The sequence below is a fragment of the Cellulophaga sp. HaHaR_3_176 genome, from assembly GCF_019021925.1.
Lineage (GTDB): Bacteria > Bacteroidota > Bacteroidia > Flavobacteriales > Flavobacteriaceae > Cellulophaga.
Map to the genome: position 1 here is coordinate 1,876,446 of NZ_CP058990.1, position 57,671 is coordinate 1,934,116.

Sequence of the window (57,671 nt, forward strand, 5' to 3'; positions counted from 1 at the left end):
TAGTACAAAATAAATAACAATAAAATGAATACACCAAATATTTCAAAAAAAGATATTATCAATGCATTTCAATTTAGGCATGCCACTAAAGAATTTGATGTTACCAAAGTATTAACTGATAATGATATTAATTTCATTTTACAAACAGCTAATTTATCACCAAGCTCATTTGGCTTTGAGCCTTGGCATTTTGTAGTTGTTCAAGATAAAGAGTTACGTGAGTTATTAAAACCTGTAGCATGGGGTGCACCTTTAAAATTAGATACTGCTAGTCATTTTATTTTAGGTTTAACAATGAAAGCTCCGATGACTAAATGGGATTCTGATTACATCAGCCATATGATGAAAGATGTTAAACAATTACCTGAAGACGTTATTGAAACGTATTCTACATTTTATAGAGAGTTTCAAGAACGTGATTTCAGTTTAAATACTGATAAAAAATTATTTGACTGGGCTGCCAAACAAACATATATAGCTTTAGGTAATATGATGACTTCTGCTGCTTTAGTTGGTATTGACAGTTGCCCTATTGAAGGTTTTCATGAAGAAAAAGCAGAAATTCTTTTAAAAGAAAAATTTGATATAGATACTGATAAGTATGGTTTATCGTATATGGTTGCTTTTGGTCATAGAAAAGAAAATTCTGCTCATTCAAAATCAAGAAGAGATTTTAATGATGTTGTAACTTGGAAATAAAACCAAGCATTAAATAAAAAAGGCTATCTAATAAAAGGCTTCCAATTTCAATTTTATGATTAATGGGAGTCTTTATTATTTTAAATCAATGACGAACTAACTTCGTTAGTCCATATTTATTTTTAAATTAGCAATGTTCAAGCACAATTACATATAACACCACAAAACTAATAATGACATTTAAAAACCGAATTTCTCAAAATCATATTCTTGCATTTTGTATTGGTTTAGTTTATGTTTGGTTTGGAGTATTAAAATACTTTTCAGGAGAAAGTCCTGCTGAAGAATTAGCAAAAAACACTATAAATTTATTGACATATGGTCTTATCCCTTCTAAAGTTTCAATACTATTATTAGCATTAAGCGAAACCATAATTGGCTTATTATTAATTTTGAATATCTATAGAAAGCAAGTAGTTATTGTTGCTTTAATTCATATAGCATTTACATTTACACCACTATTCTTATTTCCTGAAGAATCTTTTACAAATTCTATTTTTTCATTCTCTTTATTGGGTCAGTATATATTTAAAAATATTGTTATAATTGGAGCCTTAATAACACTATATAAATCTCCAATTATTACCATCGAAATTGAGCATATTAAATAATTTTATCATATACTTTTAACAACCTCTGAAGCTGGTTGTCTAAAAATCAAGAATAAAATAATCGCTGTAACACCACAAGCTCCTAACCCCATAAATAAAGGCAAAACGGTATCTGTAACATAACTACCTATAAACGTAGCTATGGGTATCGAAATAAGTGTAGATATAAAACCTGTTATAGCAGCCCCAATACCTGCAATATGGCCAATCGGCTCCATAGCTATAGATCGCATGTTTCCCCATATAAAACCAAGAGAAAAGAATATCATTGATAAAAAAACCATCAACACACCTATACTTGGGTTTGTACCTCCCCAAAACATAGCAACATAAATTAAGGATAATGTTGTAAAAGAAATTAAGGCTATAAATGCTAGTTTGCGCATTCCAAACCGTAACACTAAAGTTCCGTTAAAAAAAGTAGATAAACCTATTGAAACAGCTAAGGCTGCAAATAAGTAAGGGAATGTTTCTTTTAAGTTATATTGATCTTCAAAAACATGTTGGGCAGAACTTAAATACACTAAAAAAGCTCCTGTTATTAGACCCGAAATCATAGTACAAGCAATAGTTTCTTTATGTTTTATAAGTTCTTTAATTCCTTTAATAAAAACTGTTTTTGTAAATGGTACTTTAAACTCAGGATGTAATGTTTCTGGTTGCCTTTTCCAGAACCAAAAACCTATTATTAACGAAAAAAATATTTGCATAAAAAATATAGCTTTCCACCCCATACTCTCTAAAATAATTTTTCCAAAGGCTGGTGCTACAACGGGTACTAATATGAAAAAAGCTGTTACAAATGACATTACTTTTGCCATGTAATTTCCCTCAAAAGTATCTCTAATTATAGATATAGAAATTGTTCTGGCTGCAGACAAACCTATACCTTGCAATATTCTACCAACTATCATAACCTCCAATGAGGTTGCAAAAACACATATAATACTAGCTATAATAAATACTGAAAAACCAATATATATAATAGGCTTTCTACCATACGTATCTGATAATGGTCCAAAAAATAATTGACCTACACCTAAGCCTAAAAATATCATTGTAATTAATAACTGATGATCTGTAGAACTACTGTTATTAATACTAACACCTATATTTGATAATGCTGGCAATAATGCATCAATTGAAAGTGCTACAATAGACATTAAAGATGCCATTAAAGCTATAAATTCAAAATTAGGTTTAGATTGTTTTTCTTGCATTCTGCAAAAATAAGAAGAAGCTATCTCTTAGATAAATTTATTAAGATTCTATTTGTATAAATTGGCTTTAAAATAACAATCTCTTTTTGTTCATAACTCACTCTGGTCAGTTCTATTTCAAATACCTACTTTTGCCATAAAAAAAATAGTAATGCTCATAATAGGAATTGCAGGCGGAACAGGCTGCGGTAAAACAACTGTAGTAAACCAAATAATAAATGAATTGCCTATTGGTGAAGTTGGTGTAATCTCTCAAGATTCATATTATAATGATTTATCTCATTTGACATTACAAGATCGAAGAAAAACAAATTTTGACCACCCAAATTCTATTGATTTTGAGCTACTAACACAGCATTTAAAAGATTTAAGAGACCATAAATCAATACAACAACCGACCTATTCTTTTTTAGAATGTAATAGAACTGACGAAACGGTGCCGACACACCCACGAAAAGTAATGATTGTTGAAGGTATTTTAATTTTAACAAACCCTGAAATTCGTAAAATGTTCGATATTAAAATATTCGTACATGCCGATTCTGATGAGCGTTTGATAAGAAGACTAAAAAGAGATGTAAATGAACGTGGTTGGGATTTAGATGATACCATTAGCAAATATCAATCTGTAATAAAACCAATGCATGAAGAGTTTATAGAACCTTCTAAAGAGTATGCAGATATTATTATACCTAATAACAAATACAATACAGTTGCTGTCGAAATTGTAAAAAGTATTATTAACGAAAAATTGACTTAATTTTTTTCAAATTCCTATTTTTTAAGCTATTTTTAAAAGCATTTCATGAAATTTAAAGAACTAAAAAAGAAAAAATGGTTTACGATAGTCACCAACATGTATGTTTTGGTACTAACTATTTTTGCTGTTTGGATGGTTTTTTTTGACACAAATTCGCTTTTAATTCATTTAGAACTTAAAAAAGAAATAAATAAACTCGAAAAAACAAAAGAGTATCTAAAAGATGAAATTGCAAAGGATAAGATAATAATCGAAAAACTATCCGATAAAGAAGAGCTCCAAAAATTTGCTAGAGAAGAGTATTATTTAAAGAAAAAAAACGAAGAAATTTACTTAATAGAATATCAAGATAGCCTGAAAACGAAAGATGAAAACGAATAATTCTCTTTTTAATGATTTTTCTAAAGTTTCTACTAAACAGTGGAAACAAAAAATACAATTCGATTTAAAAGGGAAGGATTATAACGAGCATTTAGTTTGGGAATCTTTAGAAGGAATTAAAGTAAAACCATTTTACAACTCTGAAGATATTGTTACTATTCAAAACTTATCTTCTCCTTCTAAAACTTGGCACATTGCACAAACTATTTATGCAGGCAATGCCGAAATAGCTAATAAAAAAGCGATAAACGCTTTAAATAAAGGTGCCGAGAGTATTATTTTCACCATACCTTCTGATACTGTTCATATTGAAATTTTACTTAAAAACATATCTTTAGAAACCACCATTGTATATTTTGATTTTACATTTTTATCATCAGCATACATAACTAAGTTTATTGCTCTACAAAAAGAAACAACCGCTGGTATCTTTTTAAATTTTGATATTATAAATAACCTTTGTAAAACAGGTAATTGGTATACAAGTTTAGAAAACGATTTTGCGGAGCTGTTAACTTTAATAAATAAAAGCAAATCAATAACTATTGACACTACTTTATATCAAAATGCAGGAGCAAACACTATTCAACAATTATCCTACAGTTTAGCTCATGCTAATGAGTACTTAAATAGAATTCCAGAAGCTATTTTACCTAATATTACCTTTACATTTAAAATTGCTATTGGACCTAATTACTTTTTTGAAATTGCAAAAATCAGAGCATTACGAATACTGTGGAAAACTGTAGCACAAGCCTACAATGCAAATAGTACTTGCCACATCATAGCAATACCATCTAAAAGAAATAAAACCCTTTACGATTACAATACAAACATGCTTCGCAGTACTACAGAAAGTATGTCGGCAATATTAGGTGGCGCCAACGCTGTGTGCAACCTACCTTATGATGCTATTTACCATAAGAGTAATAATTTTGGAGAACGTATTGCTAGAAATCAATTAGTAATCTTAAAAGAAGAAAGTTATTTTGATAAAACAACAAACCCTGCAGATGGATCTTATTATATAGAAAACATTACCAAACAAATATCAGAAAAGGCTTTAGATTTATTTAAAAACCTAGAAAAAGCTGGAGGCTTCTTAAGCCAATTAAAAAGTGGCGCAATACAGAAAAAAATAAAAGAAAGCGCTCAAAAAGAACAAGATTTATTTGACACAAAAAAAGAAATTTTAGTAGGTACAAACAAATATGAATCTAGCTTAGATAAAATGAAAGGTAATTTAGAAATTTACCCTTTTGCAAAAAATAAGCCAAGAAAATCAATATTAGAGCCAATTATTGAAAAGCGTTTAGCTGAAGTTATAGAACAAAAAAGGTTAGAAGATGAATAGAAAAGACCTTCAACATATTACTTTAGATTCTGTTGCTTCTACTAATAATGACGCTATCACATCTGCTTCTTTTGAAACTGCAGAAGGTATTTTCATAAAACCTTTATATCATAAAAAAGATATTGAACATACAGAGCATTTAGATTTTGCCGCTGGCATTCCTCCTTACTTAAGAGGGCCATACGCGACAATGTACGTACAAAGGCCTTGGACTATACGACAATATGCTGGTTTTTCTACCGCAGAAGAGAGTAATGCTTTTTACAGGCGTAACTTAAAAGGTGGTCAAAAAGGACTTTCTGTTGCTTTTGATTTACCTACACACCGAGGGTATGATAGTGATCATGAACGCGTAGTAGGCGATGTTGGAAAAGCAGGTGTCGCAATTGACTCCGTCGAAGACATGAAAATTTTATTTGATGGCATTCCATTAGATAAAATGTCGGTTTCAATGACTATGAATGGTGCTGTTTTACCCATTTTAGCATTTTACATTGTTGCCGCCCAAGAGCAAGGTGTTTCATTAGATCAACTTTCTGGAACCATACAAAATGATATTCTAAAAGAGTTTATGGTTAGAAATACATACATCTACCCTCCTGCCTCCTCTATGAATATTATTGCTGATATTTTTGAGTATACAAGTAAATGTATGCCTAAATTTAATAGCATTAGTATTTCTGGCTATCACATGCAAGAAGCTGGCGCCACTGCTGATATAGAATTGGCATACACCTTAGCTGATGGTTTAGAATATATTAGAACAGGTTTAAAAGCCGGACTAAAAATAGATGAGTTTGCTCCTCGCCTTTCCTTTTTTTGGGGAATAGGAATGAATCATTTTATGGAAATTGCAAAACTTAGAGCTGCAAGAATGCTTTGGGCTAAATTGGTAAAACAATTCAATCCTAAAACAGATAAATCGCTTGCTTTAAGAACACATAGCCAAACAAGCGGTTGGAGTTTAACTGAACAAGACCCTTTTAATAATGTCGCCAGAACTACTATAGAAGCTATGGCTGCTGTATTGGGGGGAACTCAGAGTTTACATACCAATGCTTTAGACGAGGCTATTGCCTTACCAACAGATTTTTCTGCTCGTATTGCTAGAAACACACAAATATTTATTCAAGAAGAAACAAAAGTTACCAAAACTGTCGATCCTTGGGCTGGTAGTTATTATGTAGAATCGTTAACAAATGATATTGTTGAAAAAGCTTGGTCATTACTTGAAGAAGTTGAAGAGCTAGGTGGTATGACGAAAGCTATTGAAGCTGGTATTCCTAAAATGAGAATTGAAGAAGCTGCTGCAAAAAAACAAGCGCGTATTGATAGTAATAGAGATAAAATAATCGGAGTAAACAGTTTTACTTTAGAAAAAGAAGATCCTTTACATATTTTAGAAGTTGACAACCAAGAAGTTAGACGACAACAACTAGAGCGACTATCAGTCGTTAAAAAAGAAAGAAATACAATAAAAGTTGAAGCTGCTTTACAAAAATTAACAGCTGCTGCTCAATTAAAAAAAGAATTCTCTCAAGAAAACATAATATCAGAGCGTTTAATTAGTGAAAACAATTTATTAGCTTTAGCCATTGAAGCTGCAAAAGAAAGAGCTACATTAGGAGAAATTAGTGATGCTTTAGAAATTGCTTTTAATAGGCATAAAGCTGTAATAAAATCATTTACTGGCGTGTATTCAAAAGAAATACAAGATAACGAAAGCTTTAAAAAAGCGAGAGAGCTTGCCGATATATTTGCAGAACAAGACGGTCGTAGACCTCGTATTATGATTGCAAAAATGGGGCAAGATGGTCATGACCGTGGAGCTAAAGTAGTCGCTACTAGTTATGCCGATATTGGTTTTGATGTTGATATTGGTCCTCTATTTCAAACTCCTGCAGAAGCTGCTAAGCAAGCTGTTGAAAATGATGTTCATATTTTAGGTGTATCTTCATTGGCTGCTGGTCATAAAACCTTAGTGCCTCAAGTTTTAGAAGAATTAAAAAATTATGGCAGAGAAGATATTATGGTTGTGGTTGGTGGTGTTATACCTAAACAAGATTATCAATATTTATTTGATGCTGGTGCTGTAGCTATTTTTGGCCCTGGAACAAAAATAAGTGAAGCCGCTATTCAGATTTTAGAAATTTTAATAGATTAGGTAACATTAACTAATGTTTAAAAAATAAACTCTTAGACTAAAAAAAGAAGTTTATCTATTTAAAAATAAAATAATTCAATTGCTAAACATACGATAAGTCTGCATTTAAAAACACCCTTTTAGTTTTTTGCAACCATATAATTTTAACCAACTTTAACGCAGCTAGAAGCATTTATTCACTAAGTGTTAACAAAATAGATTTTATAGCATTATAAATAATCGTATTTTTAGCCCCTAACTTACTTAGATAATGGGCAAAATAATAGCCATAGCAAATCAAAAAGGCGGTGTTGGTAAAACCACAACTACTGTTAATCTAGCCGCATCCCTAGGCGTGCTAGAAAAAAAGGTTTTATTAATTGATGCTGACCCACAGGCAAACGCGACCTCAGGGCTTGGTATTGATGTAGATAGCATCGAAATTGGAACCTACCAACTTTTAGAGCATACAAAAAAAGCTGAGGAAACTATAATAAAAACAACATCCCCAAATGTTGATCTTATTCCTTCTCATATCGATCTTGTTGCTATTGAAATTGAATTGGTAGATAAAGAAGAAAGAGAATACATGATGAAAAAAAGCATCATGCATCTAAAAGAAAAATATGACTATATATTAATAGACTGTGCACCATCATTAGGCTTATTAACGCTTAATGCATTAACATCTGCAGATTCTGTTATTATACCTATACAATGTGAGTACTTTGCATTAGAAGGGCTTGGAAAATTATTAAATACCATTAAAAGTGTACAACGCATTCATAATCCTGATTTGGATATTGAAGGTATGCTTTTAACAATGTATGATTCTAGATTAAGACTTTCAAACCAAGTGGTTGAAGAAGTTCGCAAGCATTTTAGCGAAATGGTTTTTGATACTATTATTCAAAGAAATGTTAGGCTAAGTGAAGCACCTAGTTATGGCGAAAGTATTATAAAATATGATGCTAGTAGTAAAGGAGCTTCAAACTACCTAAGTCTTGCACAAGAAGTATTGAAGAAAAATAAGGAGACAGTATAATGGCGAAAGCAACACAAAAACAAGTGTTAGGAAGGGGTTTATCTGCTTTACTTAAAGACCCTAATAACGATATAAAATCAGCAACTGATAAAAATGCTGATAAAGTGGTTGGTAATATTGTAGAATTAGACTTAGTGGCTATTGAAATGAACCCATTTCAACCACGTTCTAATTTTAACGATGATGCTTTAAATGAACTAGCTTCATCTATTAGAGAACTTGGTGTTATACAACCTATTACAGTTCGTAAATTAGATTTCAACAAATATCAATTAGTATCTGGTGAGCGTAGATTTAGAGCTTCTAAATTAGTTGGCCTAGAAACTATACCTGCATATATTAGAATTGCAAACGATCAAGAATCGCTAGAAATGGCTTTGGTTGAAAATATCCAAAGACAAGATTTAGATCCGATTGAAATTGCATTATCATACCAAAGATTAATTGATGAAATTCAGTTAACACAAGAAAAAATGAGTGAACGTGTTGGTAAAAAACGTTCAACCATTACGAACTATTTACGTTTGTTGCGCTTAGATCCTATTGTACAAACAGGCATTAGAGATGGTTTTTTAACTATGGGTCATGGTAGAGCTTTAGTTAATATTGACGAAAAAGACGATCAGCTTTCTTTATATGAAAAAATAATAACTGAAAACTTATCTGTTCGTGATACAGAAAAGGCAGTAAAAGAATATCAGAACCCTACAACCAAAACAAAACCAAGTAAGGCTAGCTATAATCCTAAATTTGTTGAAAGTAGTTTAAATGATTTTAAAAATTATTTAGCTGTAAAAGTAGAAGCTAAAGCTTCTGACAAAGGCAAAGGAAAATTAGTGATTCCTTTCAATTCAAAAGAAGAGTTCGAGCGAATAAAAAAATTAATTCTTGGTGAATAAAAATATCTTATTAATATTTCTATTGAGCTTAACTTCTATTGTTTTTGCTCAAAAAGAAAAAAAACCTGATATAAAAAAAGATCAGCAGAAAGACTCTATTCAAAATAATTTGAAAGAGCAAGGGATTATAGTTCAAGATTCTGTTTTCTTTAAAAAGAAAGCAATAAATCCTTTAGCTCCTGCTAAAGCTGCCTTTTACTCTGCTATTATACCAGGATTAGGTCAAGCTTATAACAAAAGATATTGGAAGGTTCCAATCGTTTATGCAGCAATAGGTAGCGCAATTTATGGTTATGACTTTAATAACACGCGTTATAAAAGATTTAGAACCGCATTTAAAAGAAGACAAGCTGGTTTTACTGATGATGAATTTTATGACTTAGCTCCATTTAGCGACACTCCATTAACTTCTCCTGAGTTTTCGACAGATGCATTACAAAGCGCTCAAGAAAAGTACCAAACAGATAGAGATTTAATGTTATTAGTTTCTATTGGTTTATATGTATTAAATATTATTGATGCCAATGTTGATGCTCATCTTAAACAATATAATATTGATGACGATTTGAGTATCGATTTTGAACCCTATTTAGATTATAACGAAGTTACAGCCAGTCCTAATTACGGAATGGCATTAATTATAAAATTTTAAAAAATGAAGATTGCATTATTTGGCTATGGCAAAATGGGTAAAATGATTGAAGAGTTAGCTACAAAAAAAAATCATACCATTATTGCTAAAATAAATGCCGATCAAACTGACATAGATTTTTCCAATATTGATGTTGCTATAGATTTCAGTCAGCCTTCTGCTGCCTTCAACAATATTAAATTATGTTTAGAAAACAACACTCCTATTATTTCAGGAACTACAGGTTGGTTAGATAAATATGACGATGCTGTTGCGCTTTGTAATGAGAATAATGGTGGTTTTATTTACGCTTCGAATTTTAGCTTAGGCGTTAATTTATTTTTTGAACTGAATGAATATTTAGCTAAAATGATGACAAACCTTAGAGATTATAACGTTTCTATGGAAGAAATACATCATACACAAAAACTAGATGCACCAAGTGGTACTGCAATTACTTTAGCTGAAGGTGTTATAAAAAACACATCATACACTGGCTGGAGTTTAGAAAACCCTAAAGAACACGAAATAAAAATCAACGCAGTTAGAGAAGGTCAAGTACCAGGCACACATATTGTAGATTATAAAAGTGATGTAGACAGTATAGAAATTAAACATACCGCAGATAATAGAGAGGGATTTGCTTTAGGGGCTATTGCTGCTGCCGAATGGTTAATTGGTAAACATGGTGTTTTTAACATGAAAGATGTTTTACACTTACGTTAAAAAAATTTAGTCTTAAAAATAAAGAAAAAGTAGAATGAACATATCACAGTGGTTAGTTTTTATCTTAATCATTCAAGTTATACATTTTGTAGGTACTTGGAAATTATACGTTAAAGCAGGAAGAAAAGCGTGGGAAGCGGCAATACCTGTTTATAATGCTATTGTTTTAATGCAAATTATTAACCGCCCAAAATGGTGGACAATTTTACTTTTTATTCCTATTATCAATCTCTTAATGTTTCCTGTTGTTTGGGTAGAAACAATTAGAAGTTTTGGAAAAAATACAACATTAGATTCGTGGCTTGTAATACTAACTTTTGGTTTTTACATCTACTATGTCAATTATGCTCTAGATGTAAAATACATAGAAGATCGCAGTTTACAGCCTAAAACTACGGTTGGAGAATGGATAAGCTCTATCGTATTTGCTGTGGTTGCAGCAAGTATCGTACACACCTATTTCGTACAACCATATGTTATACCTACAAGCTCGTTAGAGAAAACATTACTAGTAGGCGATTTCTTGTTCGTTAGTAAGTTTCATTATGGCGCTAGAGTACCGATGACAGTTGTTGCAGCACCAATGGTACATGATTCTTTACCAATCATTAAAACAAAATCATACATCGCAGATGTTAACCCTGAAACTTACAAAACATCTTGGAAAAACAAACTACGCCTTCCATATTTAAGATTCCCTGGTTTTAAAAAAGTAAAGAAAAATGATATTGTCGTTTTCAGCTGGCCAGCAGATACTGTTTATCAGTTTTATAAGAAAGATAATGGAGTTATTAAACCTATCGATAAAAAATCAAACTACGTAAAACGTTGTGTAGGTACACCTGGTGATTCACTTTCTGTTATAAATGGTGATGTTTATATTAATGGGAAAGAGCTTATCTTATCAGATCGTGCAAAACCACAGTTTATGCATGTTGTTACTGCTGATAAAGATATAGACAACCCAATTATCAAACTTCTTGGTCGTGATAACTATTCAGCAGGTGTTATAAGAATACCTAAAGAAGCATTATTACAAGATAAAGCTGATGAAGTACTGAAGACAAGGACATCTCTTGAAAAAATTAAAGAAGATGAGAAATACAATTATTACACAGGTGGCATAACTAGTCAAGCAGGAAACTTTTTAAAAGCTGAAAATGTTAGAAACATGGCCGTTTTTAATATGAGCATACAAGAAGCTAAAGAATTTGTTGGTAAATCTGGTATTTTAGAAATCGATAGGTTTAGTTATAATACACCAGGATCTGATGTTTTTCCTCAAAACAAAAACCTTACCGGTACGTCTGATAATTTTGGACCTATTTATTTACCACAAGCAGGCGAAACCATTAATTTAACTCTAGAAACATTACCATATTATAAAAAAATAATTAGAGATTACGAGGATCATACTTTAGATGTTTCTGGCAATCAAATTATAATTGATGGTCAGGTTACAAGCACATATACATTTAGACAAGGATATTATTGGATGATGGGTGACAATAGACACCGTTCAGAAGATAGTCGTGTTTGGGGTTATGTTCCTGAAGATCATATTGTAGGTACACCAATTTTCATCTGGTTTAGTGTAGATAATTTCACGCAAGGCATTGGCAATTGGAAAGTTCGTTGGGACAGAGTATTTACAACTGTTAATGGAGAAGGCGAACCGACATCATTCTTTAAATATTTTTTAATACTATTAGCTGGGTATTTTGCTTTTGATTATTTCAGAAAAAAGAAAAAAGCTAAAAACAACTAATTTATAGTTATGAGTGTTATAATGCATCCTGGGTATTTTTTAAACCTAACAAATTTTGCTGTAATAGCTCAAAAAGAAATTATTTGGGAAGTTTCTGGCAATTACCAAAAACAGAGTTATAGAAACCGATGTGATATTGCTAATGACAGAGGTCTACACACCTTAAGTATACCCGTTAAACACAACGGCAAAAGCAAAGATAGTAATGCATATGCTGATGTTAAAATAGACAACAAGTATGCTTGGCAACGCCAACATTGGAGAACTTTACAAACAGCATACCGAACATCTCCTTTTTTTGAGTTTTATGAAGATGAAATTTCTGTTTTATATACGCAAGAGTATGACAACCTATTAGATTTCAATTTAAAAACTATTGAAGTTATTTGTGACTGTTTACAAATGGAAATGCCAACAGGCAAAACAACCATATATCACAAGTCATTAAAAAAAGAAATAGAAGCGCGTCATTTAATAAGTGCTAAAAATAAAGTTAATGTAACTTTTGAGTCCTATGTTCAAGTATTTGGTGAAAGAAATGGGTTTATAGAAAACTTAAGTATTTTAGACTTGCTTTTTAACGAAGGTACAAATGCTTTAACTTATTTAGAAAGTATTGCAACAGATTTTATAGATGCTTAGGTTCACAATTCATTATGGTATTCATTTTCTAGTTCCCTTTTTAATAGGTTACTTTTTTTATACTGATAATAGACAAAAAGCTATTCTAATTTTATTGGCAGGTATATTAATAGATGTCGACCATTTATTTACTTCACCTATTTTCGTTTCTAATAGATGTAGTATTAACTTCCATTTTTTTCATCAATATTGGGCTATAGCGCTATATTTTTGCTTATTATTCTTTAAGAAAACAAGAATATTTGGCATTGCACTACTCTTACATATAATTGCAGATTATACAGACTGTTACCTAATGAGTTTTGAGTCGTAGAGAAGCCATTACAGGAAAATGATCAGAAAGCTTCTCTTTGTAGTTTTTATGAGCTATTACTTCAAAATCAGTATCCGTTAATATAAAATCAATCCGAACTGGATAGTATTCAAAATTATAAGTCTTACCATACCCAGAACCCTTTTCTTGAAAAGTATCTATTAAATCGCCTTCTTTTATTGTTTTATACACGTTTGAATATTGCGTACTATTAAAATCTCCACAAACAATTGTTTTATACTTTGTTGTTTTTCTGTGTTCAGAAACTATTCTCGCTTGTTCTTGTTGCTTTTTAAAGGTTTTAGATAATCGAGTATACAACTTTGAAGATTCTTCTCTAGCTAAAACCTCAGGGTTAGGAACCACTTGTAATGATTGTAAATGTAAGTTGTACACCCTAATCGTATCGTTTTTATAAGCAACATCTACAAAAGCCCCATCATTTGATGTCCCCGGAAAATCTAATAAACCTTTAGTTAAAAGTGGGTATTTTGAATAGATTCCTAATTTAACTTTGTTCTGATTTTTTATATACTCTATGTATTTGTATTTATAATTTTTAAAATCGTCACGCTTTAAATAGTTAAACTCTTGAAAACAAACTATATCAGGATTTTCTTCTGAAATTAGATCCTTAAGCCTTATAAAGTCATCATCTCGTTTACCGTGATTAATACCATGAAACCCCCTCACATTATAAGTCATAATTTTTAAATCACTTTCATTCACTTTTTTATCTGCAAAGCGAAGCATAAAAAAAGAGTTTAATGAAAAATAGCCAATAACAAGTATTATAAGAGAAAGCCATAGTTGCCTTTTTCTAAGCACCAACCAAACTAAAAGAAATAGAATGTTTAATAGAACTAACAAAGGTATACTCAAGCTAAAAATAGCAGCTACAGGCACCATATCTGTAGGTATATATGGTACAAGACAAGAAAGCAACAACAATACTCCAAAAAGTATATTGAATCTAAAAAAAAGCTTTTTTAAATACTTTAATAAACGCACAGACTATTCTTTTCCTACTTTAAACAAAAAATCTTTTTCTTCTTTGGATAAGCTTTCGTAACCAGATTTACTTATTTTATCTAGTATAGTATCTACTTTACGCTGGTGAGATTCCTCGTTATAATCAATTGATTTTTTAAGGTTCGATGTTCTTGGCTTACGATAAACAGTTTTTAGTGGTGCTTTTTTATTCTTTTTAAATAAATTACTTATAGCATCAAGCATATTTGAAAAGCCTTCACCAATGTCAGTACCCGAAGTAAGTTTACGTGCATAATAATACCCAATAAATGCACCGCCTAAATGTGATAAACGCCCACCTATATTAGAGCCTCCTCCAATTTGAACTAAATCTACCAATACAAAAAATACACCTATATGCCAAAGCTTTACATTAAAGAATATTACACGAATCTCTTGATTTGGAGTATATGTACAAATAAAAATCAGAACAGCAGTAACACCTGCTGAAGCACCTATTAAAGCATTGTTTTTCTCTAATAGCGCAGGAAATATATTATAACTTAAAAGGTATATTATACCTCCAAAAATTACACCTAAAAAATATACATTAATAAACTTACGCTCACTATACAGGTTCATAAAAATTCGGCCTGTAAAATAAAGCATCAACATATTCCAAAAAATATGACCTAAGCCTCCATGAAAAAAAGCATAAGTAACTATAGACCAAGGTTGCTGTATAAATGGTAAAAAACCTTGAGGCAACTCAAACCAATGAACTATAGTATTCAGATCACCACCAAATAAAGTACTAAAAAGCCTTGTCAGAACAAAAATAAGCACATTTAAGGCTATAATTTTTTCTGCAATATTTAAGCGCGAAAATTGATATTTTAAATCTGTTGCCATTTTAGTCCCACCTATTTTTATTAAATGAATTGTTCTTCCAGTACATCATCACTAAAAAACCAACCAACGCCCCACCTATGTGGGCCATATACGCTGTATTACTTGGGCTAAAAAATGATTGTCCCGTAAACGCAGAAATAACATCTAACAAAATAATACCTGGTATAAAAAACTTAGCTTTTATAGGTATAGGTAAAAATATCATCATCAGTTTCGCATTAGGGTTCATTACCCCAAAAGCTGCTAAAATTCCCATAATACAACCAGAAGCTCCAACCATAGAAGCATTGTATACTGGAAATATATCCTGTAATTGTAATTTTTGAGCATTTGTAACTCCCTCTAAAAGCTGATTACTTGTCAGCATTTGTGTAATCTGATCGGCATTTAAACCCGAACTAATCAAATCTGAAAAAGCAGGTAAATATGTAAAGTAATAATACCCTAATTGAAATAAAACAGCTCCGAAACCTGCCGAGAAATATAAAAACAAAAATTGCTTTTTACCTAAATATTGCTCAACTGCCGAACCAAACATCCATAAACCAATCATATTAAACAGAATATGCATTGTGCCACCATGCATAAACATGTGTGTTACAATCTGCCAAATTTGAAAATTTTCGTTTTTAGGAAACCACAGTGCAAACCATTGGTACATCTGATCTCCTAATATCTGAGTCGCTACAAAAAATAAAACATTAACAATTATTAAATGTTTTACTGCATCGGTTATTTTTACCATTTACATGAATTTTTTATCAATATCATCACCTGTAATAGTGATATATATTGGTTTATTAAACGGACTTATTTTGAATTCCTTACAAGCAAACAAATCGTTTACCAAGGCCATTTGAGAATCATTATCTAACTGTTCGCCTGTTTTTACCGCTAATGTTTTACATAATGTTTTCGAAACAATATCTGACTGCGAAAAACTATCTATTTGCACATCTAATTGATAATCAGATATTAATTGATCTAAAACCATACCTACTTCACTTTCCGGAACCAATAAAGGTACTCCCGAAATTTCAACCAATTCGTCTTCTATCTTATCAAAAGCAAAACCAAGTGTTTTTAAACTGTCGAGAATTTCTTCAATAATTACAATATCTGATTTAGAAAAAGATAGCGACAACGGGAATAATAATTGTTGACTCACGGCTTCTTTAATTGTAATATTCTTCAAGAAATTTTCATACAAAACTCTTTGGTGCGCCCTACTTTGGTCTATAACAATCATCCCTGATTTTATAGTTGTAACAATATATTTTCGCTTAAGCTGAAAGGTTGTTGCTACGTGGTCTAACGCTTTTTTAGAATCGTCGAAAATAGATCCTGTAATTGCTTCTGACTCGAAACTTACACTACTAAAATCAGATTCTTTACCAACTTTAGACTCTAGACCTACATACAAATTCTCCCACCCTTTTGTATTTGGTTTCTCGTATGAAGAACGATTTGTTCCACCGCCACCGCTACCAGATGATTTTGATGGACTAGCCATATCATGAGAAAAAGGGTTAAAAGTAGCATCGACTACTACTTTAGGTACTTCTGCTCCTTTACCTTTATAAGCATACGGAGTATCTAAATTTTGATCTTGCTCAAAATCTAAAGCAGGCACTACATTAAATTGCCCTAGTGCGTGTTTTATTGCTGAACGTAGTAAAGCATAAATAGTATGCTCATCGTCAAACTTAATTTCTGTTTTTGTTGGGTGTATATTTATATCAATAGAAGATGGATCTACATCTAAATATAAAAAATAACCAGGAAAATTACCTGGTTTTATAAGTCCCTCAAAAGCACTAACTACCGCATGGTGTAAATAAGCACTTTTTATAAATCTATTATTGACAAAAAAGAATTGTTCACCTCTACTCTTCTTTGAAAATTCTGGCTTTGTTATAAACCCTGTAATTTTAACTACCTGAGTTTCTTCTTCAACAGGTACTAATTTTTCATTTGTTTTACCACCAAAAACATTTACAATTCGCTGTCTGTAATTAGAGCTTGGTAAATTGAACAACTCACTCCCGTTATTATAAAAGTGAAATTGAATATTTGGGTGCGCTAATGCTACACGCTGAAACTCGTCTGTAATATGCCTAAACTCTACTTGAATAGATTTTAAAAAATTACGACGTGCAGGAATATTAAAGAATAAGTTTTTTACGCAAAGTGAAGTTCCTTTCGGTGTAACCGTAACATCTTGCGTAACAACTTTACTACCTTCTATTTTTAGTTGCACACCAACTTCATCTTCTTCTCTTTTTGTTAAAAGTTCGACATGTGCAATTGCGGCAATAGATGCTAAAGCTTCTCCTCTAAATCCTTTTGTATTTAAGCTGAATAAATCTTCAGCACTTTTTATTTTTGATGTTGCGTGGCGTTCAAAACTAAGCCTAGCATCGGTAGTACTCATACCAATACCATTATCTATAACTTGTATAAGTGCTTTACCGCCATCTTTTATAATTAATTTTATGGAGTCAGCACCTGCGTCAATAGCGTTTTCTAATAGTTCTTTTACTACAGAAGCTGGTCGCTGAACAACCTCACCTGCAGCAATTTGGTTTGCAACATGGTCCGGTAAAAGTTGAATTATATCAGCCATTAAAATCTTGTAAACATGGATAAATCAAAGTCAAAAAACCATAAGACGATTAAAAAAAGAACCGCAATAATGACTATCAACCGAAAGTTAATTTCTCTATTTCCTTTATTTCTACTCGCTTTTCGAGCATCACCCCAAGTACTCCTAAAATCGCCAGCGATTGGAGAGTTCTTGTACTTTGTAAATTTAGAATCGAACTTGTATGGGTTGTCTACACCCTCGTCTTCCATATAACGGGGCACATATTTAAAACTAGTATTCGTACGAAGTTTGAAGCCTTTTAATCTCAAGATAAAAAGTATTAGATTAGTATCAAAAGTACTGAAAATACAGCAGCCTACCTGATGCAGTATGCTAAAAATTGTTAACATTCAACACCAAACCTAGTAATGACTACTTTTCTATATTCTCTTTAGAAAAAAATATGTTTTGCTTAAAAGAAGTAATTAAGCTCCTAAAGCTGCCATTTTTATTGCAGCAATTGCAGCTTCAGTACCTTTATTACCATGCATACCTCCACTACGGTCTATTGCTTGTTGCAACGTATTGTCAGTTAATACACAGAAAATCACAGGTGTATCAGTCAAGATATTTAAATCTTTAATACCCTGAGCAGTAGCGCTACAAACAAAATCAAAATGTTTTGTTTCGCCTTGTATTACACTTCCGATAGCAATAACAGCATCAACATTTTGGGTTTTGATCATTTTTTTGCTGCCATATGTAAGCTCAAAACTACCTGGAACATCCCAACGGATAATATTCTCGTCTGTTGCTCCACAATCTAACAAAGCCTCTTTAGCTCCATTAAACAAACCTTCTGTTATTTCTGTATTCCATTCAGAAACAACAATCCCAAATCGAAAATTTTTCGCATTTGGGATTGTAGCTTTATCGTAAACCGATAAATTTTTATTGGCTGTTGCCATTTTTATTTATTTTTTGCCATTGCAATAAACACAGCTACAGTACCTGCTTCTGATGAGCTTGCAAATTCGTCCTTAATTCTTTCAAAATATTTTAATGCTGCATCTGCATCACCTAACTCTAACGCTGTAGCACCTGCTTTTTGTAAAAACATTGGTGTTGTAAAGTTATTTGCATTAGCCGCAACTGCCTTCTCGTAATAATCTAATGCATCTTCTGGCTGGTTCAATTGCATAAAAGCATCACCTATAGCTCCTTTTGCTAAAGCTCCAGTTAAAGCATCAGTAGCGGTATAATCACCTAAGTAATCAATAGCTTCTTGATATTTTTGAGTATTTAAGAAAGACATTCCTGCTGCATATGTTGCTAAGTTTGCATTCTTAGTACCTTTATAATTATCAATTACATCTACTAAACCGTATTTACCATTTGCTCCGTTTAAAGCCGTATTGTAAAGAGAGTCTTGTACTGTTGTATTTTGTTGTGCTTGATTGTAAGCCTGCATTGCATAAAACATTTCGTTTCCTGCCTCAGCCTCTTTAGGCTTACTTATAAACTGGTCAAAAGCTAAATACCCAAGTACACATATTGCGATAACTCCGATAACACCTAAAATATATTTTTGGTTTTTAGCAACCCACTCTTCTGATTTAGAAGCACTTTCTTCTAAAGTATTAAAAACCTCAGCTGTTGTACTTTCTTGTTCATTAAATTCGAACTCGTCTGTTTTATCTATTTGTGGTTCCTTTGCTTTATATCCGCGCTTCTTGTATGTAGCCATTATTTGGTTTTATTAATCGCGCAAAAATAAAGTTTTTATTGAAAATCGAAAGCTTCTTATTCGTTATTTTTCGATAATTTGCGCCTTCGTCTGCTATTCAATCTTAAAAATAGAGTTTTACAGAATGTTTCTGAAGAAATTATCACTCATAAATTACAAAAACTTTAGCTCGAAAAATTTTGATTTCGATGCTAAAATCAACTGTTTTGTTGGGCAAAACGGCATTGGCAAAACAAATATTTTAGATGCCATCTATCATTTATCATTTGGTAAAAGTTACTTTAACCCTATTGCTACGCAAAACATAAAACATGGCGAAGATTTTTTCGTAATTGAAGGGAATTTCGATAAAAACGAGCGTGAAGAGAAAATTGCGTGCAGTTTAAAAAAGGGAATGAAAAAAATTATCAAGAAAAATGGTAAAGCATATGACAAATTATCAGATCATATTGGTTTTTTACCTTTGGTAATTATTTCACCATCTGATAGAGATTTAATTACAGAAGGTAGCGATACTCGTCGTAAATTTATTGATGGTGTAATCTCACAGTCTGACAAGGAGTATTTACAAACTTTATTAAAGTATAACAAGATACTCAGCCAACGTAATTCACTTTTAAAATATTTTGCTGCCAACCATACTTTTGACAAAACAACACTTAGTGTTTATAATGAACAATTGAATGGGTATGGTACCGAAATATTCAACAAAAGGATTACCTTTTTAGAAACCTTTATTCCTATTTTTAAAGAGCAATACAAAGCTATTTCTGGTGGTAACGAAGAGGTTGATCTGGTATACGATAGCAAACTACAAAGTAGTGATCTGTTAAGCTTATTACAGCAAAATATTGATAAAGATAGAGCCTTGCAATACACGAGTGTTGGGGTACATAAAGACGATTTAAACTTTGACTTAGAAGAATACCCTATTAAAAAATTTGGGAGTCAAGGGCAACAAAAATCATTTTTAATAGCTTTAAAACTAGCACAGTTTCATTTTATAAAAAAACAAGCCAGTACAACGCCTATTTTATTGTTAGATGATGTTTTTGATAAGCTAGACGAAAATAGAGTAAGCCATATTATTCAATTGGTAAACGATGAACATTTCGGGCAATTGTTTATTAGTGACACACATGCCGATAGAACTGAAAATGTAGTTAAAACGATTCACCAATCTTATAAAATATTTAAATTATAATGCTTTTAAAGAAAACCGTATTTATTACACTCCTGCTACTAACATTTAGTTGTTCTGAAAAAATATCAGAAGATCAATTAGCGCTTTTAAACGGCTATTGGGAAATTGAAAAAGTTACTTTTTCTGATGGGCAAAAAAAAGAGTATACCGTTAATGAAAGTATCGATTTTATTAAAATAGAGAACCTAAAGGGATTCCGTAAAAAAATGAAGCCTACCTTTGATGGTACTTATATTACTAATGATACTGCCGAGCCTTTTACTATTTTTAAAAAAGAAGATCAATTTATAATACACTATAAGAGTGCTATTGATGAAAGATCTGAAACGATAAAAAGTATTTCTGAAACTAGTTTTTCAGTTATTAACACTGATAACATTACCTATACCTACAAAAAGTACGAACCTATAAATATTACAAAGTAATGGCGAAAAGACGTAGAGAGAATATCCCTTTAAGTGAAGCTTTGCAAGATTTTATAACCACCAATAAGCTACAAAAAGGTATTGATAAAGTAGATGCTCGCGAAGCTTGGGCAAACTTAATGGGTAATGGTGTAAATAATTACACTACGGCAATTGAGCTACGAGAAGGCACCTTATTTGTTTCGCTATCTTCTTCTGTATTACGACAAGAGCTAAGTCTTGGTAAATCTAAAATTATTAGTATGCTTAATGAAGAATTAGGTAAAGAAGTGGTGAAGAAGTTGGTGTTGCGATAGATTAAAAATTTAAAAAAAATGAAAGAGATAGAAGTTGTTGCTGCAATAATCTATTTTGAAGATAAGATTCTTTGTGTTCAAAGGCCTGAAAACAAATTGACTTATATATCCAAAAAATTTGAATTCCCTGGAGGCAAAGTAGAAAATGGGGAAACATTAAATAATGCATTGTATAGAGAATTAAAAGAAGAATTAAACTTCACACCAATCTCAATGGGTGAATTATATTTAACAGTTAATCATCAATATCCAGACTTTAAATTAATAATGCATGTTTTCAAATGCTTTTCTGATAAAAGTGAAATTCAGTTAAATGAACATGTTTCTTCTCAATGGCTCTCTTTAAAAAAATTAAAAAAATTAGATTGGGCAGCAGCAGATATTCCTATAGTTAATAGATTAATTGAGCATGGATAAAATATTTAATGATAATTTTAAAGAGAGCCTATTAACAGGGTTTATTGATAAGTCCTTAAAATCTGACGCTTTATACCAACCAGAACTCCTTGTCAATCGAAAAATCCCTAGGACGAAGGTATTATCGACAATACTAAAAGAATTAGAAGACTGCGAAAGTTTTTTTATATCTGTTGCTTTTGTTACAACAAGCGGTGTCGCAGCACTAATAAACACTTTTAAAACTCTGGAAGAAAAAGGTATAAAAGGAAAAATCCTTGTTTCTCAATACCTAAACTTCACACAACCCGAAGCGTTAAAAAGGCTTTTACAATTTCAAAATATAGAATTAAAAATAGTAACCAAAGAAAACTCACATTCAAAAGGTTATATTTTTAAGCACTCTGAATATTACAACTTAGTTATTGGAAGTAGTAATTTAACTTCATCCGCATTATCTACGAATAAAGAGTGGAATATGAAGGTTTCAGCAAGAAACTCAAGCTCCATAGTAGATAAAGTCATTAACGAATTTCAAGATGATTTTGAAATAGGTGAAATTGTAAATGAAGCTTATATTGAAAAATATGAAGAAATTTACAAAAAGCAATCTCTAGTATTTAAAAAAAGTGAAGAAGAACTATCTAAAGAACTCAATTTAAAAATAACTCCAAACTCTATGCAAACTGATGCATTAGAGAACTTAAAAAACTTAAGAAAAGATAGTAATAAAGCGCTTATAATCTCTGCAACAGGAACAGGTAAAACATACCTAGCTGCATTTGACGCCAAAGCTTTTAATCCTAAAAAACTTCTATTTGTTGTACATAGACAAAATATAGCAAAAAAAGCAATGATGACTTTTGAAACTATTTTCGGAAAGTCTAAAACAATGGGATTGTACTCCGGTAATCAAAGAGAATTAGATGCCGAATTTATTTTCTGTACTATTCAAACTCTGTCTAGAGAAAACCATTTATCAAAATTTGATAAAAGCGAATTTGATTATATCATTATCGATGAATCTCATCGTTCCGGAGCAGATTCATATATTAGATTAATAGATTATTTTAATCCAAGGTTTCTTCTTGGAATGACTGCAACACCTGATAGAACAGACGATAAAGATATTTATAGTTTATATGACCATAATATAGCTTATGAGATTAGATTAAGTAAAGCAATGGAAGAGAACATGCTTATTCCCTTTCATTATTATGGTGTCGCCGATTTATATATAAATGATAAAATTCATGAAAATAATTCAGATTTCAGGCTTTTAACTACCGATGAAAGAGTTAATAAAATTATTTCTAAAATTGAATTTTATGGCTCTGATAATGGAATAACAAGAGGTTTAATTTTTTGCTCCAAAAAAGCTGAGGCCAAAGAATTATCTGGTAAATTCAATCAAAAAGGATACAAGACAGTTGCTTTAGTTGGGGAGAGTTCGGAAGATGAGAGAACAAAAGCCATAAAGTTATTAGAAAGTGACGATTTAACAATTAAATTAGACTACATTTTTACTGTTGATATTTTTAATGAAGGAATTGATATACCAAAAATCAATCAAGTGATTATGATTCGTCCAACCCAATCAGCAATAATATTCATACAGCAATTAGGGCGCGGATTAAGAAAGACTAACAATAAGTATTATTTAACAATCATTGATTTTATTGGTAACTATAAAAACAATTATTTAATACCAATAGCATTATACGGAGACACTTCCTTCAATAAGGATAAAATAAGAAAGTTGATTTCAGAAGGAAGTAGTATGATTCCAGGAGAATCAACTATCAATTTTGATGAAATCACTAAAGAAAGAGTCTATGCTTCAATTGATTCTGCAAAGATGCAATTGTTAACTGATTTAAAAATGGATTACAATAATTTAAAAAGTAGAATCGGGCGTATTCCAATGATGATGGACTTTGTAAATAATGATTCAAGAGACCCTTATTTATATGTTAATCACTCAAAATCATATTTTAACTTTTTAACTAAAACCGAAAAAGATTTTAATTCAGATATAAGCGAAAAACAAATAAAACTATTAGAATTATTTTCAAAAGAAATAAATAATTCTAAACGAATAGAAGAGTCAATCATACTAAAAGAATCGATTATTTCTGAAAGTTTTAATACCGAAAAACTAAAAGCCAAAATCAAAAAAACCTATGGCTACAACATTTCAAAAGAAACTATTTCTTCTTGTGTTTCAAATATTAATTTTGAGTTCGTAAGAGAAAAAAAACAAGGAAAACTAATACCTGTTAGGGATATTTATAATTTGAATATTCTCAAAATAGAAAATGATATTTTCTCATTGCAAAATGAATTCAAGACACTTTTAAACGATTCTAATTTTAAAGATTTTTTATTAGACACAATAGAATATTCGCTTTATAATTTCAACAAAAACTTTGACACCAATAAATGGAATGATGGATTTCATTTATATAGAAAGTATTCAAGAAAAGATGTTTTTAGGATTTTAAATTTCACTGAAAATCCAGTTGCTCAAAATGTTGGCGGCTACTTAGTAAGTCCCGATAATAAATATTGTCCAATATTCGTAAATTATCACAAAGAAGAAGATATCTCTGAATCTACCAAATATGAAGACGAATTCGTGAACCAAAAGGAATTCGATTGGATGTCAAAATCAAATAGAAAAATAGAAAGTAAAGATGTTCAATCTATCCTTGGTAATAATGGAGCAATTCGACTTCCTCTTTTTATCAAAAAGAATAACGATGAAGGCACTGACTTCTACTACATGGGTGATATTAAACCTCAAAAGAAGAGCGTTGAACAAACAAAAATGAATAGTGATAGTGGGAAAAAAGTTTCTGTAGTTAAAATTCGTTTTGATTTAGAAAACCAAGTATCTGATTCTATGTATAAATATTTGGAAGAAAATCCAGATATAAAAACAAAACAAATGGTTAATCAACGGCCAATAGAAAACAAAGTTATTCAACTAAAGATTAATATACCAGAAAAAGAATCAATTCACACTATTCCTCTTTACAATTTTTACGCAGCAGCAGGTAGTTTTAGTGAAATGCAAGATGAAAAAGAATACAATCTAATTCCTGTACAGGAAAGATACTCCACAGATAATTATTTCGCTTGTAAAATAATTGGGGAATCAATGAATAAAATTATACCCAATAATTCAATATGCATATTCAAAAAAAATGTAACTGGTTCTCGTAGTGGTAAAATTTTATTAATAGAAAATAGCGATTCTTTCGACCCAGATTTTAATTCAGCCTTTACTGTAAAAACTTATTCAAGTGAAAAAACTATTACAGAAGAAGGTTGGCAACATAATACAATTATACTAAAAACTAACTCCCACGATACTAGTTTTAAAAGTATAATAATTAATGAGGACAACAGTAATCAAATGAGAGTTATAGGTGAGTTTGTAGAAGTTTTAAATCAAAAAAGGCCACTCATCACTGAGTAGCCTTTTTATATATTGCTATATTTTTTTACTAGAAAATCTCTCTTCCTGAAAAATGGAAAGCACCTTCAATAGCTGCATTCTCATCGCTATCAGAACCATGCACTGCATTTTCACCCATTGATGTAGCAAACATTTTACGGATAGTACCTTCTGCAGCTTCCGCTGGGTTAGTAGCACCAATAAGAGCTCTAAAATCTTCAACAGCGTTTTCTTTTTCTAAAACAGCAGCTACAATTGGTCCTCTTGTCATAAATTCAACCAATTCACCATAAAAAGGACGCTCACTATGTACTGCATAAAATGCCTGAGCATCTCTTTTGCTAAGCTGAGTTAACTTCATAGCTACAATCTTAAATCCAGCAGCAGTTATTTTGTCTAAAATAGCACCAATATGTCCGTTTTCAACAGCATCTGGCTTAAGCATTGTAAATGTTCTATTTGTTGTCATTTTCTTAAATTTTGTGCAAAAGTACTACTTTTAATACATCTTACAATTAATAAATTAAAATTGATGGTTACTTAACATTACATATTTAAATTTTACAAGCTGTTACTACTAATACTCTTGTTCTAAACTGTTTAACAATTCTCCGTTATCTCCTACAATTTTAAAAACAACTTTTTTATCTCTAAAATTAAAATCTAAAGTACCAAAACTTACCGTTGCCGTCACCTCTCCTACCCTATATGGGTTTGTTTCACCCGAGTATGCTGAATAAGAATGCGTAAGTCCGCTACTCGTAAAATCTATTAATGGGTATGCTAACGCCTCTACTTTTGTCTTCGAGAATTCTGAAATATGGCGATCGCCTGACAATATCATCACCCCTTTTGCCTTAGAGTCTGCTATCATTTTTTCTAGCTTATCAACTTCATGCGGAAAATTACCCCAAGTTTCAAAACCATGCTCGTTTGACAGTATTTGTATACTACTAACAATTACATTAAAATCGGCATCACTAGTCTCTAATTCATTCTCTAACCAATGCCATTGTGTTTCTCCTAAAACGCTGCCCTTGCCATAGGCATTTGGTTTGTTTCGCTTTTTTGTTTCTGTATCTTTAGTAAGTGCTGTTCTAAAATACCGGGTATCTAAAACAATTACTTTAATAGTATTTGTATCTACTTTATAAGTATGCACAGCATAAACACCTTCTTGCGATCGCCTTGGACTGTCTTTAGCTACACCCATAAAATTTAAAAACTCTTCTTGGCTGCTTTTTTTCGATTTATATTCTACTCCACCATCATTTAAGCCATAATCATGATCATCCCAAGTACCAATTACAGGAACCTTATTTTTTAATGCCACATAACCTGATACTAGGTTTTGTTTTTCATAGGTTGCTCTTAATACTTTCATGTTATTTGTATCCGCATAAATAATATCGCCACCCCAAATCCATACGTCTGGGTTTGTATTTAAAACATCATCCCATAAAACATTATCTACATTATGCTTATTGCATGAACCAAAAGCAATAGTAAAATCAGCATGTATTAAAGAATCTTTTTTATTACTTTCTACCTGAGAAAAGCTTAAAAAAGAACTCAAAAACAATACTACACTACCTAAAACACCAAAAAACTTCATTTATCTAATTTTATCGACAGTTACAAAAATAGTATTTTCAAAGTTATGACTATGCTATAAAATAGTATCTTTGCAGGCATGAATTTAAAGGACATTGAACACGTTAAAGAGCTATTGAATACACCCCAAAAAATAGCTATTATTCCTCATAAAAACCCAGATGGAGATGCGATTGGCTCTACACTAGGTTTACAACACTACCTTAGAAGTTTAGGGCAAGATGCTGTAATTGTAAGCCCTAATGATTCGCCTAAATTTTTGAAGTGGTTGCCTGGTTGTGAAACCATTCTTAATTTCGAAAAAGAAAACTCTCAGGCACAAAAAGCATTACAAGAAGCTACTCTAATTTTTACTTTAGATTTTAATCATTTAGGTAGAGTTGGTCAAATGCAATCTTTTTTAGAAGAAGCTACGGCTAAATTTATAATGATCGACCACCATCAAGAACCATCAGACTATGCTATTGTAACCTATTCTGATGTTACTATGAGTTCTACATGCGAAATGGTGTATAATTTTATCGATTACTTAGGTGATACTGATAAAATTACAGCTGATATTGCAAATTGCCTATACACTGGTATTATGACAGATACTGGGTCTTTCAGGTTTAGATCGACAACTAGTAAAACACATAAAATTGTTGCTGAACTTATTGAAAAAGGAGCTGATAATACTCAAATACACAGTAACGTTTACAATACAAACACACCAAGCAGGTTACACTTACTAGGCTGTGCGCTTAAAAACATGGTGATTTTAGAAGAATACAATACTGCTTACATAACTTTAAGTCAAGAAGAATTAGATACGTATAAATTTCAAAAAGGAGATACCGAAGGTTTTGTAAACTACTGTTTAACTTTAGATGGTATACGTTTTGCTGCTATATTTATTGAAAATAAAGAAGAAGGTATTATTAAAATATCATTAAGGTCTGAAGGTGATTTTTCTGTAAATGAATTTTCAAGACTCTATTTTCAAGGTGGTGGGCATAATAATGCCGCTGGAGGAAAAAGTGATGTTTCATTAGAAGAAACTGCAGCGTATTTTGTAAACTTGCTACCGAACCATAAAAATGACTTAGTAAAGTAATGAGATATCTAATTTATTTTATCGCCGCAATTTTTCTTTGCAGTTGTGAAGGGCCAAAAGCTAGAAAGCCAATACGAACCTCATCTCCACAACTGATCAAATCTACAGTAGAACGAAATAAGGAATTGTTAGATATAGAAATGCAAATTATAAGTGCATTAGTAAAAAATGACTCTATTAATACATATACCGCGTCAACCACCGGATCATGGTATTATTATGAAGTTAAAAATGATACTGCAACCTACACGCCAAAAGTTGAAGATGTTGTTACGCTTACCTATAATATTATGACCTTAACTAACGATACCATTTATTCTGCTAAAGAAATTGGTGTTCAAGATATATTGGTAAACAAGCCAAGTCTTTTTAAAGGTTTACGAAATACCTTTACCTTATTAAAAGAAAACGAAAAGGCTACTTTTATATTCCCATCTTCATTAGCATTTGGCTACCATGGCGATGATAATAAAATTGAGCCAAATACCCCTATTAAATCATCTATAGAAATTATTAAAATCAAAAAAAGTAATTAAAAATGAAACATTTTTTTAGTGTATGCCTTATAACTATTGCATTATTATCTAGTTGTAAATCGAGTAAAACAGCTGACCTTGGCGATGGAATTTTCGCTGACATACAAACAACAGAAGGTGATATTATTGTAAAATTAGAGTTTGAAAAAACACCCGTAACAGTTGCCAACTTTGTATCGTTAGCTGAAGGTAAAAACCCATTTGTTACTGATAGCTTAAAAGGAAAAAGATATTATGATGGTATTATTTTTCATAGAGTTATAAAAGACTTTATGATACAAGGTGGTGACCCAACAGGTACAGGATCAGGAACACCAGGATACCGTTTTGAAGATGAAATCGTAGATTCTCTTGTTCATGATAAAAAAGGTATTTTATCTATGGCTAATGCTGGTCCAAAAACTAACGGTAGTCAATTTTTTATCACACATAAAGAAACTCCTTTTTTAAACGGTAGACATACTGTTTTTGGTGAAGTTGTTTATGGCTTAGATGTTGTTGATACTATAGCAAATGTAAAGACGCTTGCGCAAGACAAGCCTGAGGTTGATGTTGTAATGAATAAAGTTGAAATTATCAGAAATGGTAAAGCTGCTAGAAAATTTGATGCAGAAGCTATAATGACTAAGTATTTTGAAGAAGAGGAGCTTAAAGAAAAAGAACAGGCAAGGTTAGAAGCTGAACGTGCTGAAAAAATAAAAGCAGCAAAAGATGAGTTTGCTATTGCTATTGTTCAACAAAAGAAAGCTGCTAAAACACTTGCTTCTGGTTTAAAGATTTTTACACTTGAAAAAGGTAGTAATGAAAAAGCTAAAGTAGGCCAAACAGTAAACCTTTACTATGCTGGTTATTTTGAAGATGGAAATTTATTTGACAGTAATAAAGAAGAAGTTTCTCAATTATATGGCAAATTTAATCAAAATAGAAAAAACCAAGGTGGCTACGGAACTATGCCTATGGAAGTAAGTATGGATGCACCTGTAATTGCTGGTTTTAAAGAAGGAGTCATGAATATGAACGTTGGCGAAAAAGCACGTTTATTCATTCCTGCTCATTTAGCATACGGAGAATCTGGAAGAGGTCCTATACCTGCTAATTCAGATTTAATATTTGATCTTGAAATTACAGGTATTACTGAATAACATTTAGCAGACCTAACAAAACAAAAAACACCTGCTAAATGCAGGTGTTTTTATTTGCAGTACTTTATATCAAGAGAATGTCTCTAAATAAAAAACTTCCATTTTGAAAATATCAAAATGGAAGTTTTTTTATACCATTAATAATCTAGTTGTTTTTCGCATCTTCTTTATCAGCCCATTCTTTTGCTCTTTCTGAACGTTTAGCAGAACCAGGGTGTGATGATGTAAGTGAACCTTTTCCTCCATCAGCACTTAAATCTGCTAACTTTTGAAAAGCACCTTCCATACCATGGTAATTCAAATCGTTACGAACCATAAATTCAAAACCGTATTTATCAGATTCTGATTCGTTAGTTTGTGAAAATTGTGCATTCAATACGTTTTCAACAAAACCACCAATTTCATTATCTGCTAAAACCTGACCGGCATTTGTATTTGCCGAAGCTAAATCTTTAGCTGCAGATATTTTATATGCAGTTTTATAACGCTCTTTAGAGTGCCCTAATTTAACGTGACCTATTTCATGACCGATAACACTTAATATTTCATCATCTGTCATTAAATCCATTAAACCAGCCATTACACGAACGCTACCATCTGGTGTAGCAAAAGCATTTACATCGGTAACTAAATACACTTTAAAATTTAGCGCTAAACCATCTTCGTTTTCAAAATCCGAAACTAATTTAGTTAAACGATCTCCGTAAGGATCACCAGCTTCTGCAATAGGGTTGTTTTCATCCATCCAAATAACAGATTGTAATGAAAGTGCTGCCATATCATCATCAGAAAGTGTTGCTGCTTTTATCAATTTTTCACCAGCATCAACATTTCCTTTTTTTAATAATTTTCCAAATTGGGCATTCGCTCCTAGCGATGCCATTACAAGTAATAAAGTCAAACTAATTTTTTTCATGATAGTGTTTTAAAAAATTTGAACTAAAATACTTATAAAATTTGTAATCTATATCTCTTTATTCTGGGATATTTTTTAAAATATCTAATGTAAATTTCCAAAATTTTTGAACAGAAGAAATACTAACCCTCTCATCTGGAGAGTGTGCTCCTTTTATTGTTGGTCCATAACTTATCATATCTATATTAGGATAATTCTGACCTAAAATTCCACATTCTAATCCTGCATGGCAAGCAACTACCTTAGGTTCTTCATTAAAAACTTTTTTATATTGCTCTTTTAAAACTACTAGAATTTTAGAATCTGGATTGGGGTTCCATCCAGGATACTGGCCGGTAAACTCAACATCGCAACCTGCAAGCTCAAAAGTAGCACGTAAGGTATTTGCTAAATCCATTTTTGCTGATTCTACAGAAGAACGTGTTAAACAACCAATTTTAATTTTACCTTCTTTTACTTGTACACGTGCTATGTTGTTTGATGTTTCAACCAAATCATTCATTGTTGCACTCATACCAAAAACGCCATTATGCGCAGCATATAACCCTTTTAATAATTTTTCTTGCGCACCAAGTCCCATAACAACTTTTGGCTTTTTAGTAGCCTCTAGCGTAATGTTTAAATTAGGTTCTGTAACCTTACTTTCTCTTTTAATTACAGCCACCCAGTCATGAAAATTATTAATAAAAGATTCTTCTTGAGATTTATCTAAAACGATGGTCGCAAAACTCTCTCTTGGTATTGCATTACGTAAACTACCTCCATTTATTTCAGCAATTCTAATCGTAAATTTCTCTGTACTATTATAAAGTACTCTATTCATAATTTTGTTAGCATTACCTAAACCTCTATGAATATCCATTCCACTATGTCCTCCTGAAAGTCCTTTTACTTCTATTTTAAAAGCAACAATACCTCTAGGTACAGGTTTTTCGCTATAGGAACGTTTTGCAGTTACATCTACACCACCAGCACAGCCGATATCTATTTCATCATCCTCTTCAGTATCTAAGTTTAAAAGAATTTGCCCTCTTAAAAGCCCGCCTTTTAAACCTTGTGCTCCTGTCATTCCTGTTTCTTCATCTATAGTAAATAAAGCTTCAAGAGCAGGGTGCGGAATATCTTTACTTTCTAAAAGTGCCATAATAGTAGCTACTCCCATTCCGTTATCTGCACCTAACGTAGTTCCGTTGGCCTTAACCCAGTCATTATCTACAAACATCTCGATACCTTGCGTATCGAAATCGAAATCTGTTTCACTATTTTTTTGATGAACCATATCTAAATGAGACTGTAATGTCACCATTTTTCTATTCTCGTAGCCTTTAGTTGCTTGCTTTCTGATGATTACATTACCGACCTCATCTTTAAAAGTCTCTAAATGTAAAGCTTCTCCAAAATCGACCATAAATTGAATAACACGTTCTTCTTTTTTTGAAGGTCGTGGAACTGCATTTAAATCTGCAAACTTATTCCAAATTGCTTTAGGCTCTAATTGTCTTACTTCTTTACTCATAAAATTTTATAAATCTGACCTCAAAAATACGGATAGTAAAAGAATAAGCTATTTTTGACACTGTAAAAGATTCTTAAATTTTATGAAGTTTAAACTAAAAGCTATACTTGCACTATCACTATTACCACAAATAGTACTTGTAAAATGGCTTAGTAATTACCCTTTGGTTATTGAAAAATACTACAGTCAAGGTATTTACTCATACATATCTGGTTTTTTCAGATTTACGCTAGGGCGGATTCCTTTTTCTGTAGGTGATATTTTATATGCTTCTTTACTATTTTTAGGATTGCGTTACTTAATCTTAAAAAGAAAGTGTATTTGGAACAACAAATTGAACTTTTTAGTAAATATAGGCTTAGTTATAGCTGTAGCATATTTTACTTTTAATTTATCATGGGGATTAAACTACCACAGAGTACCAATTGCTAAAGCTTTAAAAATAGAAGAAAACAAAAGCCGAAAAGATCTTTTGGTTTTTGTAAATACATTAATAAATCATACCAATAATATCCAAGAAAAAATAGCTGGTGACACTACAAAAATTATAACAACTCCCTATTCTACCCAAGAAATTTTTGATAAAACGTTAGAAGGTTATAAATCTATAGAGAAAATTCACCCTTTTTTAAAATATGAAAACCCAAGTATAAAAAAATCAATATTTAGTTCTACACTTAGCTATATGGGATACGGGGGATATTTAAATCCGTTTACAAATGAAGCGCAAGTAAATGCTTTAATACCTCCCTTTAGGTTATCAGTAATTTCAGGACATGAAATTGGGCATCAAATAGGCTATTCTGCAGAAAACGAAACCAATTTAATAGGCTATTTAGTTACTCTGCATAATGATGATATTTATTTTAAATATGCTGCTCAAGCGTATGCATTAAGTTATTGTTTGAGTGATATTAAGCGAAATGATGAAGAGTTATTTTATAAATTACTTCCTAAGCTCAATAAGGGAGTTCTTAAAAACTATGAGGAGCTCACTAATTTTTGGAAAAAATATGAAAATGTCACAGAACCCGTTTTCAAAACCATTTTTAATACTTTTTTAAAGGCCAATAATCAGAAAGATGGTATTGAAAGTTATAGTAAAGTAGTTTTATTACTTGTAAGTTATCATCAAAAATATCCTCTTTAATTTTCATTTTTACAGTAAAAGCATCTCTTTTTTATATAGCCCACAGAAAGTTAATTTCATATGTTAAAATAAACTTAACACTCCTTTATTTAAGCCTTCATCTCGTATTTTTAGTTCTGACTAACAACATAAAACTCTACAGATGAAAACTCGATTAATGTTACTCGCCATAATTTGGTGTAGTAGTAATCTTTTTGCGCAAGACTATTTTCCTAAAAATGATGGCGTAAAATCTAAAAACAACAATTACACAGCTTTTACAAATGCTAAAATTTACGTAACCCCTACTCAGGTTATTGAGAACGGTACACTTTTAATACAAAACGGCAAAGTTGTACAGACAGGTAAAACAGTTACAATTCCTAAAAATACTGTAACCATTAATTTAAAAGGAAAATCTATCTACCCATCATTTATTGATGTTTATTCTGATTTTGGTGTTGAAAAACCTAAAAAACCAGAAGGCCGTAGCAGAAGAGCTACTCAATATGAGCCTTCAAGAGAGGGTTTTTATTGGAATGACCATATTATGCCTGAAAATAGTGCTGTTCAAAAATTTAAATACGACAGCAAAAAAGCTAAAGAATTACGTGAGGCTGGTTTTGGTGTTGTTAACGCTCACATACAAGATGGTATTGCACGTGGAACAGGAGTTTTAATTGCTTTAAATACAGAAGGTACTGATGCTAACCGCGTATTAGATGATAAATCTGCTCAGTATTTTTCTTTTAAGCGCAGTGTTCTTAAAAATCAATCATACCCAACCTCTTTAATGGGTACTACTGCTTTGCTTAGGCAAATGTATGTTGATATGAGTTGGTATGAAGCTGGAAACAGCACTACAAAAGATAGATCTTTAGAAGCTTTAATTGCGAATAAGAATTTAGTTCAAATTTTTGAAGCTAAAGATAAGGTCAACGATTTATTAGCTGATAAAATCGGTGATGCTTATGGTGTACAATATGCTATTGTTGCTGGTGGTGATGAATATGAGAATATTGAAGAAATAAAAGCTACCAATGCTAAATACATACTGCCATTAAATTTTCCTGATGCATACGATGTTTCTAACCCATACCAAGCAAAATATGTATCGTTAGAAGATATGCGCTATTGGAACCAAGCTCCTTTAAATGCTAAAATAATGGCTGATAAAGGTATTTCTTTTTCTTTTACAATGCATGATTCAAAATCATCTAAAAAATTTAAAGAAAACATATTAAAAACAATAACTTATGGCTTATCAAAAACAAAAGCACTAGAAGCTTTAACAACCGCACCTGCAGCTATACTTGGCAAGAGTAACCAAATAGGATCGTTACAAACAGGTAGCTATGCTAATTTTCTAATTACTTCTGGCGATATTTTTGATAATGAAACTACCCTTTTTGAAAACTGGGTTCAAGGTAACAGAAGTATTATTAATGATATAAATACGACTGACATAAGAGGTGATTATGATTTAACAATCGATAATAAAATATTTAAACTATCTATCACCGGAGAAGTAGCTAAGCCTAAATTGGAAGTGAAACAAGATACTTTAAAGCTAAAATCTAAAATTGGATATTTAAATGATTGGGTAAGCATTTCTTTTTTCACAAGTAAAGAAGAACAAAATTACCGAATGACAGGCGCTGTAACAAAAACTTCAGATGCGTTAACAGGTCGCTTAGTTTTACCTAATGGTACCGAAGCTACATTTAAAGCTATTAAAACAGAAGGCTTTACTGATAAAGAAAAAAAGGATAAAGAAGATACTACTCCCGAAGTTATGCCTATTACCTACCCTAATATAGGATATGGATATAATGAAAAGCCTAAACAAGAAACTATTTTATTCAAAAATGCAACGGTATGGACAAGTGAAGAAGCTGGTGTTTTAAAAAACACTGATGTTCTTATAAAAAATGGAAAAATCATTAAAATAGGAACTGACTTAAATGGTGGTAATGCAAAAATTGTTGATGCCACAGGAAAGCATTTAACTGCTGGTATTATTGATGAACATTCTCATATTGCACTTTTAGATGTTAATGAAGCAGGCCAAAACTCATCTGCTGAAGTAACAATGGAAGATGTTGTTAATAATGAAGATATGAATATTTACAGAAACTTAGCTGGTGGTGTAACCTCATCACAGCTACTGCATGGTTCTGCAAATCCAATTGGTGGTCAGTCTGCTATTATCAAATTAAAATGGGGAGAAACAGCTGATAAAATGATTTATGACAACAGTCCTAAATTTATAAAATTTGCTCTAGGTGAAAATGTAAAACAATCGAACTGGGGTAGCTTTAGTCGTTTTCCGCAAACCAGAATGGGTGTCGAGCAAGTATATATAAATTATTTTCAAAGAGGTAAAGAATATGATGCTCTAAAAAAGAGTGGAAAACCATATCGTTACGATCAAGAAATGGAAGTAATCGCAGAAATTTTAAACGGAGAGCGTTATATCAGTTGTCACTCATACGTACAAAGCGAAATTAATATGTTAATGAAAGTTGCTGAAAAATTTAATTTTAAAATAAACACATTCACGCATATATTAGAAGGTTATAAGGTTGCCGACAAAATGGTCGAACACGGTGTTGGTGGTTCTACTTTTAGCGATTGGTGGGCGTATAAATACGAAGTAAATGATGCTATACCTTACAATGCTGCAATAATGCATAGCCAAGGTGTTACAGTTGCTATTAATAGCGACGACAGAGAAATGTCAAGAAGATTAAATCAAGAAGCTGGTAAAATTATTAAATACGGTAATGTTTCTGAAGAAGAAGCATGGAAAATGGTAACCATAAACCCTGCTAAATTATTACACTTAGATGATAGAACGGGTAGTATAAAAGAAGGTAAGGATGCTGATTTAGTATTATGGTCAGACCACCCATTATCGATATATGCTAAATCAGAAAAAACACTTATTGATGGTGCTGTTTATTTTGACCTTGAAAAAGATAACCAACAAAGAGATGCTATTAAAAAAGAGCGTAGCTTATTAATTAATATGATGTTAAAAGATAAAGATGGAGGAAAACCTACACAATCGCCTAAGAAAAAAGATAAAGAGGTTTTTAATTGTGATAGTTTATAAAGTATAATACATTAAAACATTGAGTACTCTTTTTACTAAAATAATACATTAATACAATTCAAATGAACAAACACATATATAAACTCTTATTATTATTCTGCTGTACTAGTACTTTATTCGCACAGCAAACTCCTGCTCCTAAACAAACTGAAGCCATTACAATTGAAGGTGCTTATGCACATTTAGGAAATGGTAAGGTTATCGAAAATTCACTTATAATGTTTGAAGGTGGTAAACTAACTTTTGTCGGAGATGCTAAAATGAGAATTGCCCGAAAAGGTAAAATAATCAATGCAACAGGCAAACATATTTACCCTGGAATAATTGCTCCTGCAAAATCTTTAGGTTTGGTTGAAGTAGATGCTGTTAGAGCTAGTGATGACCAAGATGAGCTTGGAGAAATGATACCACATATTAGAAGCTTAATTGCTTATAATGCGGAATCTAAAGTTGTAGAAAGCATGAGACCTAATGGAGTATTACTAGCACAAATAGCTCCACAAGGAGGTCGAATTTCAGGTACATCATCAATTGTTCAATTTGATGCTTGGAACTGGGAAGATGCTGCAGTAAAAGTAGGCGATGGTATTCACTTAAATTGGCCGAACTCTTTTAGACAAGGTCGTTGGTGGCTTGGTGAAGAAAGAGGTTTTAAACCAAATAAAAAATATAAAGAAGAACAAAACGAGGTTACACTATTCTTAAAAAATTCGCAAGCTTATAACACAACATCTAGTAAAGAGCATAACCAAGCATTTGCGGCTATGAATGGTGTGTTTACAGGAGAACAAAAATTATATATTTATGCTGATGGAGAGCGTGAAATTATTGATGCTGTTACCCTTGCTAAAGAAAATAATGTAAAAAACATTGTTATTGTTGGGGGTTATGAAGCATACAAAATAACTGATTTTTTAAAAGAGAATAATATTGCTGTTCTTATAAACTTCACCCACAATTTACCTGAATTTGAAGATGATGATTACGACTTGCCTTATAAAAATCCAAAATTATTGGTTGATGCAGGTATATTAGTTGCGCTACAAAATGCTTCTGCTGCAAATTTTCAAACAAGAAACCTACCTTTTTATGCAGGTCAGATTGTTGGTCAAGGTTTAGATAAAGAAATTGCTTTACAATTAATTACAGGTAACACTGCCAAAATATTAGGTATTGATGCTGATTATGGTACTCTAGAAGTTGGTAAAAGTGCTACTTTATTTATTGCAGAAGGTGATGCGTTAGATATGCGCACCAACCAATTAAGTCAAGCTTTTATTGATGGCAGGTCGATTTCACTAGAAACACACCAAACAAAACTTTGGAAACGTTACATGGGTAAATACGAAGGAAAATAAATTACCCAATTATTTAATACTAAAAAGCGTCTATTTAAATAAATAGACGCTTTTTAATTTTAATACTTAACATGTATGCTTTGTTGCAAAAAAAGGCACTAATGCTCCTTCTTTATAAGCAAGATCTTTTGGTGTTAAACAAATAAACCCATCAGCCTCTGTTAAACAAGTCAAATCACCTGATCCATTGTTCTCAATTTTATTTGCCAATAATTTACCTTCAACCCATTTAATTTTTACAGGAAGAAATAAAGTTAATGACGATTGTATTTTAATTTCATTTTCAAGAATTACATATTTATCACTATAAAATAGGCCCATTGAATTTTTAAACCATGGCTTGAAATAAATATGGTAATTAACAAAAGTAGATACTGGGTTTCCTGGGAAAGAAAAAACCGCCGTTTTCGATACCTCATGCACTCCGAACCAAAATGGTTTTCCTGGTCGTTGTAATACTTTATGAAATATTTTTTCTACTCCTAAATCTTCTAAAACCTCTGGAATAAAATCAAACTTACCTTTAGAAACTCCTCCACTTAAAAGTAAAATATCATATTCATCTATAGCCTTTGATACTCTGTCTTCTAAAACTTTTTTATTATCAGTAATATGCAAATGATCTGCTATAATATTTTCCTTTAATAATGCTGCTTGTAATGATATTACATTTGAAGTTCTTATTTGGTGCGGTAAAGGTTTTATAGAAACAGGCACTAACTCATCTCCTGTTGAAATCACACAGATTTTTGGAAGTTTTTTAACCAAAACTGTAATTTTACCAACTGAAGCTAAAATTCCTATTTCTGCTGCCGTAATTAAAGTACCCTTATCTAATAAAGTTACTCCTTCTTTTTTGTCAGAACCTTTAAAGTGTATATTTTGTCCTTCATTTGAGACAGATTTTATTGTTGCGATATCATCTTTAATCTCTATATCTTCATACATTACAACAGTATCTGTATTCGCTGGTAATACAGCCCCTGTCATAATTTCAAAACAATTATTTATGTCTGATAATTTTTGCTGAGGAATGCCTGCAGGTAATACACCTTCTATTTTGAAAGCATTAATACCTTTTTCGAAAGTAGCGTAATTAATAGCGATACCATCTTTAGTTGACCTATCAAAAGGCGGAAAATCTCTATCAGCATGTATACTTTCTGCTAAAACTCTATTTGTACTATCTAATAAGGAAACTGTTTCTTCTCCAAAATCATTAGTATATAACATTACCCTTCTAAATGCCTCATCATATGTTATCATAATACTTCTAATCCGTTTTTTATTAATACCCTTACCCCTACTATAAACACTAAAAAAGCTGTGATTCTTTTAATGCCATTAGGAGTCAATTTTTTTAAACTAATTCGTATTCCAACTTGTCCTCCTATAAAAACTGCAACAATTAAAGCTAAAGCCTCTTTTACAGGAAGCTTTAATGTGCCAGAAATAATTAAGCCACCTAAGCCTGAAATAGAATTAACTAAAATAAAAAAACTAGCCAAAGCCGCTATCTTTATTGCTGAATTCCATTTAAAATGATTAAGAACTGGTGCTAAAAATATGCCTCCACCAATACCCACCAAACCTGAAATAAAACCTATTACACCACCAAATGCATAACTAAAATATGATGGGTATTTTTTGGTTTTATCTGTATATACTTTCTTTTTTAAAGTTTGTGCAACCAAAGCTAATGAAGATATTATTAGAGATACTCCTAGAATGATAAAAAAAAGTTGCTCACTTAATTTAAATGTTGCTCCTAAAAATGCTAACGGTATACTGCCTAATATAAAAGGGAAAAAATCTTTTAGTTTTGCATGACCATGCTTAAAATATAAAAAAGTACTCGTACTAACTACAACTAAATTACAGATTAGCGCTATAGCTCTTATTTCATAAAAACTAGATAAAAAAAGGGTTAACAGTGCTAAATAACTAGAACCGCCCCCAAACCCTACTGAAGAATATAGTGTGGCAATTACAAAAAAACCAAAACACAATACTATAAGGTTTTCACTACTTAGCAGCATAAACATTCATTTTGTTTATCCCTCCGGTAACGTTTATAAAATTTGTATTAGGCTGTTTTTCTTTTAAAAAAGTAATTGCTTTTTGACTTCTAATACCTGACTGACAAACCACATACAAATCTTCTAAAAAATTAAGCTCTGAAGTTCTATTCTCTAATTCAGAAATTGGAATATGAATAGTATTTTTTAAATGAAATTTTGTGTATTCTTCGTTCGTTCGAACATCTAAAAGCTGAATTTTTTCATGACTAATTAGTACTTCTAGATCTATTGCTTCAATAGATGAAATAGAAATATCACAACTAAAATCATATGATTTTCGAAGATTTTTTATCTCTCCATTTTCAACAACTTTAGAAAAGTTTATTTTCTGATAATTCTGATTTAAACCATCAAACAAAAGTAACTTACCAGAAAGCGTTGAGCCTATACCTGTAATTACTTTTACAGCTTCTAAAGCTTGTAAATTTCCTATTATACCTGGTATTACTCCTAACACTCCATTTTCATCGCAATTAGGCACCTCGTTTGCATTTGGCATTGTCGGAAACAAGCAGCGATACGTTGGGCCGTTTTCAAAATTAAAAACACTAACCTGCCCATCAAAACTATGTAACGCCCCGTAAACAAAAGGTTTATTTAGTATTACACAGGCATCATTAACTAAATAACGAGTAGCAAAATTATCAGAAGCATCAACAACAACATCGTATGTATTGATAATTTCTAAAGCATTTTCTACAGTTAAAAAACTATGATAAGGTATTAATATAGTCTCTGAATTTTGAAGTTGCAGTTTTTTTATAAATGAAGAAACTTTAGGTTTACCTATTTCACTTTCGTCGTACGCTACTTGCCTATGTAAGTTGGTAATACTAACTACATCATCATCAATAACACCTAAAGTACCAATACCCATTGCATTTAAATAGGTTAAAACTGGCACACCTAAGCCTCCTGCACCAACAACCAAAACCTTTGCCTTTAAAAGTTTTTTTTGGGCATCTAAACCAAATTCTTTTAATTGGGTTTGTCGAGAGTAACGTTCAAAATTCATTATTGGGTAACTATTTTTAAGGCTTCTTTATATTCTATTTCTGAATTTGCATTAAGTAACACATTTTCATCTGTTGGAAAAACTAAATGAACATCGTTATTAATTAAAAATTTACGAGGGCAGCTTCCTTTTTGTTCTTCCATGTAAGCTACAGATGCTTTTAAGCCTTCAGCTTCCCAAATAGCACATAAAGGCTCTGGTAAAGGGCTTTCTTTTAAAGCAAATGCTGTTGCTATTTTTGTTGTATCTCTTGCTGAAATTAATTCCTTTAAAGCATCAACATCTATTAGAGGTAAATCGCAAGCTAAAACCAACCATGCAACGTTTGAATACTTTTGGTGTGCGGAAAGTATTCCGTTATAAGGACCTCTGAATATATTTTGATCTATTATTGTTTGAAATTCTTCAGGAATTTCAGCTTCTTGATCTTTTCGAATGCTAATAAAAGTTTCATCGCAAACCTTATCTAACAACTGATAAATATAATCACGCTGAGGAATTCCGTGGTAAGCTATTAAGCCTTTGTCTTGACCCATTCGCGTACTTTTACCACCTGAAAGTACTAATCCGTATATTTTATCTATTGAAGTCACTTTTACCTCCTGTTTTTTTATCTAATTGAATTTCAGAAATCACTATGTCTTGTGAAAGTGCTTTGCACATATCATAAATTGTAAGTGCACTTACCGAAACGCCTGTTAAAGCTTCCATTTCTACACCTGTTCGTTCGTTACATTTTACCATACAAATAATTTCTAAACTTGTGCCTACTGGTTGAATATCAATGTTAATTTTTGATAATAGTAGTTGGTGACAAAGAGGAATTAAATCTGATGTTTTTTTAACAGCTTGTATCCCTGCTATTATAGCAGTTTGTAAAATACTCCCCTTTTTACCTAAAAATTCTTGATCGGCAAGGGTTTTAAAAACAGCCTCCGGAAAATTAACTTTACCTGAAGCTACTGCTACTCTTGCTGTAGTTTGTTTTTCAGAAACATCAACCATAGTTGCATTTCCTGAATCATCTATATGTGATAGTTTGTGTTCCATTACCCTCCTATTGATGTCATCGAATTAGAAAAAACGTCTTTATATTTTTCTTGTGCTTCGAATCCTGTTTTGGCTCTACTGCCAATTGCATTTAATATATGTTCTCTTACTTTTTCATCTGCATCTGTTTCTCGTAAAACCTTTAAAAGATTGTTACTAGCTTTTGCATATAAACATGTAATTATATCGCCTGTAGCTGATATTCTTAACCGATTACAAGAGCCACAGAATGTTCGCGAAAAAGAAGGAATTAACCCAAAAGAACCTTTGAAATTTGGTATTTTATAATTAATTGATGTTGATGTTTTTGGAGACTCTATCTGATAAAAATCAGGATATGCTTCTGCTATATGAGCTAAAATTCGCCTATAATCCCATTTTATGGTATTGAAGCTTTTACTCCCTCCATTAAATGGCATTTCTTCTAAAAAACGAATACCCACATTGTAATGCTTTGCTAAATCTAGCATCGGTATAATATCATCTGTATTTTGACCTTCTAACGCAATAAAGTTGATGCGAACATTAAAGCCTTCTGTAATTAAACGAATGATATTTTCATAAACAATATCGTATTGATTGCGACGGGTTATTTTTTCAAAAGTAGCTTTTGAAATAGCATCCATACTCACATTAATGTTTTTGATACCTAATGTCTTAAGCTCCTCAATATAAGACCCTATCACGGTAGCGTTTGTAGTGATTGAAATATCATCTAAACCTTCCATTTTAGAAAGCTCTCGAAGTAATACCATTAAATCTTTACGCACAAAAGGTTCGCCGCCTGTTATTCTAATTTTATTTACTCCTTGGGCGACTACTATTTTACTCAACCGAACAAGTTCTTCAATTGTAAAAAGCTTATCATTATTTGCAAAATTTATTCCTTCAGATGGCATACAGTAATTACAGCGTAAATTACAACGGTCTGTAACCGCTAAACGCAAATAATCGATTGTTCTATTATGATTGTCTACCAACATATTTTAAGGATGTGCTGAAACCCAAACGGATTTATTACTAAATACTTCTTTTTTCCAAATTGGAACACGTTCTTTTAAAGTATCAATTAAAAAACGACACGCTTCAAAACAAGCATCTCGATGTGCAGATGATGCGCCTACTATAACAACTGGTTCTTCTACTTTCTTTAAACCTACAGCATGGCGTATGACAACTTTATTTAATTGCCACTTTTCAACAGCTTCTATTGCAATTTTCTCCATCTCTTTAATGGCCATTGCTTTATACGTTTCAAACTCTAATGAAACCACAGCTTCGTTATTTGTAAACTCTCTAACGGTTCCTATAAAAACACAGATTCCCCCACTGCCAGCATCTGACAAGTCTTTATAAACTTGTGCTGTATCTATTTCATCTACTATTTCGATGTACATTTTCATACCTAACCTCCGCTTACTGGTGGAATAATTGCTATTTCATCATTTGTTTTCAAAAAAACATCTTCATTAGCATATTCACTATTAACAGCAATAGCAAAAGAAGATAGTTTAGCGAATTCTGGAAACAAACGAACCAAAACATCCTTCAATTCTAATACTGTAGAAGGGTGTTTTGGTTCGGAAGGAACTTCAAATTCTGAAGCTCCAATAATGTCTTTCGCAATACCAAACAATAATACTTTCATTCAAAACCTATTGAAGCAGAAAGTTAAGGATAATCGTTGGCAATAAAAATCCAATCTTGTTATATTTTTAATTACTTTTTTTCTTTGCTATCGTAGCTGATTCTGGCTTAGCATAATAGCTATCACCCATTTCTTTTTTAGAAAGTGTTACATTTTCAAAAAGTACAGTTTTTGCTATACCCATAATATTATTTCCTTCTGATTTATGCCAAGAAATTGATTTTGGTAGTTTTACACCTGAAACATCTTCCCAGTTATCATACTGAATCCAACTAATTTTATCAGATTTTTCACCAGTTCTATAAGTTACAGTGTACCCCAACCAAACCATTTGATATGTTGTTGCATCATAATACAAGAAGTATTCATCTTTAGGTGATGTACCCACTCCTTCTCCAAAAGTAATTTTTACTCCTGGATACGATGCTCCATCTACTTCTAAATTTTCTACTTCACTATAGTTTATACCACTATCTGCCAAAACAAAAGGCATTGCATAAAAATAGAAATACAAATTTTTATAAAAAATAGCATCTCCTTTAAATTGGTTTTCAGGATCTAAAACCCAAACATTTTCGCCATCAAAACCACGTTCAACAGTACCTACTACAACTTTTTCTTTTCTAGATTGTAAATCAACAGTATAAGCTTCGGTAACTTCTGGTGTAGGCTTATTAAATGTTAATGTTTTTTGTTCTTTCCAATTTTCTATACCACCGTGTGCCTCCAAAACCTTTTCTAATTCAGCTGGGTAACTTAATTTAACAGCTACATTCTCTATTTCCGTTTTTACATCTTTATTTAAAGGTTTATTGCCTTCTTTACAAGACAATACTGTTAGAAAAATTAAAAATAGGCTGATTGTTTTCATAATGTAGTTTTTAAATTATCTGTGTTTTGTCGACTATATAATTATAAGTTTACAAGATTAATTACTTTTGTTTTAATGAATGCAATAAAACAAATTAGTAGCTTACAGAACTCTTTGATTAAAAGCGTTTTAGTTTTAAAAGATAAATCTCGAGAACGCAAAAAAACTGGGGAATTTGTTTTAGAAGGTTCTAGAGAATTTCAATTAGCACTAAAAGGCAAATATACCATAAAAACCTTATTTTTTAATGAGGCAATAGTTACTGAAAAAGAAATACTTGAACTATTAAAAAACTTAAAACACTCACCTGAATTAATTAAGGTATCAAAAGAAGTATATCAAAAAATTGCATACAGAGAAACAACTGAAGGTATAATAGCTATCGCAAAAGCTAAATCGCACTTATTATCTGACTTAAAGTTTAACACTAAAAACCCTTTAATACTTATAGCAGAAGCTACAGAAAAACCTGGTAACATAGGAGCCCTATTAAGAACTGCCGATGCCGCTAAATTAGATGCTGTACTTATCGCTAATCCTAAAGGAGATTTATACAACCCTAACATTATACGTTCAAGCATTGGTTGCGTTTTTACTAATAATGTTGCTATGGGTAGTACTGAAGAAATCATATCTTTTTTAAAAGATAATGATATTGCTATATATTGTGCAGCTTTGACTGCCTCTGAAAATTATACGAAAATTGATTATTCTAAACCTTCTGCAATTGTTGTTGGCACAGAAGCTACAGGCCTATCAAACGAATGGCTCGATAATTCTACTCAAAACATTATTATTCCTATGGAAGGCGAAATAGATTCTATGAATGTATCAGTATCTGCCGCAATTGTAATTTTTGAAGCAAAAAGACAACGAGCTTTATAAGCCTACCTACCAAAAAACAAACCAAATGACAATTGAAGTTTTATTTTACATTATTATTGGTATACTTACTCTACAGTTTATACTAGAAACTAGCTTAGAGGTTTTGAATGCGAAAAAATATAAAGACCCTGTACCAAATGAGCTCAATGACGTTTTTGACTCTACAGCATACCAAAAGTCGCAAGATTATAAAGAAACTAATTATAAATTCGGTCTGATAACAACAACATTCTCATTTTTATTAACCATCTGTATTTTGATTTTTGGTGGTTTTGAATGGATTGATTCAACTGCTAGAAGTTTTACAGATAATACTATAGTTATCGCTTTAATTTTCTTTGGAATTATTATGATTGGTAGTGATATAATAACCACTCCATTTGCCTACTACTCTACTTTTAGTATTGAAGAAAAATTTGGCTTTAATAAATCTACCAGAAAATTATTTTTTTTAGATAAACTAAAAGGGTGGTTAATGACTATAGTTATTGGTGGATTATTGTTAGCTGCAATTATTTGGTTTTTTGAATGGGCTGGGTCTAATTTTTGGATATACACTTGGCTTTTAGTCGCTGTATTTTCTTTAATTATGAATCTATTTTATAGTCGATTAATTGTGCCTCTTTTTAACAAACAAACACCTTTAGAAAATGGCTCACTAAAAAGTAAAATTGAAAACTATGCACAACAAGTAGGTTTCGAACTTCAGAATATATTTGTAATAGATGGCTCTAAAAGATCAACAAAAGCAAATGCTTATTTTTCAGGCTTTGGTAAAGAAAAAAGAGTTACACTTTATGACACACTGATTAATGATTTAAATGAAGATGAAATTGTTGCTGTTTTAGCTCATGAAGTTGGACATTATAAGAAAAAGCATATTATATTTAATTTATTTGCATCAATATTACTAACTGGGCTTACTCTTTTTATATTATCACTTTTTATAAATACTCCAGAAGTATCATTAGCAATTGGCGTAAATACACCTAGTTTTCATGCTGCACTTGTCGGTTTTGGTATTTTATACAGTCCCATTTCAGAAATTACTGGGCTAGTTATGAACTATATGTCTAGAAAATTTGAATACCAAGCAGATGATTATGCTAAAAACACCTTTGCTTCTACCCCATTAATTACATCTCTTAAAAAACTATCTAAAAATAGTTTAAGCAATCTAACTCCGCACCCAGCTTATGTTTTCATGCATTATTCTCATCCAACCTTAATTGATAGAATAAAAAACTTAAAGGCATAATTTTTGTAGGTTAGTTGGTAGTATTATCTTATTTTTAATATTATGATGACCGAAGAAGCAATAGAAAAAGAAAATAAGCAAATTGCAAAGCAATATAAAGAATTGCTTCGCATCAGCTATCAAACACTTTCCGATGAGGATAAGAAATTGATACGCTCTGCATTTGACATTGCTGTTGATGCTCATAAAAACCAAAGAAGAAAATCTGGAGAAGCTTATATTTTTCATCCTATAGCGGTTGCTAAAATTGTAGCTTCTGAAATTGGATTAGATGCTGTTTCTATAGCATCTGCTCTTTTACATGATGTTGTTGAGGATACCGAATATACACTAGATGATATTGAACGCCTTTTTGGTGAATCTGTAGCCAGAATTGTTGATGGACTTACAAAAATTGCTCACCTGAAAAAAGATATGAACATATCGCAGCAGGCTGAGAATTTTAGAAAAATGCTTTTAACACTTAATGATGACATTAGAGTTATCATTATTAAAATTGCTGATCGATACCATAACATGCTTACGATGGATTCAATGCCAGAGTATAAGCAGGTAAAAATAGCTTCTGAAACACTTTATATTTATGCTCCGCTTGCACATAGAATTGGACTATATAATATAAAAAATGAATTAGAAGATTTAAGCTTAAAGTATACAGAACCAGAGGTTTACAGTGATATCCTAAGTAAAATAGAAGAAACTAAAGAAGAACAAAAAGAATATATCGACAATTTCTCTTCTGTTATTAGCGACTCATTAACAAAAGAAGGTCTTAATTACCTTATAAAAGGTCGTATGAAGTCTATTTTTTCTATTAGAAGAAAAATGGTGACTCAAAATGTAACCTTCGATGAAATTTATGACAAATTTGCCATTCGAGTAATTTATAAGTCTGACAAGCAAAATGAGAAATTTTTAGCTTGGAAAATATATTCGATTGTTACAGATCATTTTACACCTAACCCTGTTCGTTTACGTGATTGGATTTCCTCTCCAAAATCTACTGGATATGAAGCCTTACACATTACTGTTATGGGGCCTATGGGTAAATGGGTTGAAGTGCAAATTAGAAGTGAACGTATGCATGAAATTGCAGAAAAAGGATATGCTGCTCATTATAAATACAAACACGGTAATCAAAAAGAAATTGGTATTGAAGAATGGTTAAACAAACTTCAAGAAGCCTTAGAAAATGCGAATACAAATGCTGTTGATTTTGTTGAGGAATTTAAACTAAACCTATATTCTAAAGAGATATTTGTTTTCACCCCCAAAGGAGAACTAAAATCACTACCTAAACATTCAACACCGTTAGATTTTGCTTTTAACATACATACCGAAGTAGGTATGCACACACGTGGTGCTAAAGTTAATGGGAAACTAGTACCTTTAAACACTACACTTAATAGTGGTGATCAGGTAGAAATTATAACCTCCGAGAGTGCACAACCAAACCAAAACTGGTTAGATTATGCAACAACTGCTAGAGCAAGAGCCAAAATAAAAAGTACACTAAGAGAAGAGAAAAAGAGTGTTGCTTTAGAAGGTAAAGAAGTACTTAGAAGAAAACTGAGGTCACAAAAAATAAGCTTTAGTGAAGATACTATTAACAAAATGGTTCTTTATTTTAAACTAAAAACTAGTTTAGATTTATTTTACAGAGTCGGTATTGGAGCTATTGACAATCAAAAAATAAAAGAATTTTCTGCTACTTACAGCAACGCATTTATAAACTTTTTTAAAAACAAAATACGTAGAGTACAAACTGTCGAAGATATTGACAAAGATGAGATTACCTCTAAGTACGACATGTTAGTTTTTGGCAAAGAAGAAGAAAAGCTACCTTACAAATTATCACCATGTTGCAACCCTATACCTGGTGATGATGTGTTTGGCTTTGTTAGTATTAACGAAGGAATAAAAGTACATTCTAAAAATTGCCCTAACGCAATTTCACTGCAATCTAATTATGCGTATCGTATAATGAGTGCGAAGTGGATAGACTCTAGTCAGCAAGAATTTACTTCTGAAATCAGACTTACAGGAATTGACAATTTAGGGTTGGTAAGTAGTATTACCGATATTATTTCTGGCAACATGCATGTAAATATGCGAAATCTAAATTTTAGCACCGATGGCGGAACTTTCAAAGGCACCATAACCGTTGTTGTTAAAAATAATGACATATTAAAAAAACTTATCAACAATTTAAAAGGCATTAACGGTATAGACAAAGTAAGCAGAATTTAAATTTTAGCTGTACATTTGTAACCTGAAAGATGCATAAGTTCTTATGAGCAATAACAAGAACCAAGACATCGTAAAAAATGTCTTTACTAACTTTTTAGAAGAAAACGGGCACAGAAAAACACCTGAACGCTACGCTATACTCCAAGAAATCTACGATAGCGAGGAGCATTTTGATATAGAGAGTCTTTATATCAACATGAAAAATAAAAATTATAGAGTAAGCCGTGCTACCTTATACAATACAATTGAACTTTTATTAGATTGTAAATTGGTAAGAAAGCATCAGTTCGGGAAAAATCAAGCACAATACGAAAAATCTTATTTTGACAGACAGCACGATCACGTGATTTTGACTGACACTGGTGAGGTTATTGAGTTTTGTGACCCTCGTATTCAATCTATAAAAAAAACCATAGAAGAAGTTTTTGATATCACAATCAATACACACTCGTTGTACTTTTATGGGACTAGAAACAAAAAAGAAGATAATACAAATAATTAACCAATTACAATAATGGCAGTAGATTTACTACTAGGACTTCAGTGGGGAGACGAAGGAAAAGGAAAAATAGTTGACGTACTAACTCAAGATTATGATATAATCGCTCGTTTTCAAGGAGGACCAAATGCTGGTCATACTTTAGAATTTGATGGGATTAAGCATGTTTTGCATACTATTCCTTCAGGGATTTTTCACAAAGGAGCAATTAACATAGTAGGTAACGGAGTTGTTATAGACCCTGTTATTTTCCAGAAAGAATTAGATAACTTGAAGCAGTTTAAATTAGATATCAAATCTATTTTATTCATTTCAAGAAAAGCTCATTTAATTTTACCAACACATCGTTTATTAGATGCTGCTTCTGAAGCTGCAAAAGGTAAAGCCAAAATAGGTTCTACTTTAAAAGGTATCGGCCCGACGTATATGGATAAAACTGGCCGTAACGGAATGCGTATCGGTGATTTAGAACTATCTGATTGGAAAGAAAAATACCGTAACCTTGCTGACAAACATGAAGCAATGATTGGTTTTTACGATGTAGATATTCAATATGATCTACAAGAATTAGAAACTGATTTCTTTAAAGCGGTTGAAGAATTAAAACAACTTACTTTTATTGATAGCGAAGAATTTTTATTCAAAGCGCAAAGAGAAGGTAAAAAAATATTAGCTGAAGGTGCACAAGGATCTTTATTAGATATTGATTTTGGAACATATCCATTTGTTACTTCATCAAACACGACTGCTGCTGGTGCATGTACTGGTTTAGGTGTTGCCCCAAATCAAATAGGCGATGTAAAAGGTATTTTCAAAGCCTATACTACTCGTGTTGGTAGTGGTCCATTCCCTACTGAACTTTTTGATGAAGATGGTGAAACCATGGGAAGAGTTGGTAATGAATTTGGTGCAACAACTGGTAGAGCAAGAAGGTGTGGTTGGTTAGATTTAGTTGCTTTAAAGTATGCTGTTCAAATTAACGGTGTTACTGAGTTAATGATGATGAAAGGTGATGTTTTAAGCGGCTTCAAAAAATTAAAAATTTGTACTGCTTACGACTATAAAGGAGAAAAAATAACTCATTTTCCATACAATATAGAAGCTGATAGTGTAACACCTATTTATACTGAAATGGATGGCTGGGATGAAGACTTAACCAAAATGAGCAAAGCGGAACAATTACCAGATGCTTTAAATAAATATATTGATTTCTTAGAAAAAGAACTCGAAGTGCCAATTAAGATTGTTTCTGTTGGTCCAGATAGAACACAAACAATACACAGATAAATTAAAAAGCCACTTTAAAAAGTGGCTTTTTAATTTCTTTCAAATACTAAATTTATCCTAATCGAGTATTGTCTGCTTCAAAAAACATTATTTTTGTCAAAATTTAATTTAGTGCAAAAGCTACTCTATTTTTTAATCATCCTTTTTATTTCTAATTCAGGTTTCTCTCAAGAACAACCTATAGAAAAAAAGCAAATCAATATTATTTACGGTGGTACCTTCACTAAAGATGAAGCTATGGCACCTGGTGCTTCTATTTTCAGTAAAGATGAAAGACAAGTACAATTTGAACACCAAGGGGCTGACCTGTGGTGTGATTACGCTATTTTTTATCAAAAAGAAAATAGATTGAAAGCTGTCGGTAATATTAGACTCCAACAAGGAGATTCTATTCAAATGACTAGCGAGAAAGTTGATTATGATGGTAATATAAAACTAGCTAAAGCTTGGGGTAATGTTATTTTAGAACAAACACCAGGTATGAGACTCGAAACAGACACTTTACGTTTTAATCGTGAAAAACAAGAAGCTTATTACCAAGATTATGGAAAAGTTATTGACTCTGTAAATATACTAACGAGCCAAGTTGGTCGATACTTTATGGAAACTAAAAAATATCAGTTTTTAGATAGTGTACATATCGACAACCCCGATTATATATTAGACTCTGAGCAATTAGATTATTACACAAGTTCTAAAAATGCATACATGTACGGACCATCAACAGTTACTGGTGAAACTTACAAAATATATTGCGAGCGTGGCTTTTATGATACTAAAGTAGAAAGCGGTTATGGTATTAAAAACACACGAATAGATTATAACGACCGTATTATTGTTGGCGATTCTGTTTACTTTAATAAGGCACGCGAATTTGCATCTGCAACAAATAATATTGTCATTACCGACACTGTTAATAACGGTATACTAAGAGCACACTACGCTGAAGTTTTTAAAGCTAAAGACTCTGTTTTTGCTACCAAAAGAGCAGTTGCCATAAATATGGTCGAGAACGATTCTCTTTACATGCATGGTGATACTCTGATGATTACAGGAGTACCTGATAAAAGAATCTTAAGAGCTTTTAGAAATGCTAAATTTTATAAAACAGATTTAAGTGGTAAAGCAGATTCTATTCATGTAGATCAAGAAAGTGGACTTACCCAACTTATTGGAAAAAGAATTCCAGAGGCTGCCAAAGAAAAAGATTGGCCTAAATTCTATCCTATTATTTGGAATGCCGATAATCAAATGACAGGAGATAGCATCCATTTAATATCAAATACCAAAACTGAAAAACTAGATTCTTTAAAGGTGTTAGATAATGCTTTTATTGTATCAATAGATACCATTGGAAAAACAGGCTATAACCAGGCAAAAGGAAAAGATTTATTTGGTAAATTTTTAGATAATGAACTCGACGAAATAGATCTTATTAAAAACACCGAAGTTATCTATTGGATGTATAATGACGACCAAGAATTAATTGGTATTAATAAAACTATTTGTAGTAAAATTAATATCACTTTAGAAAATAACGATGTTGAAGATTTAACTTTTTACATAGAACCTGATGGTGATATTTTTCCTGAGGCTGACTTACCCGAAAATAGCAGAATATTAAAAGGTATGGTTTGGCGAGGCGATGAACGGATTTTAACCAAAGACGATATTTTTGATGAAGATGATAACAACATCGAACTTGTTGTTATACAAGGAATTGAAAACCCTATTGATATTGATGCTGAAGAAGCCGAGAGAAGTAAAAATATTTCAGACCCTGTAAACACTCCTCAAAAAAAGAAAAAAGAAAGCTCTAAAAAAGTTTCGCCTGCTGTAACTACAGAGCCTAAAAAAGAAAAAAATACTACAACAAAAAAAGTTGACTCAACAAAAGTAATTACTAAAAAATCTATCTGATTTTTATGAAAGAAGACTTTTTTAAATATCAAACTCAAACGAGTACTCACCCACTTGCATTAGAAATATCGCACGCCAAAGGCAGTTATATTTTTGATAAGGAAGGTAATGCTCATTTAGATTTTGTTGCAGGTGTTTCTGCTTGTAGTTTAGGCCATTGTCATCCAAAAATTAGTGATGCTATTAAAAAGCAGGTAGATAAATATGCGCATGTAATGGTTTATGGCGAGTACATACAAGAGCCCGCTGTTGTTTACACAAAATTACTAGCCTCATTATTGCCCGAATCATTAACCACCACTTATTTAGTAAATTCTGGCACTGAAGCTATTGAAGGAGCTTTAAAGCTAGCTCGGCGAGCAACAGGGCGAACAGAACTTATTGCTGCAAAAAAAGCATACCATGGTAATACTATGGGCAGCTTGAGCTTGATGGGTTACGAAGAAAGAAAAAGTGCTTTTAGACCTCTTGTTCCTGATATTAGAAGTATTGAGTTTAATAATGAAAGTGATTTAGATCGAATTACAGATAAAACAGCTGCTGTTATTTTAGAAACCATACAAGGTGGTGCTGGTTTTATAGAACCAAAAAATGACTATTTAAAAAAGGTAAGAGAGCGCTGCGATAAAGTTGGAGCTTTAGTTATTTTAGATGAAATACAACCTGGCTTTGGGCGTACAGGTAAGCTTTTTGCTTTTGAACATTATAACTGTACTCCTGATATTTTAGTAATAGGTAAAGGCATGGGAGGCGGTTTACCTGTTGGAGCTTTTGTAGCTTCAGAAAAGTTAATGGAAACATTGCAAGACTCTCCCAAACTGGGTCACATAACTACATTTGGTGGTAACCCGATAATTGCGGCGGCAAGTTTAGCTACTTTAAAAGAAATTACCGAAACAAATCTTATTGCCGAAACTCTTGATAAAGAAATTCTTTTTAAAAAATATTTAAAGCATACACTTATAAAAGAAATTAGAGGTAAAGGGTTAATGTTAGCACTCATTTTAGAAAATGAAGAAATAGCAAATCATGTTATTTTAACTGCGGCTAAAGAAAAACTAATTCTTTTCTGGTTATTATTTGAACCAAGAGCTGTAAGAATTTCACCTCCCCTAACTATCTCAAACGAAGAGATTAAACAGGGTTGCGAACAAATAATATCAATTTTAAATAACTACTAATACTATTTTGTTAACTAATTTGTTAATAAAGTAGACACTAAAACAGCTTATCACTAGATAGTTAATACTAATTTTAAGTCAATTAGATAAACAGAGAGGCCTATGGCGTTTAATGCAGAGGAAAGACCTAGCCAACCAATAACCAAGTTTGAGTCAATGTTAAAGACAGATGATGTCTATTTCTTTGATGCAGAAGACTTTGAAGATATTATCCATCATTATTTAAATAATGGAAAAATATCATTGGCAAAAAAGGCGATAAAAATTGGTCTACAGCAACATCCTGATACCCTTGAGATTAAGTTACTTAATATTGAGGTTCTTGTTTTTGAAAACAAATTGGAGTTAGCTGAAAAATTATTAGATGAACTTCAATTATTAGACAACTATAATGAAGAAATCTATATTCAGAGAGCCAATATTTATTCTAAAAAAGATAATCATATTGAAGCTGTAAATTTATTAGAAAAAGCTTTAGAATTTTCTGATGACGGATTCGATATCCATTCTTTATTGGGAATGGAGTACCTTTTTATGGATGATTTTGAAATGGCTAAGAAAAATTTCATGAAATGTGTAGAGTTCGATGAAGAAGATTACTCTTCATTATACAATGTCATTTATTGTTTTGAGTTTCTTGAAGATTTTAATGGTGCTATTGTTTATTTGAATGATTATTTAGAGAAAAAACCATATTGCGAAGTTGCTTGGCATCAATTAGGAAAGCAATACATTGCTAAAAAAATGTACAAAGAAGCCCTTAGTGCTTTTGATTTTGCAATAATATCAGATGATAGTTTTATAGGTGCTTATTTTGAAAAAGGTAAAGTTTTAGAAAAACTTGGCAAATACAACGAGGCTATAGAAAATTACGAGACTACTATTAGTATTGAAGACCCTACCTCGCATGCATACCTTAGAATTGGCAAATGTCATGAAAAGCTAGGTAATACAGATATGGCTAAATATTACTTTTACCATACTGTGCACGAAGATCCGCTTTTAGATAAAGGGTGGTTAGCAATTACTAATTTTTATTACCGACAAAAAAACTACGAAAAGGCTGCATATTATATTAATAAAGCAACAAATATAGATGGAGAAAATCCATCATATTGGAAAAAATGTGGAAAAATAAATGCTGCATTAAAAAATTACGATGAAGCTGATTTTGCTTTTAAACAAGCTGTAGATTTTGGTAATTACGAATTAGAAACTTGGTTACTATGGGCTAGTGTTGTCGAAAAAAATGAAGATTTCGATTCTGCCATTCAAATATTAAAACAAGGTTTAGAGTTTCATCCAGAAGAGGCTTCTATTTTATTTAAATTATCAGGTGTTAACAGTAAATTATCAAATTCAGAAGATGCTAAAAAATACCTTTCTGAAGCTATAATCTTAAACACAGATGGGTTAAATAGTTTTAAAGAGGAGTATCCTATTTTCTCTAATACAGAATGGATGTTAAACATCTTTGAACAATATAAAAAGGCTTCCAAATAAAAAAACTATTTTTGTTTTTTTATACATATGGAAAATAGAAATTTTTTAAGTTACTTTTTTATAACACTGAAAGGAATTGCAATGGGAGCTGCTGATGTAGTACCCGGAGTTTCGGGTGGTACTATTGCTTTTATATCTGGTATTTATGAAGAGCTAATTGACTCTATAAACAATATCAACTTCGGTTTATTTAAAACGTTCAAAGAAGAAGGTTTTAAAGCTTTTTGGAGTAAAGCAAATGGTAATTTTTTAATTTCTTTATTTCTTGGTATTTTTATTAGCGTAGTATCTTTAGCAAAAGGTATAAGCTGGTTGCTACTAAACCAACCAGTTCTGCTATGGTCTTTCTTTTTTGGTTTGGTTGTCGCAAGTATCTTTTTTGTAGGTAAATCTATCGAAAAATGGAATGCTACAGCAGTAATTATGCTAATTATAGGTGCTATAGCCGCTTATTACATAACAACATTACCAACTTCTGAAAATACTGACAGTTTACCATTTTTATTCTTATCCGGTGCATTGGCAATTTGTGCTATGATATTGCCTGGTATTTCAGGTGCATTTATTCTTGTTCTTTTAGGCTCATATAAAGTTATTTTAGATGCTGTACATGAACGAGATTTAAAAATAGTTGCTACCGTTGGCTTAGGAGCTATTTTTGGTTTACTAAGTTTTGCTAAACTTTTAAAATGGATGTTTACACATTATAAAGATTTAACATTAGCTGTACTTACTGGTTTTATTTTAGGCTCCTTAAATAAAATATGGCCATGGAAAAATGTATTAGAAACTAAAGTTTTTGGTAATAAAATAATTCCTGTTGTTGAAGAAAATATTTCTCCTTTTTCATACGTAGGGGATAATCAATTATTGTTAGCTGTTGTTCTCGCTTTAATAGGTTTTTCTCTTATTTTTATCTTAGAAAAATTAGCTTCTAAAAAGTAAAATACTTTATGCATGAACCGCGTACATCTTCAGATAAATTTTGGCTTATCGTCAAAGGCTTATGTATGGGTGCTGCAAATAAAGTTCCTGGTGTTTCTGGCGGAATCGTAGCCTTTGTTGGTGGGTTTTATGAAGAGTTTATTTATTCACTACAAAAGATAAACACAAAAGCTTTTAAGCTTCTATTAAATGGAAGAATAAAAAGTTTTTATCGTTATACTAACGGTCAGTTTTTAACATTACTAATTTTCGGAATGTTAGTAAGCTACTTTAGTGTTTCTAAAATATTAGATTACTTTTTAGAAGAAAAAGAACTTTATGTTTGGTCCGCTTTCTTCGGAATGATTTTAGGATCAATTTATTATATCGCAAAAGACTTTAACCACTGGAGTAAAAAAACAGTCACTGCAGGTTTTATTGGCCTAGTAATTGGTATTGCCATCAGCTTTTTAAACCCTGCGAAAGAAAACGATAATCTTATTTTTATTTTCTTATGTGGTATGATTAGTGTTTCGGGAATGACATTACCAGGCCTATCAGGTTCTTTTATTTTAATTTTACTCGGTAATTACGTATTGCTTCTAGTAGACTCTGTAAATTCATTATACGATACTTTTGCTGAAATAATTGTTGGTGACTTTAGTGTTTTTAAAAATACCAAAAGGTTACATACGTTAAAAATACTTGCTGTATTTACTACTGGCTCTGCTGTTGGTTTAGTAACACTATCTCACCTACTAACCTATTTACTAAAACATTTTAAGCACATTACAACCGCTATCATTATAGGTTTTATAACAGGATCGCTAGGTGTAGTTTGGCCTTGGAAAAAAACAATTCTCAAAACAAATTTAGATACTAGTTTAGCACTAGATTCTAACGGAAATGAAATTATAATTAATTACGAAAGATATTTTCCTGATATGACAAGTTTAGAAACTTGGTGGGCATTTTTCTTTATATGTACAGGGATAATAACTCTTTTAGGATTAGATTGGTATGGCAAAAACAGAAAATAAAATACGTTTCGGATTGATCGGAAAAGATATAGACTACTCTTTTTCTAGGTCTTATTTTACTGAAAAATTTAAAAATCTAAAGTTAGACGATTACAGTTATGAAAACTTTGATTTTCAAGATATTAATGAGCTTAAATCGATATTAGAAAAAGAAAAAAACATTAAAGGTTTTAATGTTACAATTCCTTATAAACAAGATGTTTTTCCATTTTTATTTGATGTAGATGATACTGCTAAAGAAATTGGCGCAGTAAATACCATAAAATTTACAGACAAAGGCCTTAAAGGATTCAATACTGATTATTATGGTTTTCAAAAATCTATAGAGCCTGCAATAAAAAAACACCATACATATGCACTTATTTTAGGTACAGGCGGGGCATCAAAAGCAATAGCCTTTGTTTTAAAAAAATTAGACCTGAGCTATACATTTGTATCTAGAACCGCTAAAGAGAATCAATTTACTTATGCCGATTTAAATAAAACTATAATAGAAAAACATACTGTTATTGTAAACTGCACTCCCCTTGGCACCTACCCCGATATAACAGATAAACCAGATATACCTTATGAATATTTAAGTGATAAGCATTTGCTATTTGATTTGATATATAACCCAATAAAAACTGCATTTTTATTA

General features: G+C 31.6%; 56 protein-coding genes (1 of these 56 only partly in view). 35 read left to right on the forward strand and 21 right to left on the reverse strand.

Translation table 11 applies throughout. The features are described from left to right. The first annotated feature begins 24 nt into the window (after positions 1 to 24). The gene (locus H0I23_RS08210) at positions 25 to 699 is read left to right on the forward strand and encodes an NAD(P)H-dependent oxidoreductase (protein WP_216785972.1); all 675 of its coding nucleotides are present in this window, start codon (positions 25 to 27) and stop codon (positions 697 to 699) included. 173 nt (positions 700 to 872) lie between these two features. Beyond that, complete coding sequence (locus H0I23_RS08215; protein ID WP_254073673.1) at positions 873 to 1,310, forward strand: doxx family protein; 438 nt, start codon at positions 873 to 875, stop codon at positions 1,308 to 1,310. Between the two features lie 5 nt (positions 1,311 to 1,315). On the opposite strand, the gene H0I23_RS08220 is transcribed toward H0I23_RS08215, so the two are convergent. Beyond that, positions 1,316 to 2,530 carry a multidrug effflux MFS transporter gene (locus H0I23_RS08220; protein WP_216785973.1) on the reverse strand — a complete coding sequence of 405 codons (1,215 nt, stop codon included), beginning with the start codon at positions 2,528 to 2,530 and terminating at the stop codon, positions 1,316 to 1,318. A gap of 151 nt (positions 2,531 to 2,681) precedes the next feature. Here H0I23_RS08220 and udk point away from each other — a divergent pair, with 151 nt between their 5' ends. The 11 genes from udk to H0I23_RS16785 all read left to right on the forward strand — a co-directional run bounded on the left by udk (position 2,682) and on the right by H0I23_RS16785 (position 13,192). Beyond that, positions 2,682 to 3,290: a uridine kinase gene (gene udk, locus H0I23_RS08225; RefSeq protein ID WP_216785974.1), complete on the forward strand. Its 609-nt coding sequence runs from the start codon at positions 2,682 to 2,684 to the stop codon at positions 3,288 to 3,290. A gap of 45 nt (positions 3,291 to 3,335) precedes the next feature. After that, the gene (locus H0I23_RS08230; protein ID WP_216785975.1) at positions 3,336 to 3,671 is read left to right on the forward strand and encodes a septum formation initiator family protein; all 336 of its coding nucleotides are present in this window, start codon (positions 3,336 to 3,338) and stop codon (positions 3,669 to 3,671) included. Next, positions 3,658 to 5,025 carry a methylmalonyl-CoA mutase subunit beta gene (locus H0I23_RS08235; RefSeq protein WP_216785976.1) on the forward strand — a complete coding sequence of 456 codons (1,368 nt, stop codon included), beginning with the start codon at positions 3,658 to 3,660 and terminating at the stop codon, positions 5,023 to 5,025. The genes H0I23_RS08230 and H0I23_RS08235 overlap by 14 nt, the downstream gene beginning before the upstream one ends. After that, positions 5,018 to 7,189: a methylmalonyl-CoA mutase gene (gene scpA / locus H0I23_RS08240; RefSeq protein ID WP_216785977.1), complete on the forward strand. Its 2,172-nt coding sequence runs from the start codon at positions 5,018 to 5,020 to the stop codon at positions 7,187 to 7,189. Before H0I23_RS08235 ends, scpA begins: the two co-directional genes overlap by 8 nt. A gap of 250 nt (positions 7,190 to 7,439) precedes the next feature. After that, entirely contained in the window at positions 7,440 to 8,213 is a 774-nt protein-coding gene (locus tag H0I23_RS08245) for a ParA family protein (protein WP_216785978.1), read from the forward strand. Next, positions 8,213 to 9,112 carry a ParB/RepB/Spo0J family partition protein gene (locus tag H0I23_RS08250; protein ID WP_216785979.1) on the forward strand — a complete coding sequence of 300 codons (900 nt, stop codon included), beginning with the start codon at positions 8,213 to 8,215 and terminating at the stop codon, positions 9,110 to 9,112. Before H0I23_RS08245 ends, H0I23_RS08250 begins: the two co-directional genes overlap by 1 nt. Continuing rightward, the gene (locus H0I23_RS08255) at positions 9,105 to 9,764 is read left to right on the forward strand and encodes a DUF5683 domain-containing protein (protein ID WP_371736664.1); all 660 of its coding nucleotides are present in this window, start codon (positions 9,105 to 9,107) and stop codon (positions 9,762 to 9,764) included. The genes H0I23_RS08250 and H0I23_RS08255 overlap by 8 nt, the downstream gene beginning before the upstream one ends. A 3-nt stretch (positions 9,765 to 9,767) precedes the next feature. Further along, complete coding sequence (gene dapB, locus H0I23_RS08260; RefSeq protein WP_216785981.1) at positions 9,768 to 10,469, forward strand: 4-hydroxy-tetrahydrodipicolinate reductase; 702 nt, start codon at positions 9,768 to 9,770, stop codon at positions 10,467 to 10,469. 34 nt (positions 10,470 to 10,503) lie between these two features. Then, on the forward strand, positions 10,504 to 12,237 hold the full coding sequence (gene lepB, locus H0I23_RS08265) for a signal peptidase I (RefSeq protein WP_216785982.1): 1,734 nt from the start codon (positions 10,504 to 10,506) through the stop codon (positions 12,235 to 12,237). Positions 12,238 to 12,246: 9 nt separating this feature from the next. Beyond that, positions 12,247 to 12,879, forward strand: a complete 633-nt coding sequence (locus tag H0I23_RS08270) for a WbqC family protein (protein ID WP_216785983.1) — start codon at positions 12,247 to 12,249, stop codon at positions 12,877 to 12,879. Further along, positions 12,872 to 13,192, forward strand: coding sequence for a DUF6122 family protein (locus H0I23_RS16785; protein ID WP_254073674.1), 321 nt, complete (start codon positions 12,872 to 12,874; stop codon positions 13,190 to 13,192). The genes H0I23_RS08270 and H0I23_RS16785 overlap by 8 nt, the downstream gene beginning before the upstream one ends. Here the strand turns inward: H0I23_RS16785 and H0I23_RS08275 are convergent. The 7 genes from H0I23_RS08275 to H0I23_RS08305 all read right to left on the reverse strand — a co-directional run bounded on the left by H0I23_RS08275 (position 13,172) and on the right by H0I23_RS08305 (position 19,410). Beyond that, positions 13,172 to 14,203: an endonuclease/exonuclease/phosphatase family protein gene (locus H0I23_RS08275; protein ID WP_216785984.1), complete on the reverse strand. Its 1,032-nt coding sequence runs from the start codon at positions 14,201 to 14,203 to the stop codon at positions 13,172 to 13,174. The two genes, H0I23_RS16785 and H0I23_RS08275, sit on opposite strands and share 21 nt — an antisense overlap. Positions 14,204 to 14,206: 3 nt before the next feature. Then, entirely contained in the window at positions 14,207 to 15,076 is an 870-nt protein-coding gene (locus tag H0I23_RS08280) for a rhomboid family intramembrane serine protease (RefSeq protein ID WP_216785985.1), read from the reverse strand. A 1-nt stretch (position 15,077) separates the two neighbouring features. Next, complete coding sequence (locus H0I23_RS08285; protein WP_216785986.1) at positions 15,078 to 15,821, reverse strand: rhomboid family intramembrane serine protease; 744 nt, start codon at positions 15,819 to 15,821, stop codon at positions 15,078 to 15,080. After that, positions 15,822 to 17,702, reverse strand: coding sequence for a DNA mismatch repair endonuclease MutL (gene mutL / locus H0I23_RS08290; RefSeq protein ID WP_216785987.1), 1,881 nt, complete (start codon positions 17,700 to 17,702; stop codon positions 15,822 to 15,824). Then, positions 17,702 to 17,932 (reverse strand): hypothetical protein, encoded by a 231-nt coding sequence (locus H0I23_RS08295; RefSeq protein ID WP_371736665.1) that lies wholly within the window; start codon positions 17,930 to 17,932, stop codon positions 17,702 to 17,704. Before H0I23_RS08295 ends, mutL begins: the two co-directional genes overlap by 1 nt. A 216-nt stretch (positions 17,933 to 18,148) precedes the next feature. Next, a complete protein-coding gene (ribH, locus tag H0I23_RS08300; protein WP_216785988.1) occupies positions 18,149 to 18,631 on the reverse strand; it encodes a 6,7-dimethyl-8-ribityllumazine synthase in 483 nt (160 codons plus the stop codon). Between the two features lie 2 nt (positions 18,632 to 18,633). Then, positions 18,634 to 19,410: a tol-pal system YbgF family protein gene (locus H0I23_RS08305; RefSeq protein WP_216785989.1), complete on the reverse strand. Its 777-nt coding sequence runs from the start codon at positions 19,408 to 19,410 to the stop codon at positions 18,634 to 18,636. A 124-nt stretch (positions 19,411 to 19,534) separates the two neighbouring features. Here H0I23_RS08305 and H0I23_RS08310 point away from each other — a divergent pair, with 124 nt between their 5' ends. From H0I23_RS08310 to H0I23_RS08330, 5 genes are read left to right on the forward strand one after another with little or no spacing between them, the layout of a single operon-like run. Then, on the forward strand, positions 19,535 to 20,614 hold the full coding sequence (locus H0I23_RS08310; protein ID WP_216785990.1) for a DNA replication/repair protein RecF: 1,080 nt from the start codon (positions 19,535 to 19,537) through the stop codon (positions 20,612 to 20,614). Next, the gene (locus H0I23_RS08315) at positions 20,614 to 21,039 is read left to right on the forward strand and encodes a hypothetical protein (protein ID WP_216785991.1); all 426 of its coding nucleotides are present in this window, start codon (positions 20,614 to 20,616) and stop codon (positions 21,037 to 21,039) included. The genes H0I23_RS08310 and H0I23_RS08315 overlap by 1 nt, the downstream gene beginning before the upstream one ends. Beyond that, complete coding sequence (locus H0I23_RS08320; RefSeq protein ID WP_216785992.1) at positions 21,039 to 21,335, forward strand: DUF721 domain-containing protein; 297 nt, start codon at positions 21,039 to 21,041, stop codon at positions 21,333 to 21,335. The genes H0I23_RS08315 and H0I23_RS08320 overlap by 1 nt, the downstream gene beginning before the upstream one ends. Positions 21,336 to 21,353: 18 nt before the next feature. Beyond that, a complete protein-coding gene (locus tag H0I23_RS08325) occupies positions 21,354 to 21,752 on the forward strand; it encodes a (deoxy)nucleoside triphosphate pyrophosphohydrolase (RefSeq protein WP_216785993.1) in 399 nt (132 codons plus the stop codon). Continuing rightward, the gene (locus tag H0I23_RS08330) at positions 21,745 to 25,215 is read left to right on the forward strand and encodes a DEAD/DEAH box helicase (protein WP_216785994.1); all 3,471 of its coding nucleotides are present in this window, start codon (positions 21,745 to 21,747) and stop codon (positions 25,213 to 25,215) included. The genes H0I23_RS08325 and H0I23_RS08330 overlap by 8 nt, the downstream gene beginning before the upstream one ends. A 28-nt stretch (positions 25,216 to 25,243) precedes the next feature. Here the strand turns inward: H0I23_RS08330 and H0I23_RS08335 are convergent, their stop codons facing one another. After that, on the reverse strand, positions 25,244 to 25,663 hold the full coding sequence (locus H0I23_RS08335) for a nucleoside-diphosphate kinase (protein ID WP_216785995.1): 420 nt from the start codon (positions 25,661 to 25,663) through the stop codon (positions 25,244 to 25,246). 108 nt (positions 25,664 to 25,771) lie between these two features. After that, complete coding sequence (locus H0I23_RS08340; RefSeq protein WP_216782775.1) at positions 25,772 to 26,809, reverse strand: alkaline phosphatase D family protein; 1,038 nt, start codon at positions 26,807 to 26,809, stop codon at positions 25,772 to 25,774. 78 nt (positions 26,810 to 26,887) lie between these two features. Between H0I23_RS08340 and H0I23_RS08345 the strand changes: the two genes are divergently transcribed. The 3 genes from H0I23_RS08345 to H0I23_RS08355 are packed head-to-tail and all read left to right on the forward strand — an operon-like array spanning position 26,888 to position 29,582. Next, positions 26,888 to 27,904 (forward strand): bifunctional oligoribonuclease/PAP phosphatase NrnA, encoded by a 1,017-nt coding sequence (locus tag H0I23_RS08345; protein WP_216782776.1) that lies wholly within the window; start codon positions 26,888 to 26,890, stop codon positions 27,902 to 27,904. Continuing rightward, entirely contained in the window at positions 27,904 to 28,440 is a 537-nt protein-coding gene (gene gldI / locus H0I23_RS08350) for a gliding motility-associated peptidyl-prolyl isomerase GldI (protein ID WP_216782777.1), read from the forward strand. Before H0I23_RS08345 ends, gldI begins: the two co-directional genes overlap by 1 nt. A 2-nt stretch (positions 28,441 to 28,442) precedes the next feature. Continuing rightward, entirely contained in the window at positions 28,443 to 29,582 is a 1,140-nt protein-coding gene (locus tag H0I23_RS08355) for a peptidylprolyl isomerase (protein WP_216782778.1), read from the forward strand. A gap of 145 nt (positions 29,583 to 29,727) precedes the next feature. Here H0I23_RS08355 and H0I23_RS08360 read toward each other — a convergent pair whose 3' ends face one another. Next, on the reverse strand, positions 29,728 to 30,498 hold the full coding sequence (locus H0I23_RS08360; protein ID WP_216782779.1) for a M48 family metallopeptidase: 771 nt from the start codon (positions 30,496 to 30,498) through the stop codon (positions 29,728 to 29,730). Positions 30,499 to 30,556: 58 nt separating this feature from the next. Continuing rightward, positions 30,557 to 32,014: an aminoacyl-histidine dipeptidase gene (locus H0I23_RS08365; protein ID WP_216782780.1), complete on the reverse strand. Its 1,458-nt coding sequence runs from the start codon at positions 32,012 to 32,014 to the stop codon at positions 30,557 to 30,559. 82 nt (positions 32,015 to 32,096) lie between these two features. Between H0I23_RS08365 and H0I23_RS08370 the strand changes: the two genes are divergently transcribed. From H0I23_RS08370 to H0I23_RS08380, 3 genes are all read left to right on the forward strand, one after another. Continuing rightward, positions 32,097 to 33,164, forward strand: a complete 1,068-nt coding sequence (locus H0I23_RS08370) for a DUF3810 domain-containing protein (RefSeq protein ID WP_216782781.1) — start codon at positions 32,097 to 32,099, stop codon at positions 33,162 to 33,164. Positions 33,165 to 33,306: 142 nt separating this feature from the next. Continuing rightward, the gene (locus H0I23_RS08375) at positions 33,307 to 36,261 is read left to right on the forward strand and encodes an amidohydrolase family protein (RefSeq protein WP_216782782.1); all 2,955 of its coding nucleotides are present in this window, start codon (positions 33,307 to 33,309) and stop codon (positions 36,259 to 36,261) included. 62 nt (positions 36,262 to 36,323) lie between these two features. Continuing rightward, a complete protein-coding gene (locus H0I23_RS08380) occupies positions 36,324 to 37,619 on the forward strand; it encodes an amidohydrolase family protein (RefSeq protein ID WP_216782783.1) in 1,296 nt (431 codons plus the stop codon). Positions 37,620 to 37,685: 66 nt separating this feature from the next. On the opposite strand, the gene H0I23_RS08385 is transcribed toward H0I23_RS08380, so the two are convergent. From H0I23_RS08385 to H0I23_RS08425, 9 genes are all read right to left on the reverse strand, one after another. After that, the gene (locus H0I23_RS08385) at positions 37,686 to 38,885 is read right to left on the reverse strand and encodes a molybdopterin molybdotransferase MoeA (RefSeq protein ID WP_216782784.1); all 1,200 of its coding nucleotides are present in this window, start codon (positions 38,883 to 38,885) and stop codon (positions 37,686 to 37,688) included. Next, entirely contained in the window at positions 38,882 to 39,658 is a 777-nt protein-coding gene (locus H0I23_RS08390; protein ID WP_216782785.1) for a sulfite exporter TauE/SafE family protein, read from the reverse strand. Before H0I23_RS08390 ends, H0I23_RS08385 begins: the two co-directional genes overlap by 4 nt. Continuing rightward, on the reverse strand, positions 39,645 to 40,715 hold the full coding sequence (locus H0I23_RS08395; protein WP_216782786.1) for a HesA/MoeB/ThiF family protein: 1,071 nt from the start codon (positions 40,713 to 40,715) through the stop codon (positions 39,645 to 39,647). The genes H0I23_RS08390 and H0I23_RS08395 overlap by 14 nt, the downstream gene beginning before the upstream one ends. Continuing rightward, the gene (locus tag H0I23_RS08400) at positions 40,715 to 41,308 is read right to left on the reverse strand and encodes a molybdenum cofactor guanylyltransferase (protein ID WP_216782787.1); all 594 of its coding nucleotides are present in this window, start codon (positions 41,306 to 41,308) and stop codon (positions 40,715 to 40,717) included. The genes H0I23_RS08395 and H0I23_RS08400 overlap by 1 nt, the downstream gene beginning before the upstream one ends. Continuing rightward, positions 41,292 to 41,765 carry a cyclic pyranopterin monophosphate synthase MoaC gene (gene moaC, locus H0I23_RS08405; protein ID WP_216782788.1) on the reverse strand — a complete coding sequence of 158 codons (474 nt, stop codon included), beginning with the start codon at positions 41,763 to 41,765 and terminating at the stop codon, positions 41,292 to 41,294. The genes H0I23_RS08400 and moaC overlap by 17 nt, the downstream gene beginning before the upstream one ends. Next, the gene (gene moaA, locus H0I23_RS08410; protein ID WP_216782789.1) at positions 41,765 to 42,748 is read right to left on the reverse strand and encodes a GTP 3',8-cyclase MoaA; all 984 of its coding nucleotides are present in this window, start codon (positions 42,746 to 42,748) and stop codon (positions 41,765 to 41,767) included. The genes moaC and moaA overlap by 1 nt, the downstream gene beginning before the upstream one ends. Before the next feature lie 3 nt (positions 42,749 to 42,751). Next, positions 42,752 to 43,168 (reverse strand): molybdenum cofactor biosynthesis protein MoaE, encoded by a 417-nt coding sequence (locus H0I23_RS08415; protein ID WP_216782790.1) that lies wholly within the window; start codon positions 43,166 to 43,168, stop codon positions 42,752 to 42,754. 2 nt (positions 43,169 to 43,170) lie between these two features. Further along, positions 43,171 to 43,413: a MoaD/ThiS family protein gene (locus tag H0I23_RS08420; protein WP_216782791.1), complete on the reverse strand. Its 243-nt coding sequence runs from the start codon at positions 43,411 to 43,413 to the stop codon at positions 43,171 to 43,173. Positions 43,414 to 43,480: 67 nt separating this feature from the next. Then, positions 43,481 to 44,284 (reverse strand): DUF6503 family protein, encoded by an 804-nt coding sequence (locus H0I23_RS08425; RefSeq protein ID WP_216782792.1) that lies wholly within the window; start codon positions 44,282 to 44,284, stop codon positions 43,481 to 43,483. Between the two features lie 75 nt (positions 44,285 to 44,359). On the opposite strand from H0I23_RS08425, the gene H0I23_RS08430 reads away from it, so the two are divergent. The 11 genes from H0I23_RS08430 to H0I23_RS08480 form a co-directional block, all read left to right on the forward strand. Further along, the gene (locus H0I23_RS08430; protein ID WP_216782793.1) at positions 44,360 to 45,169 is read left to right on the forward strand and encodes an RNA methyltransferase; all 810 of its coding nucleotides are present in this window, start codon (positions 44,360 to 44,362) and stop codon (positions 45,167 to 45,169) included. Between the two features lie 25 nt (positions 45,170 to 45,194). Further along, positions 45,195 to 46,427, forward strand: coding sequence for a M48 family metallopeptidase (locus H0I23_RS08435; protein ID WP_216782794.1), 1,233 nt, complete (start codon positions 45,195 to 45,197; stop codon positions 46,425 to 46,427). A gap of 45 nt (positions 46,428 to 46,472) precedes the next feature. Then, positions 46,473 to 48,677, forward strand: a complete 2,205-nt coding sequence (locus H0I23_RS08440) for a bifunctional (p)ppGpp synthetase/guanosine-3',5'-bis(diphosphate) 3'-pyrophosphohydrolase (RefSeq protein ID WP_216786051.1) — start codon at positions 46,473 to 46,475, stop codon at positions 48,675 to 48,677. 43 nt (positions 48,678 to 48,720) lie between these two features. After that, on the forward strand, positions 48,721 to 49,179 hold the full coding sequence (locus H0I23_RS08445; protein ID WP_216782795.1) for a Fur family transcriptional regulator: 459 nt from the start codon (positions 48,721 to 48,723) through the stop codon (positions 49,177 to 49,179). Positions 49,180 to 49,191: 12 nt separating this feature from the next. Further along, positions 49,192 to 50,463, forward strand: coding sequence for an adenylosuccinate synthase (locus tag H0I23_RS08450; protein ID WP_216782796.1), 1,272 nt, complete (start codon positions 49,192 to 49,194; stop codon positions 50,461 to 50,463). Between the two features lie 93 nt (positions 50,464 to 50,556). After that, a complete protein-coding gene (locus H0I23_RS08455) occupies positions 50,557 to 52,383 on the forward strand; it encodes an OstA-like protein (RefSeq protein WP_216782797.1) in 1,827 nt (608 codons plus the stop codon). 5 nt (positions 52,384 to 52,388) lie between these two features. Beyond that, the gene (locus H0I23_RS08460) at positions 52,389 to 53,564 is read left to right on the forward strand and encodes an aspartate aminotransferase family protein (RefSeq protein WP_216782798.1); all 1,176 of its coding nucleotides are present in this window, start codon (positions 52,389 to 52,391) and stop codon (positions 53,562 to 53,564) included. A gap of 102 nt (positions 53,565 to 53,666) precedes the next feature. Beyond that, positions 53,667 to 55,067, forward strand: a complete 1,401-nt coding sequence (locus H0I23_RS08465; RefSeq protein WP_216782799.1) for a lipopolysaccharide assembly protein LapB — start codon at positions 53,667 to 53,669, stop codon at positions 55,065 to 55,067. A gap of 27 nt (positions 55,068 to 55,094) precedes the next feature. Next, positions 55,095 to 56,012 carry a DUF368 domain-containing protein gene (locus H0I23_RS08470; protein WP_216782800.1) on the forward strand — a complete coding sequence of 306 codons (918 nt, stop codon included), beginning with the start codon at positions 55,095 to 55,097 and terminating at the stop codon, positions 56,010 to 56,012. A gap of 8 nt (positions 56,013 to 56,020) precedes the next feature. After that, the gene (locus H0I23_RS08475) at positions 56,021 to 57,031 is read left to right on the forward strand and encodes a DUF368 domain-containing protein (RefSeq protein WP_216782801.1); all 1,011 of its coding nucleotides are present in this window, start codon (positions 56,021 to 56,023) and stop codon (positions 57,029 to 57,031) included. After that, positions 57,012 to 57,671, forward strand: the 5' portion of a protein-coding gene (locus H0I23_RS08480; protein ID WP_216782802.1) for a shikimate dehydrogenase. 90 nt of this gene lie beyond the right edge of the window; the window shows 660 of its 750 coding nt (coding positions 1-660); its start codon is at positions 57,012 to 57,014; the stop codon falls past the right edge of the window. Before H0I23_RS08475 ends, H0I23_RS08480 begins: the two co-directional genes overlap by 20 nt.

Bases quoted from the DNA above. Each gene is read 5' to 3' on its own strand.
- H0I23_RS08210 (WP_216785972.1), top strand. From the start codon at position 25: ATGAATACACCAAATATTTCAAAAAAAGATATTATCAATGCATTTCAA.
- H0I23_RS08215 (WP_254073673.1), top strand. From the start codon at position 873: ATGACATTTAAAAACCGAATTTCTCAAAATCATATTCTTGCATTTTGT.
- H0I23_RS08220 (WP_216785973.1), bottom strand. From the start codon at position 2,530: ATGCAAGAAAAACAATCTAAACCTAATTTTGAATTTATAGCTTTAATG.
- udk (WP_216785974.1), top strand. From the start codon at position 2,682: ATGCTCATAATAGGAATTGCAGGCGGAACAGGCTGCGGTAAAACAACT.
- H0I23_RS08230 (WP_216785975.1), top strand. From the start codon at position 3,336: ATGAAATTTAAAGAACTAAAAAAGAAAAAATGGTTTACGATAGTCACC.
- H0I23_RS08235 (WP_216785976.1), top strand. From the start codon at position 3,658: ATGAAAACGAATAATTCTCTTTTTAATGATTTTTCTAAAGTTTCTACT.
- scpA (WP_216785977.1), top strand. From the start codon at position 5,018: ATGAATAGAAAAGACCTTCAACATATTACTTTAGATTCTGTTGCTTCT.
- H0I23_RS08245 (WP_216785978.1), top strand. From the start codon at position 7,440: ATGGGCAAAATAATAGCCATAGCAAATCAAAAAGGCGGTGTTGGTAAA.
- H0I23_RS08250 (WP_216785979.1), top strand. From the start codon at position 8,213: ATGGCGAAAGCAACACAAAAACAAGTGTTAGGAAGGGGTTTATCTGCT.
- dapB (WP_216785981.1), top strand. From the start codon at position 9,768: ATGAAGATTGCATTATTTGGCTATGGCAAAATGGGTAAAATGATTGAA.
- lepB (WP_216785982.1), top strand. From the start codon at position 10,504: ATGAACATATCACAGTGGTTAGTTTTTATCTTAATCATTCAAGTTATA.
- H0I23_RS08270 (WP_216785983.1), top strand. From the start codon at position 12,247: ATGAGTGTTATAATGCATCCTGGGTATTTTTTAAACCTAACAAATTTT.
- H0I23_RS16785 (WP_254073674.1), top strand. From the start codon at position 12,872: ATGCTTAGGTTCACAATTCATTATGGTATTCATTTTCTAGTTCCCTTT.
- H0I23_RS08280 (WP_216785985.1), bottom strand. From the start codon at position 15,076: ATGGCAACAGATTTAAAATATCAATTTTCGCGCTTAAATATTGCAGAA.
- H0I23_RS08285 (WP_216785986.1), bottom strand. From the start codon at position 15,821: ATGGTAAAAATAACCGATGCAGTAAAACATTTAATAATTGTTAATGTT.
- mutL (WP_216785987.1), bottom strand. From the start codon at position 17,702: ATGGCTGATATAATTCAACTTTTACCGGACCATGTTGCAAACCAAATT.
- H0I23_RS08295 (WP_371736665.1), bottom strand. From the start codon at position 17,932: ATGGAAGACGAGGGTGTAGACAACCCATACAAGTTCGATTCTAAATTT.
- ribH (WP_216785988.1), bottom strand. From the start codon at position 18,631: ATGGCAACAGCCAATAAAAATTTATCGGTTTACGATAAAGCTACAATC.
- H0I23_RS08305 (WP_216785989.1), bottom strand. From the start codon at position 19,410: ATGGCTACATACAAGAAGCGCGGATATAAAGCAAAGGAACCACAAATA.
- H0I23_RS08310 (WP_216785990.1), top strand. From the start codon at position 19,535: ATGTTTCTGAAGAAATTATCACTCATAAATTACAAAAACTTTAGCTCG.
- H0I23_RS08315 (WP_216785991.1), top strand. From the start codon at position 20,614: ATGCTTTTAAAGAAAACCGTATTTATTACACTCCTGCTACTAACATTT.
- H0I23_RS08320 (WP_216785992.1), top strand. From the start codon at position 21,039: ATGGCGAAAAGACGTAGAGAGAATATCCCTTTAAGTGAAGCTTTGCAA.
- H0I23_RS08325 (WP_216785993.1), top strand. From the start codon at position 21,354: ATGAAAGAGATAGAAGTTGTTGCTGCAATAATCTATTTTGAAGATAAG.
- H0I23_RS08330 (WP_216785994.1), top strand. From the start codon at position 21,745: ATGGATAAAATATTTAATGATAATTTTAAAGAGAGCCTATTAACAGGG.
- H0I23_RS08335 (WP_216785995.1), bottom strand. From the start codon at position 25,663: ATGACAACAAATAGAACATTTACAATGCTTAAGCCAGATGCTGTTGAA.
- H0I23_RS08340 (WP_216782775.1), bottom strand. From the start codon at position 26,809: ATGAAGTTTTTTGGTGTTTTAGGTAGTGTAGTATTGTTTTTGAGTTCT.
- H0I23_RS08345 (WP_216782776.1), top strand. From the start codon at position 26,888: ATGAATTTAAAGGACATTGAACACGTTAAAGAGCTATTGAATACACCC.
- gldI (WP_216782777.1), top strand. From the start codon at position 27,904: ATGAGATATCTAATTTATTTTATCGCCGCAATTTTTCTTTGCAGTTGT.
- H0I23_RS08355 (WP_216782778.1), top strand. From the start codon at position 28,443: ATGAAACATTTTTTTAGTGTATGCCTTATAACTATTGCATTATTATCT.
- H0I23_RS08360 (WP_216782779.1), bottom strand. From the start codon at position 30,498: ATGAAAAAAATTAGTTTGACTTTATTACTTGTAATGGCATCGCTAGGA.
- H0I23_RS08365 (WP_216782780.1), bottom strand. From the start codon at position 32,014: ATGAGTAAAGAAGTAAGACAATTAGAGCCTAAAGCAATTTGGAATAAG.
- H0I23_RS08370 (WP_216782781.1), top strand. From the start codon at position 32,097: ATGAAGTTTAAACTAAAAGCTATACTTGCACTATCACTATTACCACAA.
- H0I23_RS08375 (WP_216782782.1), top strand. From the start codon at position 33,307: ATGAAAACTCGATTAATGTTACTCGCCATAATTTGGTGTAGTAGTAAT.
- H0I23_RS08380 (WP_216782783.1), top strand. From the start codon at position 36,324: ATGAACAAACACATATATAAACTCTTATTATTATTCTGCTGTACTAGT.
- H0I23_RS08385 (WP_216782784.1), bottom strand. From the start codon at position 38,885: ATGATAACATATGATGAGGCATTTAGAAGGGTAATGTTATATACTAAT.
- H0I23_RS08390 (WP_216782785.1), bottom strand. From the start codon at position 39,658: ATGCTGCTAAGTAGTGAAAACCTTATAGTATTGTGTTTTGGTTTTTTT.
- H0I23_RS08395 (WP_216782786.1), bottom strand. From the start codon at position 40,715: ATGAATTTTGAACGTTACTCTCGACAAACCCAATTAAAAGAATTTGGT.
- moaC (WP_216782788.1), bottom strand. From the start codon at position 41,765: ATGGAACACAAACTATCACATATAGATGATTCAGGAAATGCAACTATG.
- moaA (WP_216782789.1), bottom strand. From the start codon at position 42,748: ATGTTGGTAGACAATCATAATAGAACAATCGATTATTTGCGTTTAGCG.
- H0I23_RS08415 (WP_216782790.1), bottom strand. From the start codon at position 43,168: ATGAAAATGTACATCGAAATAGTAGATGAAATAGATACAGCACAAGTT.
- H0I23_RS08420 (WP_216782791.1), bottom strand. From the start codon at position 43,413: ATGAAAGTATTATTGTTTGGTATTGCGAAAGACATTATTGGAGCTTCA.
- H0I23_RS08425 (WP_216782792.1), bottom strand. From the start codon at position 44,284: ATGAAAACAATCAGCCTATTTTTAATTTTTCTAACAGTATTGTCTTGT.
- H0I23_RS08430 (WP_216782793.1), top strand. From the start codon at position 44,360: ATGAATGCAATAAAACAAATTAGTAGCTTACAGAACTCTTTGATTAAA.
- H0I23_RS08435 (WP_216782794.1), top strand. From the start codon at position 45,195: ATGACAATTGAAGTTTTATTTTACATTATTATTGGTATACTTACTCTA.
- H0I23_RS08440 (WP_216786051.1), top strand. From the start codon at position 46,473: ATGACCGAAGAAGCAATAGAAAAAGAAAATAAGCAAATTGCAAAGCAA.
- H0I23_RS08445 (WP_216782795.1), top strand. From the start codon at position 48,721: ATGAGCAATAACAAGAACCAAGACATCGTAAAAAATGTCTTTACTAAC.
- H0I23_RS08450 (WP_216782796.1), top strand. From the start codon at position 49,192: ATGGCAGTAGATTTACTACTAGGACTTCAGTGGGGAGACGAAGGAAAA.
- H0I23_RS08460 (WP_216782798.1), top strand. From the start codon at position 52,389: ATGAAAGAAGACTTTTTTAAATATCAAACTCAAACGAGTACTCACCCA.
- H0I23_RS08465 (WP_216782799.1), top strand. From the start codon at position 53,667: ATGGCGTTTAATGCAGAGGAAAGACCTAGCCAACCAATAACCAAGTTT.
- H0I23_RS08470 (WP_216782800.1), top strand. From the start codon at position 55,095: ATGGAAAATAGAAATTTTTTAAGTTACTTTTTTATAACACTGAAAGGA.
- H0I23_RS08475 (WP_216782801.1), top strand. From the start codon at position 56,021: ATGCATGAACCGCGTACATCTTCAGATAAATTTTGGCTTATCGTCAAA.